Annotated in this window: 62 protein-coding genes and 2 tRNA genes (1 of these 64 only partly in view); 9 read left to right on the top strand and 55 right to left on the bottom strand. The window is 49.6% G+C overall.

Translation table 11 applies throughout. From position 1 onward, the window contains the following. From WC592_00320 to WC592_00155, 34 genes are all read right to left on the bottom strand, one after another. Positions 1 to 547, bottom strand: partial view of a phospholipase D-like domain-containing protein gene (locus WC592_00320; GenBank protein ID MFA4980903.1) — the beginning only. The gene continues 593 nt to the left of window position 1, outside the view; only the first 547 of its 1,140 coding nucleotides appear in the window; it begins with the start codon at positions 545 to 547; the stop codon falls past the left edge of the window. Positions 548 to 565: 18 nt separating this feature from the next. Further along, a complete protein-coding gene (locus WC592_00315) occupies positions 566 to 829 on the bottom strand; it encodes a hypothetical protein (GenBank protein ID MFA4980902.1) in 264 nt (87 codons plus the stop codon). Between the two features lie 111 nt (positions 830 to 940). Continuing rightward, entirely contained in the window at positions 941 to 1,204 is a 264-nt protein-coding gene (locus WC592_00310; GenBank protein ID MFA4980901.1) for a hydrolase, read from the bottom strand. A gap of 200 nt (positions 1,205 to 1,404) precedes the next feature. Next, positions 1,405 to 2,157, bottom strand: coding sequence for a hypothetical protein (locus tag WC592_00305; protein ID MFA4980900.1), 753 nt, complete (start codon positions 2,155 to 2,157; stop codon positions 1,405 to 1,407). A gap of 108 nt (positions 2,158 to 2,265) precedes the next feature. Next, a complete protein-coding gene (locus tag WC592_00300; GenBank protein MFA4980899.1) occupies positions 2,266 to 2,484 on the bottom strand; it encodes a hypothetical protein in 219 nt (72 codons plus the stop codon). Between the two features lie 114 nt (positions 2,485 to 2,598). Then, complete coding sequence (locus tag WC592_00295; GenBank protein ID MFA4980898.1) at positions 2,599 to 3,846, bottom strand: hypothetical protein; 1,248 nt, start codon at positions 3,844 to 3,846, stop codon at positions 2,599 to 2,601. A gap of 478 nt (positions 3,847 to 4,324) precedes the next feature. Then, complete coding sequence (locus WC592_00290) at positions 4,325 to 5,716, bottom strand: Fic family protein (GenBank protein MFA4980897.1); 1,392 nt, start codon at positions 5,714 to 5,716, stop codon at positions 4,325 to 4,327. Positions 5,717 to 6,186: 470 nt separating this feature from the next. Further along, the gene (locus WC592_00285) at positions 6,187 to 6,648 is read right to left on the bottom strand and encodes a hypothetical protein (protein ID MFA4980896.1); all 462 of its coding nucleotides are present in this window, start codon (positions 6,646 to 6,648) and stop codon (positions 6,187 to 6,189) included. Between the two features lie 269 nt (positions 6,649 to 6,917). Beyond that, positions 6,918 to 6,994: transfer RNA gene (locus WC592_00280), tRNA-Asp, on the bottom strand. Positions 6,995 to 7,013: 19 nt separating this feature from the next. Then, positions 7,014 to 7,259, bottom strand: coding sequence for a GIY-YIG nuclease family protein (locus tag WC592_00275; protein MFA4980895.1), 246 nt, complete (start codon positions 7,257 to 7,259; stop codon positions 7,014 to 7,016). 163 nt (positions 7,260 to 7,422) lie between these two features. Next, a tRNA-Val gene (locus tag WC592_00270) sits at positions 7,423 to 7,499 on the bottom strand. Between the two features lie 718 nt (positions 7,500 to 8,217). After that, positions 8,218 to 8,829: an orotate phosphoribosyltransferase gene (gene pyrE, locus WC592_00265; protein MFA4980894.1), complete on the bottom strand. Its 612-nt coding sequence runs from the start codon at positions 8,827 to 8,829 to the stop codon at positions 8,218 to 8,220. A gap of 37 nt (positions 8,830 to 8,866) precedes the next feature. After that, positions 8,867 to 9,604: an orotidine-5'-phosphate decarboxylase gene (gene pyrF / locus WC592_00260; protein MFA4980893.1), complete on the bottom strand. Its 738-nt coding sequence runs from the start codon at positions 9,602 to 9,604 to the stop codon at positions 8,867 to 8,869. Between the two features lie 11 nt (positions 9,605 to 9,615). After that, positions 9,616 to 10,539, bottom strand: coding sequence for a dihydroorotate dehydrogenase (locus tag WC592_00255; protein ID MFA4980892.1), 924 nt, complete (start codon positions 10,537 to 10,539; stop codon positions 9,616 to 9,618). 12 nt (positions 10,540 to 10,551) lie between these two features. Next, positions 10,552 to 11,328, bottom strand: a complete 777-nt coding sequence (locus tag WC592_00250) for a dihydroorotate dehydrogenase electron transfer subunit (GenBank protein ID MFA4980891.1) — start codon at positions 11,326 to 11,328, stop codon at positions 10,552 to 10,554. Next, positions 11,325 to 12,554 carry an endonuclease Q family protein gene (locus WC592_00245; GenBank protein MFA4980890.1) on the bottom strand — a complete coding sequence of 410 codons (1,230 nt, stop codon included), beginning with the start codon at positions 12,552 to 12,554 and terminating at the stop codon, positions 11,325 to 11,327. Before WC592_00245 ends, WC592_00250 begins: the two co-directional genes overlap by 4 nt. An 11-nt stretch (positions 12,555 to 12,565) precedes the next feature. Next, complete coding sequence (locus tag WC592_00240; protein ID MFA4980889.1) at positions 12,566 to 13,849, bottom strand: dihydroorotase; 1,284 nt, start codon at positions 13,847 to 13,849, stop codon at positions 12,566 to 12,568. After that, on the bottom strand, positions 13,846 to 14,790 hold the full coding sequence (locus WC592_00235) for an aspartate carbamoyltransferase catalytic subunit (protein ID MFA4980888.1): 945 nt from the start codon (positions 14,788 to 14,790) through the stop codon (positions 13,846 to 13,848). The genes WC592_00240 and WC592_00235 overlap by 4 nt, the downstream gene beginning before the upstream one ends. After that, entirely contained in the window at positions 14,790 to 15,350 is a 561-nt protein-coding gene (pyrR, locus tag WC592_00230) for a bifunctional pyr operon transcriptional regulator/uracil phosphoribosyltransferase PyrR (protein MFA4980887.1), read from the bottom strand. Before pyrR ends, WC592_00235 begins: the two co-directional genes overlap by 1 nt. 297 nt (positions 15,351 to 15,647) lie before the next feature. Then, positions 15,648 to 15,923 carry a hypothetical protein gene (locus tag WC592_00225; GenBank protein MFA4980886.1) on the bottom strand — a complete coding sequence of 92 codons (276 nt, stop codon included), beginning with the start codon at positions 15,921 to 15,923 and terminating at the stop codon, positions 15,648 to 15,650. Between the two features lie 78 nt (positions 15,924 to 16,001). Next, entirely contained in the window at positions 16,002 to 16,199 is a 198-nt protein-coding gene (locus tag WC592_00220; GenBank protein MFA4980885.1) for a hypothetical protein, read from the bottom strand. A 48-nt stretch (positions 16,200 to 16,247) separates the two neighbouring features. Beyond that, entirely contained in the window at positions 16,248 to 16,634 is a 387-nt protein-coding gene (locus tag WC592_00215) for a hypothetical protein (GenBank protein ID MFA4980884.1), read from the bottom strand. A 66-nt stretch (positions 16,635 to 16,700) separates the two neighbouring features. Continuing rightward, on the bottom strand, positions 16,701 to 16,907 hold the full coding sequence (locus tag WC592_00210; protein ID MFA4980883.1) for a hypothetical protein: 207 nt from the start codon (positions 16,905 to 16,907) through the stop codon (positions 16,701 to 16,703). Positions 16,908 to 16,956: 49 nt separating this feature from the next. Next, the gene (locus WC592_00205) at positions 16,957 to 17,724 is read right to left on the bottom strand and encodes a class I SAM-dependent methyltransferase (protein ID MFA4980882.1); all 768 of its coding nucleotides are present in this window, start codon (positions 17,722 to 17,724) and stop codon (positions 16,957 to 16,959) included. A 76-nt stretch (positions 17,725 to 17,800) separates the two neighbouring features. Then, entirely contained in the window at positions 17,801 to 18,019 is a 219-nt protein-coding gene (locus WC592_00200; GenBank protein ID MFA4980881.1) for an NUMOD3 domain-containing DNA-binding protein, read from the bottom strand. Positions 18,020 to 18,118: 99 nt separating this feature from the next. Further along, positions 18,119 to 18,460: a hypothetical protein gene (locus WC592_00195; GenBank protein ID MFA4980880.1), complete on the bottom strand. Its 342-nt coding sequence runs from the start codon at positions 18,458 to 18,460 to the stop codon at positions 18,119 to 18,121. After that, positions 18,457 to 18,825 (bottom strand): hypothetical protein, encoded by a 369-nt coding sequence (locus WC592_00190; GenBank protein ID MFA4980879.1) that lies wholly within the window; start codon positions 18,823 to 18,825, stop codon positions 18,457 to 18,459. Before WC592_00190 ends, WC592_00195 begins: the two co-directional genes overlap by 4 nt. Positions 18,826 to 18,844: 19 nt before the next feature. After that, positions 18,845 to 19,216 carry a hypothetical protein gene (locus WC592_00185; GenBank protein ID MFA4980878.1) on the bottom strand — a complete coding sequence of 124 codons (372 nt, stop codon included), beginning with the start codon at positions 19,214 to 19,216 and terminating at the stop codon, positions 18,845 to 18,847. 17 nt (positions 19,217 to 19,233) lie between these two features. Next, positions 19,234 to 20,031 carry a response regulator gene (locus WC592_00180; protein MFA4980877.1) on the bottom strand — a complete coding sequence of 266 codons (798 nt, stop codon included), beginning with the start codon at positions 20,029 to 20,031 and terminating at the stop codon, positions 19,234 to 19,236. Positions 20,032 to 20,044: 13 nt separating this feature from the next. After that, positions 20,045 to 20,527, bottom strand: a complete 483-nt coding sequence (locus tag WC592_00175) for a CBS domain-containing protein (GenBank protein MFA4980876.1) — start codon at positions 20,525 to 20,527, stop codon at positions 20,045 to 20,047. A 13-nt stretch (positions 20,528 to 20,540) separates the two neighbouring features. Continuing rightward, entirely contained in the window at positions 20,541 to 20,918 is a 378-nt protein-coding gene (locus tag WC592_00170) for a response regulator (GenBank protein ID MFA4980875.1), read from the bottom strand. Further along, positions 20,911 to 22,884: a PAS domain S-box protein gene (locus WC592_00165; protein ID MFA4980874.1), complete on the bottom strand. Its 1,974-nt coding sequence runs from the start codon at positions 22,882 to 22,884 to the stop codon at positions 20,911 to 20,913. The genes WC592_00170 and WC592_00165 overlap by 8 nt, the downstream gene beginning before the upstream one ends. An 18-nt stretch (positions 22,885 to 22,902) precedes the next feature. Beyond that, the gene (locus tag WC592_00160) at positions 22,903 to 23,658 is read right to left on the bottom strand and encodes a response regulator (protein MFA4980873.1); all 756 of its coding nucleotides are present in this window, start codon (positions 23,656 to 23,658) and stop codon (positions 22,903 to 22,905) included. A gap of 82 nt (positions 23,659 to 23,740) precedes the next feature. Next, a complete protein-coding gene (locus tag WC592_00155; GenBank protein MFA4980872.1) occupies positions 23,741 to 24,685 on the bottom strand; it encodes a PDZ domain-containing protein in 945 nt (314 codons plus the stop codon). A 39-nt stretch (positions 24,686 to 24,724) separates the two neighbouring features. Between WC592_00155 and WC592_00150 the strand changes: the two genes are divergently transcribed. Next, positions 24,725 to 25,243, top strand: a complete 519-nt coding sequence (locus tag WC592_00150) for a hypothetical protein (GenBank protein ID MFA4980871.1) — start codon at positions 24,725 to 24,727, stop codon at positions 25,241 to 25,243. Here the strand turns inward: WC592_00150 and WC592_00145 are convergent. Continuing rightward, positions 25,240 to 25,500, bottom strand: coding sequence for a hypothetical protein (locus WC592_00145; protein ID MFA4980870.1), 261 nt, complete (start codon positions 25,498 to 25,500; stop codon positions 25,240 to 25,242). The two genes, WC592_00150 and WC592_00145, sit on opposite strands and share 4 nt — an antisense overlap. A 69-nt stretch (positions 25,501 to 25,569) precedes the next feature. On the opposite strand from WC592_00145, the gene WC592_00140 reads away from it, so the two are divergent. From WC592_00140 to WC592_00130, 3 genes are read left to right on the top strand one after another with little or no spacing between them, the layout of a single operon-like run. Continuing rightward, positions 25,570 to 27,672, top strand: coding sequence for a hypothetical protein (locus tag WC592_00140; GenBank protein ID MFA4980869.1), 2,103 nt, complete (start codon positions 25,570 to 25,572; stop codon positions 27,670 to 27,672). 14 nt (positions 27,673 to 27,686) lie between these two features. Beyond that, entirely contained in the window at positions 27,687 to 28,553 is an 867-nt protein-coding gene (locus WC592_00135; GenBank protein MFA4980868.1) for a glycosyltransferase family 2 protein, read from the top strand. Between the two features lie 5 nt (positions 28,554 to 28,558). Next, positions 28,559 to 29,350, top strand: coding sequence for a class I SAM-dependent methyltransferase (locus tag WC592_00130; protein MFA4980867.1), 792 nt, complete (start codon positions 28,559 to 28,561; stop codon positions 29,348 to 29,350). A 112-nt stretch (positions 29,351 to 29,462) separates the two neighbouring features. On the opposite strand, the gene WC592_00125 is transcribed toward WC592_00130, so the two are convergent. Continuing rightward, the gene (locus WC592_00125) at positions 29,463 to 30,188 is read right to left on the bottom strand and encodes a class I SAM-dependent methyltransferase (protein MFA4980866.1); all 726 of its coding nucleotides are present in this window, start codon (positions 30,186 to 30,188) and stop codon (positions 29,463 to 29,465) included. Positions 30,189 to 30,414: 226 nt separating this feature from the next. On the opposite strand from WC592_00125, the gene WC592_00120 reads away from it, so the two are divergent. Beyond that, a complete protein-coding gene (locus tag WC592_00120; GenBank protein ID MFA4980865.1) occupies positions 30,415 to 31,521 on the top strand; it encodes a UDP-N-acetylglucosamine 2-epimerase in 1,107 nt (368 codons plus the stop codon). Then, on the top strand, positions 31,518 to 32,459 hold the full coding sequence (locus tag WC592_00115; GenBank protein ID MFA4980864.1) for a lysylphosphatidylglycerol synthase transmembrane domain-containing protein: 942 nt from the start codon (positions 31,518 to 31,520) through the stop codon (positions 32,457 to 32,459). The genes WC592_00120 and WC592_00115 overlap by 4 nt, the downstream gene beginning before the upstream one ends. 6 nt (positions 32,460 to 32,465) lie before the next feature. On the opposite strand, the gene WC592_00110 is transcribed toward WC592_00115, so the two are convergent. Continuing rightward, on the bottom strand, positions 32,466 to 33,443 hold the full coding sequence (locus WC592_00110) for a glycosyltransferase family 2 protein (GenBank protein MFA4980863.1): 978 nt from the start codon (positions 33,441 to 33,443) through the stop codon (positions 32,466 to 32,468). Between the two features lie 30 nt (positions 33,444 to 33,473). Next, positions 33,474 to 34,652 carry a tetratricopeptide repeat protein gene (locus WC592_00105; GenBank protein MFA4980862.1) on the bottom strand — a complete coding sequence of 393 codons (1,179 nt, stop codon included), beginning with the start codon at positions 34,650 to 34,652 and terminating at the stop codon, positions 33,474 to 33,476. A 61-nt stretch (positions 34,653 to 34,713) separates the two neighbouring features. Here WC592_00105 and WC592_00100 point away from each other — a divergent pair, with 61 nt between their 5' ends. The 3 genes from WC592_00100 to WC592_00090 are packed head-to-tail and all read left to right on the top strand — an operon-like array spanning position 34,714 to position 39,512. Next, entirely contained in the window at positions 34,714 to 35,751 is a 1,038-nt protein-coding gene (locus WC592_00100; GenBank protein ID MFA4980861.1) for a radical SAM/SPASM domain-containing protein, read from the top strand. Beyond that, positions 35,752 to 37,038 carry a S41 family peptidase gene (locus tag WC592_00095; GenBank protein MFA4980860.1) on the top strand — a complete coding sequence of 429 codons (1,287 nt, stop codon included), beginning with the start codon at positions 35,752 to 35,754 and terminating at the stop codon, positions 37,036 to 37,038. After that, entirely contained in the window at positions 37,035 to 39,512 is a 2,478-nt protein-coding gene (locus tag WC592_00090; GenBank protein MFA4980859.1) for an STT3 domain-containing protein, read from the top strand. The genes WC592_00095 and WC592_00090 overlap by 4 nt, the downstream gene beginning before the upstream one ends. Positions 39,513 to 39,518: 6 nt before the next feature. Here the strand turns inward: WC592_00090 and WC592_00085 are convergent, their stop codons facing one another. The 17 genes from WC592_00085 to WC592_00005 form a co-directional block, all read right to left on the bottom strand. Next, positions 39,519 to 40,472, bottom strand: coding sequence for a hypothetical protein (locus WC592_00085; GenBank protein MFA4980858.1), 954 nt, complete (start codon positions 40,470 to 40,472; stop codon positions 39,519 to 39,521). A 40-nt stretch (positions 40,473 to 40,512) separates the two neighbouring features. Continuing rightward, on the bottom strand, positions 40,513 to 41,151 hold the full coding sequence (gene pilO, locus WC592_00080) for a type 4a pilus biogenesis protein PilO (GenBank protein MFA4980857.1): 639 nt from the start codon (positions 41,149 to 41,151) through the stop codon (positions 40,513 to 40,515). Position 41,152: 1 nt separating this feature from the next. After that, positions 41,153 to 42,592, bottom strand: coding sequence for a pilus assembly protein PilM (gene pilM / locus WC592_00075; GenBank protein ID MFA4980856.1), 1,440 nt, complete (start codon positions 42,590 to 42,592; stop codon positions 41,153 to 41,155). A 37-nt stretch (positions 42,593 to 42,629) separates the two neighbouring features. After that, complete coding sequence (locus WC592_00070; GenBank protein MFA4980855.1) at positions 42,630 to 43,679, bottom strand: hypothetical protein; 1,050 nt, start codon at positions 43,677 to 43,679, stop codon at positions 42,630 to 42,632. Further along, the gene (locus WC592_00065; protein ID MFA4980854.1) at positions 43,672 to 44,301 is read right to left on the bottom strand and encodes a hypothetical protein; all 630 of its coding nucleotides are present in this window, start codon (positions 44,299 to 44,301) and stop codon (positions 43,672 to 43,674) included. The genes WC592_00070 and WC592_00065 overlap by 8 nt, the downstream gene beginning before the upstream one ends. After that, positions 44,298 to 44,669 carry a prepilin-type N-terminal cleavage/methylation domain-containing protein gene (locus tag WC592_00060; protein MFA4980853.1) on the bottom strand — a complete coding sequence of 124 codons (372 nt, stop codon included), beginning with the start codon at positions 44,667 to 44,669 and terminating at the stop codon, positions 44,298 to 44,300. The genes WC592_00065 and WC592_00060 overlap by 4 nt, the downstream gene beginning before the upstream one ends. A 4-nt stretch (positions 44,670 to 44,673) precedes the next feature. Beyond that, complete coding sequence (gspG, locus tag WC592_00055; protein ID MFA4980852.1) at positions 44,674 to 45,099, bottom strand: type II secretion system major pseudopilin GspG; 426 nt, start codon at positions 45,097 to 45,099, stop codon at positions 44,674 to 44,676. A gap of 89 nt (positions 45,100 to 45,188) precedes the next feature. After that, entirely contained in the window at positions 45,189 to 46,394 is a 1,206-nt protein-coding gene (locus tag WC592_00050; GenBank protein ID MFA4980851.1) for a type II secretion system F family protein, read from the bottom strand. Between the two features lie 18 nt (positions 46,395 to 46,412). Beyond that, positions 46,413 to 48,686, bottom strand: a complete 2,274-nt coding sequence (locus WC592_00045; GenBank protein MFA4980850.1) for an ATPase, T2SS/T4P/T4SS family — start codon at positions 48,684 to 48,686, stop codon at positions 46,413 to 46,415. A 6-nt stretch (positions 48,687 to 48,692) separates the two neighbouring features. After that, positions 48,693 to 50,156, bottom strand: coding sequence for a F0F1 ATP synthase subunit beta (gene atpD / locus WC592_00040; protein MFA4980849.1), 1,464 nt, complete (start codon positions 50,154 to 50,156; stop codon positions 48,693 to 48,695). Further along, complete coding sequence (locus tag WC592_00035) at positions 50,153 to 51,010, bottom strand: F0F1 ATP synthase subunit gamma (GenBank protein ID MFA4980848.1); 858 nt, start codon at positions 51,008 to 51,010, stop codon at positions 50,153 to 50,155. Before WC592_00035 ends, atpD begins: the two co-directional genes overlap by 4 nt. Before the next feature lie 5 nt (positions 51,011 to 51,015). Then, positions 51,016 to 51,753, bottom strand: coding sequence for a F0F1 ATP synthase subunit delta (locus tag WC592_00030; protein MFA4980847.1), 738 nt, complete (start codon positions 51,751 to 51,753; stop codon positions 51,016 to 51,018). Positions 51,754 to 51,773: 20 nt separating this feature from the next. Beyond that, entirely contained in the window at positions 51,774 to 51,986 is a 213-nt protein-coding gene (locus WC592_00025) for a hypothetical protein (GenBank protein ID MFA4980846.1), read from the bottom strand. A gap of 3 nt (positions 51,987 to 51,989) precedes the next feature. Further along, entirely contained in the window at positions 51,990 to 52,241 is a 252-nt protein-coding gene (locus WC592_00020) for a hypothetical protein (protein ID MFA4980845.1), read from the bottom strand. Between the two features lie 16 nt (positions 52,242 to 52,257). Continuing rightward, positions 52,258 to 53,808, bottom strand: a complete 1,551-nt coding sequence (gene atpA, locus WC592_00015; GenBank protein ID MFA4980844.1) for a F0F1 ATP synthase subunit alpha — start codon at positions 53,806 to 53,808, stop codon at positions 52,258 to 52,260. Positions 53,809 to 53,873: 65 nt separating this feature from the next. Then, positions 53,874 to 55,199: a hypothetical protein gene (locus tag WC592_00010; protein ID MFA4980843.1), complete on the bottom strand. Its 1,326-nt coding sequence runs from the start codon at positions 55,197 to 55,199 to the stop codon at positions 53,874 to 53,876. Between the two features lie 23 nt (positions 55,200 to 55,222). Beyond that, positions 55,223 to 57,006: hypothetical protein (locus WC592_00005; protein MFA4980842.1), on the bottom strand; the 1,784-nt coding region annotated here is incomplete at its 5' end.

Below are 57,006 nucleotides of genomic sequence, written 5' to 3'. Positions count from 1 at the left end.
CTCCGGCGAGCGCCATCGCCTGAAGCCGCATGAGTTTTACGCGCGCGAGTCCCGGCGAATCTATCAATGTAGCTGACTCGTAATTATCCAATAGCGCCGAGAGAGACCAGTTGGTCGAGCCTTCTACCACGTACCGGCCGTCAACTATGATAAGCTTATCGTGGAGCCGTTTGTTCGGCGCCATGAAGTGTATCACGCATCCGGCGTCCTGCAGTTTCTTGAGTGCGGGATTTCGTTCCAGGTTACCGCGGATATCCTTATCGCCTTTGAACCGCGTATTGAGATAGAGGGTTACCGCTACGCCGCGCGACCGCGCCTCCAACAGGTCATTCAGAAGCATCGATATCGGATTGCGCTTCTCGCTTGCCAGCGTGATGGTGTACATCGATATGGTTATCGACTGCTTCGCGCTGTCGAGCAGCTTTATAATCGCCCCTTCATACGCTCGGTCGGATATATCGGTAACTTGGGCAGGAGATGATTCGTAAGCAGCACTGGTAAGGGCTAAGGTGAAAAGAAAAACTATTGCTAGGATAGTTCGTTTCATTTCTCTTATTTACCCTGCTTATGGATTGACGGTTTTGTAAGTTAAAATAATCGTTAAAATAACAAGTGTGATAGTTAATATAACAAGCCATTTAGTAAGCCGAATTAATTTTGTATTTAGCTCATCCTGCTTCTGAGCAATTTTGAAATCAGCAACAATTTTAAGAACATCTGCGGAGCTTATCATAGAGACAGATTTATCGGTATCTTGAGGCACCATTCCTTTCGTGGCTTTATTTACAATTTCTTCGAGTGTAAAATCTCTTATATCTTTTATAGCCATTCTCACACCCCCGCTATTGACTTAAGCATATCAATTCTTTTTAACAGATAATTAGGATCAGCGACTATTTATTTTGCGAAAAATGGGCGCTGTTCTATTTCTCTACTCTTCTTATTGATCCCACACGCCATCGTTGTCTAAGTCTCGATCAACTCCGCCCTTGTCAGCATCCCAAACGCCATCATTGTCAATATCTCTGTCCACGCCACCTTGATTGGAATCCCAAACTCCGTCATTATCTAAGTCTCTATCAACTCCGCCCTTGTCAGCATCCCAAACGCCATCATTGTCAATATCCCTATCTATTTGGGAAAAACAGACATTTGGTAATAAAACTAAAAACAATGCCAGAATAAATAATAACGTTTTGTTCATATCTCCTCCTAATTCTTTTCTCTTTAATGCTTTAATGTTTAAATGTTTAAGGGGGTCAGCGACTATTTATTTTGCGAAAAATGGGCACTGCGCCTATTTTTTCCTTATAGGTATTCTCATACCTTCATGAGGTGGCAATGTAGAATAATTAGGGTCAGCGACTATTTATTTTGCGAAAAATTTTCGGTATTCTTAATTTTCTAAAAACATCTGTTAATCTCATACAGCATACTCAGCGCTCTATTGGTAAGATTTTTTTGCGAAATATCCTCTGAGATTGCTTTTATCCTATTTATCGTTTCATAAATATAGCAAAGGTAATACCATGGTAAATAATGTTTTATTTTAATTGCCGCATCAGCGCTATTTCTACCTGTCTCTCCAATACTATTAAGAACAAACTTACCAAATCCAAGCAAAAATGATGACAGGTCACAATTATTTTCTTCTGAAATTTTTGCATCGAATAATTTACCTAAGTTTTTCTTTTTAAAATAAAAATGTGTTATTTCATGCGCTAAAATTCCAGATATGATTAAAGGGTTATTTCTAAATGCAGATGAAATTTGTATTTCGAGAGAAATATTTTTATTGGACCATGATAGGCTTTTATCATTTATATTAAAAGACGGGATTGGCTTTTCAATAAAAAGTCCCGCTCCTTTAATTTTACTAAAACATACTAGGCAATCAATTTGAGAAAATCCAATTCTGTTCAGCATAACATTTGCCTGGGCATTTAATGTCATTTTATAAAACTCTTTATTTGGCTCTAAATAAAAATTCTCTGGGTCAAGGTCTGATCTCATATAATAATCGATCGTTTTGATATTATGATTTAGCCCTTCTATATCAAGCCGTAATTTTTCTATATCATACAGTTTTAAAAAAGGTTTATTAACATCTACTCCATACCTTATAAAATTTCTTATAGAATTAAAATTAATAGCCATAATTATTAGATGGAATTGAGTAAAATCCTAAATCGGGTCGGCGACTATTTATTCTGCAAAAGATAGACACCGTTCCTCATTTCTAACCATTCGCCTTTTTTGCATAGATCATCTTAATATCTTCGCTTGGACTAGTGCGGCAAAAGCAATAGTCCCCGAAAGAATAAGGCTGCCTAAAAAATATATTATTGAAGCCCAAAACATTTTATCGGTTGTATTATTTGCTTTATCGATAATTGTACAAAGAGCTTCTTTAAAAGTTGCTATTTCCCCTGAAATAAAGTCCATTTTTTTAGTTATTTCTTTAGCAGATTCTTTTATTTCCATTTTTTATCTCCTAATATTATTTTCTGCCAATTTGAGTTAGTGACTATTTATTTTGCAAAAAATAGGTGCTGTCTCTATTTTTTATTATTAGACACACTCACTTGCTTGGTCATTTTAGCTTTTAAATTCTGTTGGTACATCAAACACCATTACTGTTAAAAGTAATTCCCTATTCAAATCGCTAGGTTGCTGAAAGACATACTTAAAAGACGTTTCATTTTTGTTACCAAGTTCGCGCTTGAAGCATTTATGAGATTTTACAATCTCTGGTATTTTTGATAAAACAGATGAGAGCTCTTTGTTCCTATTAAAAAGAATGATTGCCGTTTTGGTATCGCGCCAAGTTACATATTTTAAAAGTTGGTCTATTGTTTCCGTAAATCCTTTGTCTCCAGTCCAGAATTTACATTCTGCAATAAATATATTTCCTCCGTCATCTCGAATTAAAATGTCTGTTTTTCCGTTGAAATTAAATGTTTCTCCTGTTGCTTTTCCTTCATACTGACCATTAAGCTGAACTAAGAAATGTGTTCGCAAGTTTTCTTCTTTAATATCGATAAATACGCGTGGACTTCTTTCGAGCACCAATGCCATATCGTGTATTATTTTTAAGATATGTTCATATTCGGTTTCGGCTAATGTGGGTTCTGGTTTAAAAACACCACCCCCAACCTTAGGTAATTCTATTTTGGGTTTTCTTCGAACGGTAGGAATAGTATAAGTGGCTGGTGAATCTTCCCGCCTTTTTATCGGTATTCCGAGAGCGGCTACTAAATTATGCTCTTTTAATATTTTGTCTTTTCGATTTGCAACAAGCCGTTTTGTTTCTGATTCTATAAATCCATTGTGTTGCTTTACCATGTTAGAGATGGATCTCAAATGTTCCTTTATTATTTTCACGTCATTTTCGTATTCACTTTTGACTTTTGCAGGTTCCATGTTTACACCGTTATATGTGAGAAGAATTTCATTGTCTGTTATGACCCCTCGAGGAAAATACGATGTATAGACTGACGGGCTGAACTCGAAAAATTGTCCATCGCCTTCAAATGGAATGGCTATTGTTATAGAAGTACCTTTAACATAATAAGGACTCTCGCGCCTAGATATTGCATAATCACACCTACCGCTTACATCTATATTTGCGTCTCTTGCGGGTAGGGCATATAATTTGTCATCATGTAAAGCAGGCGTTTCTAGGGTATGTTTATCTATCAGGCTTTTGCATAAATCTTGTTCGCTGACTTTTAAAATGTAATCTCTATTTAAACATTCGATCTCAGCTCTGTATCCAAGCTTTTGCTTTTCCAAAAAATCATGCATATCACCCAGTCTACAAAACAATGCTTCATCCCTTGCCATGCGCTTACTCCATATTCATCTTATTTAGGATCAGCGACTATTTATTTTGCGAAAAATGAGCGCTGTCCCTATTTTTTCTCAGTTGGGGATTTGGAATATAAACGCAAATATATACCTTCCATATAATCCAAATAACAATAGAACGCCGAATATGGCAAGATAAATAAGCATTATCTCTAATTTCTTATTTTTCATCTCTTTCGTAATGTCTTTACCGCCCAAATGATGAAGCGGATAATGAGATACGATAACAAAAATATCCAAACTATTATTAACAGTAAAATAATGGCTGAGCTTATTTTGGACGGGTTAGGAAAGGGGCTAATAAATCCAAAAGTAATTATCGACATAACTATAACTACGATAGGAATTGCGGCAAACATTAGCACTACATCTCTATCAGCAATTTTTATCATAAAACCCTTCTCTTCCTCTCATCTAACTCCTCCGCTCATTTCTTTTGTCGCCACCCTAGTTGTCATGGGTGGGCACTTTCTGGGCTATTCCCATTATGGGAATTTCTACTTGTTAGTAAGTTTTTAATTTTTGAGTGAAGTTCTTTCGCTGGGACAAAAACAAACTCCTTGCCTTTTGCTTTTATCTTTGATAAAAACCCTTTTTTCTCAAGTTCTAAAAGATCGGTCCTGGCGGTCTGGTATGCTACATTATGAACGTTCTGTTGAAACTTGACAGTGTACAGGGCTCGCGGATGAGAAGCTGCATGATATAAAAGATCGCATTGCCGATGATTTAAGCCGGGATATTTTCGTATTAGTCCGACTGTTTCCTGAAATTCTTGTTGTTGCTTGGCTAAATATAAATGCAGGCTTTTTATAGATAGATCGATTGCACGCACATTAAACATCAAAAAGTATGTCATATCTTGTTCGTCAATTTCTGAATAGACGAATGCTCTTTTGTATTGTTCCGGGGTTCGGTACAATATTCGCGAAATAGACAGATACTCGAATAGCCAATAATTGTTTTTTAACATGTGCCAATAAAATAGAGCTCTTGCCGTTCTTCCATTGCCGTCGACAAACGGATGTATATACGCAAGCCAAAAATGCAATATGGTTGCTTTGACTACGGGATGGATAAAGGTATCGTTTTTTGTTTCGTTCGCATAATCACATAAAGCCTGTATTCGCTCGTCGATCTCATCCACCGGCGGCGGATCAAACAAAACTACTCCATCGCCCTGGTCAACAACCTGATATTCTTCACCTTTTTTCTTAAATCGTCCCACAGCATCAGCGTTCTCAAGCGTATCCTTGGTTATTGAGGCCTGTATTTTAATAATTAGATCTCGGGATAATGGCTTGTCTATAATTTTTTTTATACCCCTTATTGTAATATAATTATTTAATATCATCTGTTCGGCAATGTCGACCGGCTTTTTTCCTAATCGCAGCATCTCTTTTGCTTTTTCTCTTGTAATAGCTGCCCCCTCAAGTTGGCTGGATGCGATAGCTTCTTCCATTATAGAATTAATTAAATATCGCTCTTTCTCGCCTGCATGAGTCATTGGATCGTCAACGAGAATCTGGCCGCTTGCTTTTTGATCAATTTCATGCAAATATTTTAACACCTCATCCGGAAGCCAGCATCCGAAATATCGGCCATTAGTATCGCGAAGCGGTATTTTCTTAATTTGAGAATTTCGCGTCAATTTAAGAGATATCCAGGCAAGATCTGGAGGGACGGTTTCGGGAAAATTAAGATATTTGAATTTATCCCAATAAAGATATTCCTTATTTGCCAATGTAGCAATATAAGACATTTCTTTTGAGCTTTGAACATCAAACAATTTTTCAAAATATCCCGGCTTTAGTGATTCCAATTTTGGCGCATTTTCAGGTATTTTCATTTTTTCATCCTATTTAGTTACAAAAGATATACCGTTACTAATTTAGCTTTCATTAGTAATTGGTTAGTATTTAGTGCCTAATTGCAATTATAAGTGTACATAATATATAAAAAAATGTCAAGTAAATTACTAATTTAGTAGATATTAGTAATTTATTAGTAATTTATGAGTATCGTAGATTATAAAGTGCTTATTTACGATTTACACCATCTATCATAGATAAGGGATAAACTAGCTTTAGATTCTTAACGCTATGCTACGCAAATTTTTTGGCCCAGTGATAATCTGATATTTTAATCTTAATAGATCTGCCTCCTGTCCGTTTAAGCCGCGCAATCCAGGCCTTAGGTATCCATGCTTTTCGGCCGTCGAATATGATTAACACAGCCTTGGTGGTTTCCGCGGCATAAATTACATCCACCCGTATATAGGTTTTGGGATATATTAGACACCTTATGAGGCTCCACGGGCTAATCATAGAGCCCCTTGTTCCTTAAAAAGGCCCTGTCTTCTTCGGTTATACCCTTAAATATTTCATTCCCTACTATATTCTTTAATCTTTCTTTACTCGTATTATTGGTGTCGTCATTTTGACGATACCTTATGGGCTTGGCGTAACGATACCCTGTCGTCTTTTTGATGATAGGTAAAAGGACGGTGCCGAGCATGGTATATTCGGTATGCCGACTGCCTTTGCCGCTCACATATTTAATCATTCCCCGCGTCTGGAGGTACTCCCTGGCTCTAAGGAGGGTGCTTTGAGATATGCCGAGGTGTTTTATTGTTTGTTTGTCCTGCCAGGTAAAGATCGGCTTTTGGAAACGGCAGAATAGGCCTCTGAGGTAGATATAGAGAAGCATAGGCGTATGGCCTATCTCCCGGGTCTGGCAAAGTTCAAAGAAGTCATTTTCAAGGAATTGGTAGCCTTTCATGGGGCTACCTCTATAAAAATAGGGGCAATCCCCGGGGAATTAGATTGCTTCGGGCCTTCCTCCTTCGCTCTTCGAGCTTCGGAGGACAGGTCGGCCCTCGCAATGACGGTGGGGTAGCAGCGTGACAGCGCGTGACAAAATGTGTCTAAATTACCAAGATTTCCAAGAATGCCATGAAAACAAAAAATCCTATCTCTCGACGATTTCTCGACGACAAATAGGATCTCCGACGTAAAAAAGATAGCCGAGGTGTTACCCTCGGCTATATATGGCGGGGACGACGGGGGTCGAACCCGCGACCTTCAGATCGACAATCTGACGTTCTAACCAACTGAACTACGTCCCCAGTCTTGTGTCTTAAACTGCTATTTTGCTGTTAATTCTAATTTCTCGGCGCGGGAAAGGCTTTTGACCTCGGCCTCCCTCTTCCTTGCCGAAGATTCGTTGTTAAAGACCTCTGTACGCGCCAGCCTGACCGGCCTGCGGGATCGCGTATATTTCGATGCCTTACCCTCGTTGTGAAGCCGAAGCCGCTTATTTAGATCGGTCGTAATACCTGTATATAATGAACCGTCGCGGCATTTAATTATATATAAAACCCATTCTTTCATCAAGGACTATTTTCTGCGCCTCTTTGCATCCATTTTGGAAAGGAACATTAAGGAAAACCTTTCAGACAACTGCAGTCTTTTTAAAGGTAGCCCCTCGTCAGCATACAGTCTAACTTCAGCTTCCTCAGGACAAATTTTACTTGAGTTAAACTCTGGTAAAATTTGGTGGGCAGCACAGGGCTCGAACCTGTGAACCTTCCGGATGTAAGCCGGATGCTCTACCGACTGAGCTAGCTGCCCCCTTGGCTATTCCTTTTATCCACCCTTTAACTTTTGAAAGCAAATAAACATCACAAATCCCTATATTAAAAGTACCCATAGGTAAGGTGTCTTTTTTATGCTTGCTTGCTCTACTTACGGCCAGGAGCGGTTTGTTTAGGTTACATCTATGCATACCAGTAACATTTAACCAAAATTTTTCCGCTTTCTTAATATCCAGATGAGGGTGGATATTAACTCTCCCCTTAATTTTATTAAGCGGCACATTGCAACATTCTTTTAAAAAATGCATCATAACTTTTATCATATCCGGATTAGAGTTAGTAAACAAAAAATAATTTCGAGAAGCATTGTATCCCTCAGCCCAATATAGGGCGGCTCCTATAATTTTAAGCTCTGTTTTTGAAAAGGTCGTTGGCATCTCTGTCGATGACTGTTCGATAATCTCATTTCTTATTCTTTCCCATTTCTTTTTTGGGCTGTTGGGATGTTGAGCAGCCCTTGCTCGTCCCCTATCTTGATTATCCTTTAATTTTTCTATCTGTTTTTCTGTTAATTGTATGTCCGATATCCACTTGCTTACTACGCTTTTAGAGCACTTTATTTCAAACGCTATGGCACGTAAAGACCATCCCTTCGAGCGTAATTGTCGCGCCCTATTTCTTTCCTCAACTTTCATTACAGAACCCTCGTATTAGTGTTATGTTACTATATCACGAGGGTTCTGGTATTACAAGCTTTACTTCCTCGAGCCCGGCTTGTATACCGGCACACCTTTTTTACAGAGAGGGCACGCTTCCTCTTTATAGGTCTCGACCTTCACCCTGGCGAGCGCCGCGAACGGCACTCCGAAGTCGACGGGAGCGCTCGACCTATCGATAACGCTTCCGACCCCCGCGACTACGCCCCCGCATGCCTTCACTACGTCGATGACCTCTTTCGTCGAGCCGCCGGTAGTCACGACATCCTCCACGACCAGGGCCTTCTCACCCGCTTTAATAGCAAACCCTCTGCGAAGGACCATCTTTCCTGCCCGACTGCTCGGAATTTCTATCGCGGCAGGCGGGCCCTCTTGCCTCTCCGTAAATAGCCCTCTTACGTCGAGCGCCCTCGCGACCTCATACGCCAGCGTCACTCCGCCCAGCGCCGGCCCTACCACAAGATCGATCTTCCCGAGATTAGAAAACTTCTTCGCCAGCTCCTCAGACAGCTTCTGGGCGATCTCCGGGAATTGCAGGACGAGCGCGCACTGCAAATATTTCTCGCTATGAAGGCCGCTTGAAAGCTTAAAGTGGCCTGTCAAAAGCGCGTTGTTGTCCTCGAATATCTTCAATACGTCTTTTTCCGTCATTATAATTACCTCAACCTTTTCAATTCACAACTTATTTCTATAAATTTCTATCTATTTCGATCATTTCATCCAATATTTCCCGCACAGCTTTACCTGGATCTCTTGCTTCCGTTATCGGCCGCCCAACCACTATGAAATCGGCCCCCGCGCCGATAGCGTCCTTAGGTGTGGCTATCCTCTTCTGGTCGTTCACAGCCGCCCAGGCAGGCCGCACACCCGGCGTCACTATTAAAAAGCCTTTGCCCAGTTTCTCTCTTATAAGAGCGGTCTCAGCGGGCGAGGCCACGACGCCGTCAAGACCGGCCGACTTTGCCGTCTCCGCCAGCCTTAATACGGCCTTTTCCACATTATCTTTTATACCTATACTTGCCAAAGCGTTTTCGTCCATGCTCGTCAATATTGTGACCGCGAGGACTTTCGGCCTTGAGCGCGCCGGAGACTTCTTAGCTTCTTCCGCGACCGCTTCGGCGGTCCGTTTCATCATATCGTACCCGCCGAGCGCATGAACATTGAACATGAACGGCGAGAGCCTTGCCGCGGACACGGCGGCCTTAGCTACAGTATTCGGTATATCGTGGAATTTAAGATCGAGGAAGACTTCGCATCCGGCCTCTTTAATGCGCCTTACTATGTCCGGCCCGCACGACGAGAATAGCTCCAGCCCCACCTTGAAGAACCGCACATCGTTTTTCAGCTTTTCGACAGCTTTTATTGCCTTATCTTCGCTATCCATGTCGAGGGCGACTATCAAGGCGTCTCTTGCGTTCATTGCCATGCCGTTTCTCCTCATCCCAACCTGAGAGTTCCTGCTAATCTTTTTATACCACCGATTTTGTTCTTCGATAAATAATTTTCAATGCCGCGAACTATCCCGCCCGCCGCGGCCGTATCGACAAAATTGGCCGTCCCCACCTGGACGGCAGAGGCGCCGCATATAATAAATTCAACCGCGTCGCGCCAGTCCATTATCCCGCCCATACCTATTACCGGGATATCGACCGCTTTGTACGCCTCCCAGACCATCCTGAGAGCTATCGGTTTTATCGCCGGACCGCTTAAGCCGCCCGTGATATTGCCGAGTTTAGGCTTTTTTGTATCAATATCTACGGCCATCCCCAGGAACGTATTTACCAGGGATATCGAATCCGCTCCGCCTGCTTCGGCCGAGCTCGCTACATTACCCATATCGGTGACATTAGGCGAAAGTTTTGCTATGACCGTAATGGGAGCGGCCCTTCTCACGGCTTTAACGATCTTATATACCGCTTTTTCGTCCTGCGCGATTATGCCTGTCCCTTTTTCCGCGCCCCTCATCAGATTCGGGCACGACAGGTTAAGCTCCAGCGCGTCTACGCGTCGGATAGAACCAAGCGCCGACGCCAGCTTCGCAAATTCACTCTCGTTGTCGCCCGATATACTTACTATTACGGCCCCTTTGAATCTATCGTAGAGCGGTAGTTTATTAATAATGAAGTCTTCCAATCCTTTATTCTCGAGGCCTATGGAATTGAGCATGCCTGATGCCGTCTCCGCCACCCTCGGGGGAGGGTTACCCGCGCGGCCCTTTAATGTTATCGTCTTCGTCACTACGGCGCCGAACGTATCGATGCCGGATAGTTCGGCGTATTCCATACCATATGTCCCTGACGCCGCCATCACGGGATTTTTCAGTTTAAGCTTTCCTATCTTTACCGACATATCGGATTTCATATATCTCTCTTCCTACCAGGCTATCTCTTTGGCATCGAATATCGGCCCGTCTTTGCAGACCATCTTATATACAAATTTCGAATTTTTTATTTTGACAGGGCAACCCAGGCAGACGCCGACGCCGCATGCCATCCGCTCTTCGAGCGAGACCTGGCACGGCACGCCGCGCTTCCCGGCGATGCGCGCAACCTCTTTCAACATCGCGTTGGGCCCGCAGGCGTATATAGTTGTAAGTGATAAGTTGTAAGTCGTAAGTAAAATGGACAGCAGATCCGTTACAAAGCCCTTGCGCCCCGCAGAGCCGTCATCGGTAGAAACGCTGACCTTGCATCCCAATTTTTTAAATTCTCTTTCGCAGAGGACGTGCGATTTTTTACTCGCGCCTATCAATACATTGACTTCGATATTTTGAGCCCTTAATTTTTCCGCCAACGCCAATAACGGCGCGGCCCCGACGCCTCCGGCGACAAGTATAGCCGGTTTCGTTCCGCATATATCGAACCCGTTCCCCAGAGGGCCTATCACATTCAGATACTCGCCGGCTTTTTTCCGGGAAAGGAGCCCTGTCCCTTCCCCGACCACCTCATACAGCAGATCGATGCCGCTCTTCAGTATCCTGTGGCACCCGAGGGGACGGCGCAGCAGCGGTTCTACACCGTCGGAACACCTGACCTCCACGAACTGGCCCGGCCTCGCGCGCGCGGCAAGATACGGCGACTCCACGCGCATCCTGTAGAAACCTTCAGCAATCTTTTCGTTCTGTATTATCTTTGCCTTTAGCTGTTTCATAGGAAACTCATCTGCTTCTCCGCCTCTTTATCGCCTTCTTTGAATATCTTCACCTTGCCGTATTCACCGTCATAACCGGGCTCTATCTCGAGGTTGCCGCGCCTTACGTTCAGGATCCCTTTTGCTATCCTGGGAGGTAAATTTTCCGCTATCTCACTCTCCGGCATATCCAGCAGTATATTGAATTCGTTCCCGAAATTCTTTATGAGCCGCAGGTACTCTCTTTCGACTGTTAGCGTCGCGGCTCCGACGCCCAGCGCGTCCCCTATGATCTCGACGAGCCCGACCGCCCTCTTGAACGACGGGCTCGAGGCGTCGACATACCCCTCTTTCCGGTCGGCAAGCCCTTCGACCCTATGCATAACGCCTATTGTGATCTTCTTTCCGCATACAGGGCAGAGGTTGTTCGAACGCAGCGCTTCCCGGGGAGGCATCCTCACCTTGCAATTCCTGTGCCCGTCCCAGTGGTATTTCCCTTCCTCGGGAAAAAATTCCACGGTATAGAGGAATCTCGTCTTATCTTTTGTCTTCAATATTTCGACAAGGTCTTTATAATTTATCTTATCCTTAAATACGTTCGCCTCGCGGCCGATCTTCGACGGCGAATGGGCATCCGAATGGGACGTGAGGCAGAACCTGTCGAGCTTTGACCATCGCCAGTTCATCGCCGGGTCGCTCGAGAGTCCGGTCTCGATCGAGAATATCTTCCCCAGTTCGCCTTCGAAGCATTCTTCCGGCGAATCGAACCCCGAGTTCGACCCGAATATGCCGAAATGCGGCGTCCATGCGTGGCCCGGTATGAATATTATGTCCGGGTCTATCCCGGAAAGAGCGCGCACCATCTTGTCGCATTCGAGGCTGAGTATCGGCCGCCCGTCGGAGGAGAGGCTGCCGTATTCAGACAGGGCCGAATTTATCTCATCCGCGGCCTTGAAGCTTGGAGCGATCAATATGTTGTGGACCTTGCGCGTCCTGCCGGCCTTAAAATATATATTGGAGACCTCCGTGGTCAGCAGGAAATATACGCCTTCGCGCTTATAAACGCCGTATTCGACCTCTTCCAGCTTGTTCTTCAATTCGGCAAGCCAGGCGGGATGGGTAAAATCCCCTGTGCCGAGCATCGATACGCCTTTTATCTTTGCCCATTTCGTCAGGCTCTCCAGGTCCATCTCTTTCGACGTGGCGCGTGAATATTTCGAATGGATATGAAGGTCCGCTATAAACATCTTAGGCACCCTTAAATAGAGCCGTCCTTCATTACAAGCTTACCGCCGACGAAGAGGTGCGTCGCTTTTGCCCTCATCGTCCAGCCTATGAACGGCGAGTTCCTCGACTTCGATTCTATCGACTCTTTCTTATATATCCATTCCTTTTCGGGATCTATTATCACTATGTCCGCAGCCTTCCCCTTCGCGAGGCTGCCTCTGTCTATTCCCAGTATCTTCGCCGGATTGACGGACATCTTTGTTATCAGGCCGCTCCACGAGATCGTTTTCGGCTCGACCAGCTCCATGAACGCGACGCCGAGCGCCGTCTCGAGCCCTATTATGCCGAATGGCGCGAAGTCGAACTCCACGTCCTTCTCCGAATCCGTATGCGGGGCGTGATCTGTGGCTATCGCGTCTATGGTGCCGTCGGATAAGGCCCTCTTTATCGCCTCCACATCCTCTTTGGCCCTGAGCGGCGGGTTCATCTTGGTGTTCGTGTCGTAAGTGACGCAGCATTCTTCCGTAAGGGAAAAATAATGCGGGGCCGTCTCGGCGCTCGCTCTTACGCCGTCCTTTTTCGCTTTACGTATAATATCGACCGATTCGGCGCAGCTAACGTGCGCGATATGGATCTGCGACTGAGCCTTCTTCGCCAGAGCTAAGTCGCGTTTCACGATCTCGTATTCGGATTCCCTGGATATGCCGCGCAGGCCCATCTTCGTAGCCGTGAAACTCTTATTTATCACGCCGTTCGCCGAGAGCCTGACGTCTTCGCAGTGCGCTATAAGTATTAACGAGTCTCTCTTCGCTTCTTTCAACGCCTCCAGCATGACCTTCTCGTCGGCAACCGGCGATCCGTCGTCGGAAATCCCCACGATGCCTTCCGCCTTCATTCCTTTGAAGTCGCTTAAGCTCCTCCCCAGCCTGTCCTCGGTGATCGCCCCGACGATGAAGACGTTGCACATCGCGTCCTTCTTAATTATAGCCTTCAACGCACGGACGGTATTGCCGTCGTCTATGGCCGGCTCCGTATTCGGCATGCAGGCAACGCTCGTGAACCCGCCCTTGACCGCGGCACGGGTCCCGGTGCGCACGGTCTCTTCGTCCTCCCTGCCCGGCTCCCTCAGGTGCGTATGCATATCGACAAATCCCGGCGCTACGATATGGCCGGAAGCGTCTATGGCCTCGTCCGCTTTCCCGTTCAGGTCCTTGCCTATCTTTTCCACCAGGCCGTCCGCAATAAGAATATCGCATACCTGGTCGATCGAATTAGCCGGATCTATCAGGCGTCCGTTCTTTATGAGATACTTCATTTGGAGACCTCTTTGGCGTGGCTTACAAGATACAGCGCCGCCATCCTGACCGCTATGCCGTTCGTCACCTGTTCCAGTATGACCGAGTTCTTTCCGTCGGCGACCTCGCTCGACATCTCTATGCCGCGGTTTATCGGGCCCGGGTGCATCACTACTATATCAGGCTTGCACTTCTTGAGCCTTTCGGCCGTAATGCCGAACTGTTTGAAATATTCCAGCTTTGAAGGGAAGGCGAGCGCCTGGTCCCTCTCGAATTGCATCCTCAGGACGTTTATCGCGTCCGCCCCTTTGAGGGCTTCGTCGATATCGCTGGTGATGTTGACGCCCATCCTCTCTATTCCTTCGGGTATCAATAGCTTCGGGGCGCAGACGGTTACCTTCGCGCCCAGTTTTGTCAGGCCCCAGATATTGGAACGGGCTACGCGTGAATGGGCGATGTCGCCGATTATGCTAACCTTCAGGTCCTTGATCGAGCCTAGCTTCGATTGGAGCGTGAACATGTCGAGAAGCGCCTGGGTGGGATGTTCGTGCCAGCCGTCGCCGGCATTGACGACGCTCGACTTCACCGAACGCGCCAGTATATTGGGAGCGCCGCTCGCGCTATGGCGGACGACGATTATGTCTATCTTAAGGGCCTCTATGTTCCGGCCCGTGTCTATTAAGGTTTCGCCCTTCTTTACGCTGGAGGCCTCTATCTCGACGTTTACGACGTCGGCCGAAAGCCTCTTCGCGGCGAGTTCAAAGGAAGTCCTGGTCCTCGTCGAGGGTTCGTAGAAGAGATTGACCACCGTCTTGCCGCGAAGCGCGGGGACTTTTTTGATCTGGCGGGTCGTGACCTCTTTAAAGCCCTGGGCGGTATATAAAATAAATTCGATCTCTTCTTTTGAAAGGTACTCGAGACCGAGAAGGTCCTTCTTCGTCCAGACCAGCTTGTTATCCATTACCTGCCTTTACCGCTTCGCTTTTCGCACAACACGACTTCATCCTTGCCATCCACTTCGCTCAACTTTACCTCGACAACCTCGTCGATCGACGTCGGCACGTTCTTCCCGACGTAATCCGCCCGTATCGGCAGTTCCCTGTGGCCCCTGTCGACCAGGACCGCTAGCTGTATCTGGGCGGGACGGCCGAAATCCACAAGCGCGTCGAGCGCGCACCTTACCGTCCTGCCTGTGTAGAGGACGTCGTCCACCAGGATTATCTTCTTGCCGTCTATCTCAAAATCTATCTCGGTGGCGTGAACTACGGGCTGTTCTGAGGCCTGCGTAAGGTCGTCTCTGTATAACGTAATATCAAGCGCGCCTACCGGGATTTTCTTGCCGCCTATTTCCTCTATCTTTCCGGCAAGCCTCTGGCCTATATAAGCGCCCCGGCATTTTATCCCGATGACGGCGATCTTGTCCATGGGTTTTACTTTCTCAATGATCTCATGGGCGAGGCGTTCTATAGTCCGCTCCATCGAATCTTTATCCAGGACCTTCGCCTTCTCTTTCAACGTCATTTTAACACCTCATTAAAAAAAATACCTGTTCATCTCACAAATAAGATAAACAGGTCATGTCCTTGCATTTCGGTTCTCCTTTTTCGGCCTCTCGGGACCGATCTTTAAAAGGCTATATCTGCGTAAATAGTAGCACTGACCTTAAATTATGTCAACTGATTTTTTCGGGTACGTCGGGTACGTTCGGACGTCCAAGCAGAGATGCCTTCTTTAATCACGGCCCGGAACATCCTTCCGTCGATCCGCGCGTCAAAAAAAGCCTTGGCCCCTGTCAGGGTCATGGTGACCAGGATCTTTTTAACCATTGCCGGTCCTTGCCGGACCTGTTTCTTCCGGTTTTTTTACACCTTCGGCGGGAGGATGATCATCATCGCCTGAGACGATACAATGCAATATGATCGCCGCATAAAGCAATACCATCCCCGTCAACCCGAAAAACAATATTATCGGAACGGTATTAACCCCGGCCACGCCACATATAATTCCCGCTATCAGCGCTATGATTCCCATAACGCCCGCGATCACAAAAAGCATCCTTGAGATTATTTTGGGGTCGTTTTTTCCCTTTTCCATAGCCATTTCACCCAACCAGATTATATCTTAAGGCGGCATTCATGTAAAGCATGCGGCAGCGGTCCCCCTCTTTCATCCTTACGGATCCTTTTTCCTGGGCGGACTGAATAATAATATGACCAGGCGGATCATCAGATACGTCGGGGCAGGGAGGAACACTATAACGGCCCACGCATTATCGCCGGCAAACGCAAGCCCAAAGAGTATCCAGAATATAAAACTGAATATAAAGATCAGCGCATCCCGCGCTACAATTCTCAGTATGATCTTCTCCATAACGTTCTCGCTCCGGTGTCGGGCATGCCGGGGTTATACCACACTACACTAATTGATCACCCTTGCCTCTATGATCGCGACATCCAGCTCACGGACCAGGACGGACTTGACCTTTTCGGTCACCGTCTCCGCGGAACTGCCCCGCGCATCGATCGAGAGGGTTATCGCGCCTTCCTTGTCGTCGTAGACCGCGCTCTTAACGCGGTCTACGGACTTGCAGATAGCCGCTATCCTGTCTTTGCCCGCAGTGTCTACGGTTGCCGCACTGACGGTAATAATGGCTTCTTTGGGCCGAGCCGCTTCAGGCACGTAGCTTGCATCCCTTCCTACGATGGTCTCATGGTAGGACCGGACGACCTTTTCATCCCCGCCCGAACCCTGTCCAACAACGGTGACCAGCGAAAAAACTACGGCCAATAATATCTTTTTATTCATATTATTCTTTTCGCCCTTTGATCCGCGACTATTGCCTCCGACTCCGCCGGCTTTACTCTGACGTCATTAGCCCCTTGCCCTATGAGCACCGGTATCCGAATCTCCGACCATTTCGTAAAAGGAGCGGCGTTCCGTAGTCCATTGCGGCGGAAGGGACTTGAGCAGTGTCACGAGGTTGCTCGGGCCGCACATATCGACCGCGCACTTGAAAACATCCGGCGGGAACGCCTTGCGTCCGATCGGACGGACAGAAACGGCATTTTTTGCCGGCACCCGGCCGGAACGCGCTGTTTTGCGCGGCGTAAGGAGGTCTACGCCGGACCTAATCCGTTTTTTTGCATACGAGCTCCCACAAGAAGTACCCCGGGACGGGTACGCTAAGCCACCGTAAATACGCCGCCCATTCCTTTGCCGCAATATGCCGGGGAGCGTTAATACATCTCAGAAAACGATGCATAAGCGGAAATCGTATCGGCGACTTGCGCGATTCAAGTACTTCCAAACCGTATCTTCGCATTATTTCCAGCAGTTCCGCGTCGTTTCTGTACTCCCTGACATGGGTCGGATCAAGTGTCCACCGTCCCATGTTCCGGTAGAAATACCACCCGTACCATTTTTTAAAAACCGTGGAAAGATATAAGATCCCGCCTTTCCGCAAAATAGCCTTCAGTTCGCGGATCATCCTATCGTCGCTGTCCACATGCTCTATGACCTGTCCGGTAATTATGAAATCGACGCTATCCGGCGCGATGTTCTTAATGGCGCATGCGTCATCGGTAAAACAGCGTATCCTGCCGTCTATTTTCGATGCTATCGCGACCCGGTCGGACGAGCTGTCAAAGGCAAAGACCTCCCGCCCTTTCAGGTAACCTTTATCGCGCAAAGCGTACAAAACAGCGCCGTCTCCGCACCCCGCGTCAACAAGCCTTTGCCACGGGAAAAGATCCAGATGCTTTTTTAAAAGCGGCGGGATTTCGCCTGTATAAAGGTTGATGTGTTTTTTGGCGTAGGTTGCGTTATCCATATCTGAAGTGGCCATCAAAATGAAATCAATGTCATGGAAATTCCATGAGGCGGCAATTTTCTTCATGGCCGCCGCGCTCAATTTTCACTTATGATCTCTTTTAATTAAAGGCAGCTTACCTTAACCGTTTCTTCTTTTTAACTTATCTCTTGGCCCTCGCCCGGCGCATCGCGATGCTGATCTTCTTCCGGGTCGCGGCGGAGTGGCGTTTGCCGTACATCGGATTGTTTTGACCTTTCGCGGCGAGTGACAACTTGCGCAAAACGGCTTTCGTATGCCGCTTTCCGTACATAGAGTTCTTTTTACCTTTCTGCGCTAAACCGATCTTCCTCCTCGTCGCCTGCGAATGCTTTCTCATCATATGCTCCTCCTGTTAATGGACTGTCCGGTACGGATCGCGCACTGCGCGACCAACCACAAAAAAAGATGTGCGTTCATGACCATCGCGGCAAGCGCGCCTTTACGCCTTGATCAGTATCGTCAACGCCTCCGGCCACTCAAAATCGATTAAGCGGTACGTCACCGTTACATTATCCCCGACGTTGAGGTCATCGAATGTCACAGGTTTGGCGCCTTTTGATACCTTCGTCTTTCCGGAAATCGATATATTTTTTTCATCCGTTCTCAGGGCCCTGTAATCACCAAACCATCTTACGACGATCGCCATGTCCATTTTATCTATGGATACGATCTTGCCGGTTATACTCCCCGTTTGATCTCCATGCGCTCTGCCATGGCAACCGATAGTCATGGCGAGCATCACAACTATGGCGAATGTTATTGCTATGCGTCTATCTTTCATTGACCCGCGCCTTTCCTGAAACGCATGATAGTCTGCACGCACTCGTTCTTGTACGCGGCGCAATTATCCACGAACGACTGCGGGACATATTGCGGTCCCAATGCCTTGAAAATATTTTCGGATTTTTCGAACAACTGGCCCGCCTGAACGTAAAGCCCGATGGCCGCCTCCACCGTCTCCTTCGACATTTTGCCGCTCAGCATCTCTTGCGCCTGCTTCACCAGCCTTATCGCCAGGTTCAGGTCGGTTATCGCCTCATCGCGCGCACTCTCGGGAGTTTTCCCGATAGCTGCCTCGACACTGAAGAAACAACAGGATCCCAATACCAGAACGGTTGCCGCTATCGCGATGCTTCGCATCTTCATAGAGTTTCCTCCTTAAAATCTAACGGGCCGCAGATATCTCCGCCCCCGGTTCGTCTGTAGGTAATTTTGGTATGTTCTTCGCGGCGAGATACAATCCGTAGAGAAATAACGCGACAACTATCACGCAGATCGCCGATCCGATGACGACTAAGAAGATATCCGCCTTATCGGGCCGTCTCGTGTCCGCCTTGAGTTCCGCCTGCCGCTTCTGTTCCATGGCATCATGCTCTGCGCGCAATTGTTGTGCTCGATAAATGACATATAGGCTCTTCGTTTTTTCCGCATTGCCGCGCGCTTCGATAAACGCTTTATTCCATGCAGATTTTACGGCATTATCTTCCGCGATTTCCCGGGTAGCTATTTCGGAAAACTGTTCATCCAAGTTATCCACGCCGTGCCTCCATGTTTTTAGCGCTGCCCGCCGGGATCACAGCGCGCTCTATCCTGCGCCAGCGCAGTCCGCAGCGGATCCGAAAACGCCTTATCCTCTATCCTCTTATCATAGAAGAGCTTTGTAATATCCACCCTGTTCCAGCGTTGTTTTATTTCCTGAAGAGCCGGCAAGTTGTCCGATTCCATTCCTTTGGTTTTCCAGTCTGAATATATAATGAGCGCGGAATCGGCATTCTTGGTCTTCTTGATAATCCTTAAAAATTGTTCCGGTTCGCTTTTGATGAAAGCCAGATGAACGACAATGGCCTTGTATTTGGCTCCCGCGGCCTTTACCATCAGATCATCTTCGTCTTTTGCCGTGTATGCGGTATAGTCGCACAATGCGAGCGTCTCTTTCGTCTTTTCGATAAATTGCCGGTCATCGCTCACGATGAGCGCCCTTTTCTGCAGGAGGAGCTGTACCTTCGAGACAAGCTCATTTCCGTCATAAGGCTTGGTAATGAAGCCGTCAACGCCCATGGCTTCAAAAGTGTCCCTCATCCCCGTCCTGCCGGTGAGAATGAGTATCGGAATATCGGCACGCGCGGGCATCGATTTCATAAGCTTGAAGAACTCAAAACCGTCAATCCGCGGAAGCATCACATCGAGTAGCACAAGGTCCGGTTTTATTTTTAAAAAGACGTCCCACCCTTTCTCTCCGTCCGAGGCCGAAATAGTTTCAAACCCCGCCGCTTGTAATCTGAACGACACGACGGCAATATGATCAGGCTCGTCGTCAATAACCAAAATCTTTTTGCCCTTTAGGTCTGCCATGCAAATGACTCCGTTATCTATTTTCAACAACGCTCTTTGCGAGCGCGTAGAAGTGTTTGAAGACATCGCGACGGCCGATCACCCCGGCCAGTTTTTCGTTCTCACATACGGGAAGCGTATGGATATTTCTCTTCTTCATCAGATAGATGATCTCGTCAAGGGTCGCGTCTTTACTTATTGAGATCGTTTCCGTCGTCATCGCGAAATTTATCTTTGGATTTATCGCATCGGATTCCTTCTCCATCTTGATGCGCCCCATCCTTATGATATCCATGAGGGTAAAAAGATCCGTTGAGGTGATTATCCCGAGCAGCTTTCCGTCCGGTCCGGCTACGGGAAATCCGCTCACCCTCTTCTTTATCATTAGATCCGCGAGCGCGGCCAGATCCATATCCTTATCTACCGTTATCACGTCCCGCGTCATGATGTCTTCCGCCTTCAATGCCTCCAGCTTCTCATGAAGCTTATTTACCAACGGCTGCGCCATCTCTGCCATAACCCCTCCAATGTTATTTATATCGTAACGCTTTTTCTATCTTGGCGATCAGCGCGTCTTTTTCTATCGGCTTCACCAGATAGTCTACCACCCCTACCTTATACGCATTTAACTTATCGTCATCCCTGCCCAATGCAGAGAGTACGATAATAGGTATGCTTTTTGCTTTAGGGTCGGCATTAAGCGCCTTGCACGCATCGATGCCGCCGACGTTCGGCATCAGGATATCGAGCAGTATCACATCCGGTTCGAACGAATTCACCTGGGCCACAATGCCATTCGCATCCGACAGGGTCATCACCTCGTATTTGCCGGAATCTTCCAGGTTTAGTTTCGTAATCATGAGAAAATCTTCCTCATCATCCACTATCAGCACCTTCCTCTTATCCATTGAGGCCTCCTTTCGAGATTTTCATGGCGATAATGACCTTCGTGCCTTTTCCCTCGACGCTCGTGATTTTAATACAGGCATTTTGCATATCCAGCAGGCTCCTGGTGACCGAAAGCCCCAGGCCGCTTCCCCGGGCCCCTTTAGTCGTAAAGAAAGGATCGAATATCTTTCCCATTATCTTCCCGGGTATGCCGGTGCCGGTATCTTCTATCTCTACCGCGACGGCCTCTTCGCCGCTCATGAAATACTTGCTCTCTTGCGAGCAGCGCTCCCACTCCGTTGTCACCATCCGGATAACGCTGGAGCGCAGAAAAAGCTTCCCGCCTCCAGGCATCGCCTGGAAGGCGTTGATCAATATGTTGATAAATACCTGCTCCATCTTGCCTTTATCCACCAATGCGAGCGGCAGTCCGCCGTCAAATTCCTTCACGATCTTCACGCCTTCCTGCTTCACGTGATACCTCATTAGGGAGACGGACTTATTCAGGATGGCGTTTATATCCGCGGGCGATATGTCGAGGGCCTCCGCCTTGGAGAACTCCAGGAGCGAGCGCACAATGTCATCCGCCCTTTTTATGTTATCCTTGGTCACCCGCAGAACTTGCGCGATATCCTTACGGCCTTTGGGGAACTTATCTTCGAGGTAATTCACGCTCTGCAGGATGATGCCGAGCGGATTCTTGACTTCGTGAGCGACGCCGCTTGCCAATGTGCCGACCGCTTCCATCTTTTCCGCCTGGATGAGCTGGTCCTGCGCGCGTTTAAGTTTCGCGTATGCGTCACGAAGCGCCATTTCCGTCTTCTTGCGCAATGTTATATTATGAAAGATGGTGGCAAACCCCGTTATTTTACCATCGCCGTCTTTGACCGGCGAAACGGTCAAGGATACGTCAATCAGAGTTCCGTCTTTTTTCAGCCGTTTTGTCTCGAAGCGCGCAACAGCTTCTCCGCGCATTAATTTTTTGTTTACGCCGGCCATCTCAAAAACCCTGTCCGGAGGAACTATAATAGATATATTGGAGCCGGTCGCCTCATCCCTGGAATAACCATACATCTTCGTGGCGGCATTATTCCAGCTTGTAATAGTGCCGCCCAGGTCCCTGCCTATAATAGCGTCGTCCGAATGCTCCACGATCGCCGCAAGACGCTCCATGGCCGTTTCCATCTTCTTGCGCTCCGTGATATCGCGGCCTTCCGGAATAAGAAATATGACCTTGCCGGATTCGTCCGTGACCGGCCTCAGAGAAAAATCCACGTAATGCAGCGCCCCGTGCTTATCGATATGGGTCGCCTCGAAGCGTACGCACTCTCCCCTGGCGGCGCTATGCACCGCCTGCTTCAGCTTATCCTGGAGTGCCGGCGAATGTATCCACCACGGAGTATCCCAGAACGGCTTCCCGAGGACATCATGAGCTTCATAACCGCTGAACTCAAGGGCCGTCCTGTTAGCATCCACCAGGACCCCTTCAACAGTCATAAGGCCGACGAACTGAAAGGCCTGGTCAAAAATGGCGCGCAGTTTCCGCTCGCTTTGCCGGAGCGCTCTCTCGAACTGCTTGCGCTCCGAAATATCGAGATAGATACTTAAGAAATATTTTTGGCCCTCACGGACGATCAATGCCGAAGAGATGATAACGTCTTTTGCGGCCCCTGTTTTGGCGGTTATCCTTGCTTCCGTCTTATGGAACCGCCCGTTCTTGATAAGTTCCGCCAGGCCTTCCCGGGCTTTCTGCCGGTGTTCCGGATCGCGGTAGATAAGATCCATGAAATCTCTGGATGCGTTCGCCTCCTCCATGGAATAGCCGGTAAGCTGTTCCATGGCGGCATTATAGATATAAAAACGCCCTGCCTCGTCGCTAAAAGCGACCCCTTCCCGGATCGTGACGAGCACGTCCCTGAGATACTGCTCCCATATGTATTCCGGCCAACCCCCGCCCTTATCGCTCATCATCACCTCAGTAACCATGCCTGATTTACGGCAGCTTCAGCGCCGGACGCCCAGGAGTTTTTTAATCTCGTCCCTTAAAAACGCGCCGTTGATCCTCGAATCATAAAAAAGAGCGGCCCCCGCGGACGTCCACTTAATCCTGAGCTCGTCTATAAGGGCCGTGCTGTTGTCCTCCGTGCCCTTCACATGCGCATCCGAATAAATAACGACCTTCGCGCCGCTGTTTCTGGACGCATTCATTTTCGCCATAAAATCTTTCGGAGATGACGAAATGAGGGCAAGGTGGGCCACAAATATCTTGCGCCGCATGTCCGCGCTCTTCATTATAACGGTGCCCTCATCCGCAACCTCATCTACCTCATAGCCGCAGTCTTTTAACGCGGCCTTTATCTTCGTGACAACGAAAGGGACCTGCGCCAAAATTACGGCCCTGCTCTCCAGGTGGAACGAGACTTTCGACAAGAGCATATCCAGATCGAACGGCTTTTCTATAAAATCAGCGGCCCCTATCGCCTCGAAGGTGGCTTTCATCCCGGCCCTGGCGGAAACTACCACGATCGGTATTTCCAATCCGGCGGAACCATTTCTGACCGTCTTAAAGAACTCGAAACCGTCCATGACCGGCATCATTATATCCAGCAGTATCAGATCGGGCCGCTGCCGCTGCATGCTTTCCAGGCCTTCAACGCCGTGCGATGCTACCGATATCTCATAGCCCTTACTGGCGAACCGCATTTCCATGACTTCCGCCATGTCAGGCTCGTCGTCGATTATCAGTATTCTCTTACCCATTACTGTTCCTCCCGTTTTTATTGACGCGTTTTGAAAATAAAACCGGCTCCGGTATTTTCCGCCGGCAGATGCGGCGCGAGTATTACAAAAACACTTTTCTGCGCACCGTTATTTCGATAGAGCGTGGGCCCGGTACATCCAACTGCTTCAGGACGTCATCATAGCTCTTTGTCCCGACCGGCACGTTATTCAGCGATATCACCTCGTCGCCGGCCTTCAGGCCGGCCCGGTCGGCAAGCGAGTACTCCTTCACATACGAAACAACGATCCCCTCCGCTCCGGCCTTCATGGAAAATCCGGCTAATTCTGGAGCCCGGGCCGCATCAAGCCCTGCTTCCCCGCCGAGCCAAAGCGAGCGTTCCTTTTCAAAGGTCACGCGGACCGGACCACCCGATCTTTCGAGTAGCAGGTCGACGGCCGTGAACAATCCGACATAACCGGTGTCGGTTCCTTCCACGCTCACCAGATAATCGTCGATCTCGGCGCCCGCCCTGGCCGCCCGCGAGGACTGTATCACATCCAGCACCTTTATCTTCCTGAAGTAGCTCTTACTGTCCGAAGCGCCGAGCAGGAGACCGAAGAGGCGCGCCACTTCCTCGGTCTTGCGGGCGTTTTCCGACAACGTCTCTTTGTCATCCATCAGGCCGGTCGTGCCGGGGCCGTAACGCTCATGATAGGTGACCACCTGATCGGTTGCGGAGTTCTTCTCAAGAGCATTCTGTAATTCGGTCATCCCCTCAATAGCCCTCCTGGAATCGGTATTCAGCCTGAAAACTCTTTCGTACAGATAATAAGCCCTTACGTTATCGTTCTTCGCTTTCGCCGCATCGGCCATCATGAGAAGGTTGTCCTCATCCGTGTCACGGGTTATTTTCTTTATGTCGCCCTTCTTCAGGATAAGCTCGCCCGCCGCCCTCCAGAATACCGTCCGTTCGGGTCCGTCCTCCATGACGACTCCCCTCTCCTCCCTGCCATCCGCCGTATAGAGCGTATCGGCGCCGCAGTTGGAAGATAGTATAGTTATCATCACGATGAAGACATGATTTCTAAAAACAGCCCCAACACCTTGACAACCGCTATAATATCCCATATACTTTATATAATGACTGCCATATCCATACCGTCTTTTTACCTGATCCCTTTCTTTTTTATAATCGGCGTCGCCGCCGGCGTCTTCCTGGCGTTTGTTCTCTTCGATAAGGCCGCTCGGACAGCGCTGCGCAAAAGGATAGAGTCGGGAAAGCCGGCTTCCAGGCTCGAAAATTGGGTGTCCTCGACGCGCGATAGCGAGAGAAGGATCATCTCCGGCGTACTTGTCTCGATAAAAGCGCCCGTTTTTGACGCTGCCGGAATAGCGGCTATAGGCGAGGAGGTCATGTTTTCCGCGGACCTGGCTGATATATCGGCAAGCGGCGCTTCCGCCTTCTCGCAATACTTCGTTCCGGTAGATACGGACATCGAGATATCGTGTTCTGAAAAAAAATACGCCTTTCCCTACAGGCCGGCAAAAGTCCGCAACATCGTCCTTACCCAAAAAGGTCTCAAGATCGGCCTGCAGTTCTTCGAAAAGCTCAACATCGTCTAACTCCGCCCGTCGCCGGCGTCCCTGTCGAGAGGATACCGGTTGCATTTACCGAACCACCAGACGCTTACCCTGAACATCGAATAAAAAATATAGCTGAATAGGCCTATGAATACGCCCAGCTTCTTCGTAGTGGGATTCTTTATTACGTCTCCTACGCCGAAAATAATAGCGGCTATTCCCAGCGATGCCGAAAAGAACATCACTTCGCGGGCTACCCGTAATTTACGCTTGGTATCCATTTTATTGAAGTATACCATAAAATCGCAAAAATATAAATAGTTGACCGGCGGAAGGGGCTTATACTATAATCGGCACATGGGGAAAACATGATGATCAAAGCGATATTTGTTTTTGTTTTTATTGCTCTCGGATTCGGCTCGATCACGTATATAGCCGGTTGGTCGAAAGAAGAGGACGCCTTAGAGCGGATCGTGTTATCGCTGGGCGCGGGTCTTTTATTTATCCCGCTAATGGGCGCGGCGTGTAATGTCCTGTCCATCCCGCTCGACTACAGGGTATTCCTGGCCGCCGCCGCCGCCATGTTCACAGCCTCCGCCATCCACTGCCGTAAGCATCGAAAAGCCGGAGGTTTTGCCGTAGGCCTGAAGGACGTTGTAACGCCGGTAAATATCGCAGTGATCGTCCTTTTTGCGGCGTCGCTCTACATGTATCTTAGAGGAAGCTTTGCCTATCCGTGGTTCGAGAGCGAGGATCCGTGGTTGTTCGCGTCCGCCTCAAAATATATTGCCGTACAAAAGACCTACACCGCTCCATTCAAGTTCTGTGACGTAGCCCAGCCGTACCCTCAGGGCTACCAGATCATTATGGGTCTTCTGAGTCAGACCGGCTCCGGTATCAACTGGACGATGAAGTTCTTTAACGGCCTTTTCGTATCTCTTAGCGTACCATTCTTCTTCTACCTCGCCAAACGCTTTATCGCCAACCGGTGGGCGGCCCTTCTCGCGGCCATACTCTTATTTTCTATGCCGGCATGGCTCACACACTTCATCTTCTCTCTGAACCTGAGTATGGTATTCCTGCCGTTATTCTTCTATATGCTGCTGAAGTCCGAAGCGGACGCGCGATGGCGGCCTGTCGCCGCGCTCGCCTTCGCGTCGATATGGATGGTCCATTTTTATTCGAGCGTCATCATAACGATATTTTTCCTGATCTACTACGGCGTCACCGTCTTCTGCGAAGGTAAGGCGCATGGCAATATCCTGAAAACGGCGGCGGCGGGGTTCGCCGCGGCTATCGCGTTATTCTGGCTGCCGTCATTGCTGAGATTCAGGGAAGCCGTCTTTACCGAGAATAAAGGATCCGGAGGGCTCGACATAGTTATACCAATGCTCCGGTCGGCGATAGGGAACCGGCATGCTTTATTGCTGGCCGGCCTCTGTCTTTTTTCATGCTTTCTATTGCGGATCTTATGGAAACACAACGGATGGAAATTTCTCCAGGGCCCGGCGCGGCAGCGTTACGCGGAATACGTCAAACCCGCCGTATTTATTTCGGGGCTGGCCGTCATCACCGCTTTTTTAATCCTCCCGGACAGGAAAATCGTTCCGCTCATCGGCTCCGCTTCCATGCCGTATACATTCGACCACTTTTCACTTCTTAACCCGGAGGGCAACTTTATACAGAACCCGTTCGGTATCGGAATACCGGCTATAATATTTGCCGTCATGACCGTCTTCTACGCCGCCTCCCATCTTCGGACGCTCTTCACCAAGGAAAAGACGCGCCTGGCCATAGCCCTTACCTGGTCGATATTCGCTTTCCTGGGTGTCATGGGCGCGCGTTTCTCGATAAATATAGTGCCCTTCAGGATGTGGTCGTTCCTCGCCTTTTCGATAGCGCTCTCCGGCGCTTTGGTCTATAATGAACTATCGCGGGACATGAGATACCGTTACGTGCCCATAGCGGGCGGAATACTCTTGACTGCCCTGTCGCTGACATTCTGGCACGCCAATAAATTCGCTTTAAATACCCGCCCCTGGAAAGACGGTTACATCGGGATTGCCGAGGGCCGGCAATTATATGCGTGGATAAAAGATGCTCTGCCGAAAGATTCGGCGGTATACGTCTTTGCGAGCGACCAATGCGTTCCGATAGTATTCGACATGCTTTCATTCGCCTGGGATAAAGAGGTCTTCGACTATGCGGCGGTCGACATCGAAAGATCGATCGAAGAGAACCACGCGTTTTTGAAGAAAAAGGGATACGAATATATCGCGCTGGACGGTTCGAGCGTCCTGTTCGCTTTTAACCGCCTGCGGGAGGATTTGCCGGAAAAGATGAAGCGGGCTTTTCTCGTCATACATATGAAACGACTGGAAGACAAGATAAAGGCGGTCAAGGCGGCACCGTCTCTTTTTGAGCCGGTCAGGGAAATTACCGGATACGGAGCCGTCTTTAAAATTAACTGAAAGGTGCGTTTTGAATGAGAAAGATAAATATCATACTGCCGGCATATAACGAAGAGCTTTCAATCGCGCAGGTCATCCGTGATATTCACGCGGCTCTCAAGACCGAGGACCATGAGATCATAGTCGTTGACGACGGATCTACCGATGATACCTGCCGAGTCGCGCAGGAGAACGGCGCCCGGGTTATCCGGCATCCTTACAATATCGGCAATGGCGCGGCCGTAAAAACCGGTATACGGGGTTCGGATGCGGAGACGCTCGTCTTTATGGATGCGGACGGCCAGCATGCTCCGACAGACATCCCGTCGTTACTGAAACTCATACCATCTTACGACATGGTGGTCGGCGCGCGTATCGGATGGCGCAACGCGCCGGCTCACCGGCGATGCGCAAATCTGTTTTACAACGCATTTGCTTCCTATCTTGTAGGCCGGAATATACCGGATCTTACATCGGGTTTCAGGGCCATCAAGTCCGATATCGCGAAAAAGTTCGTCTGTCTGCTGCCGAACACATTCTCATACCCCTCCACGATAACGATGGCTTTGTTTAAGGCGGGATACAGCATAGCGTATGTGCCCATTGAGGCGAGGAAACGGTTGGGGACGAGCAAGATAAACCTGCTATCCGACGGTTCGCGATTCATACTTATCATAATGAAGATAGCCACGCTCTTCAGCCCGTTGCGCATATTCCTCCCCGCCAGCCTCCTCTTCTTTGCCCTCGGCGCGGGCCATGCGATATTTAAGATAATAATACTTCACCAGCGCTATACGGGTTTTTCCATTCTGCTCATCATTACAAGCGTCCTTATATTCCTGATGGGCCTCGTATCGGAGCAGGTAGCGCAATTACGCTTCGAAAGAAGCGAGGATCGATAACTGGCATGGGCGGCGACAGAATAATCCCATCGAGGATGTCCCCGGAAGAGCGTCTTCTTTTTCTCAAAGAACTTTTCACCTATCGGTGGGCTGCGGAAAAAACGAGCGGGCCTCTCTGTCTTGACCTGGGTTGCGGAGCAGGATACGGTACCCGTATTCTTTCGGAAAAATTCGGCTCTGCGGTCGGGGTCGATATATCCGAAGACGCCGTAAAAAAAGCCCGAAGTGAATACGAAAGGAATAATTGTGATTTTTTACATTACGATGGCAGGGCTCTGCCGTTTCCCGAAAACATGTTCGATACCGTAGTGTCTTTTCACGTCGTAGAGCACGTAAAGGACGCGAAACAATTTCTGTCCGAGGCCTGCCGGGTACTCAAAAAAGGCGGCACATTCATCATATCGACCCCGAACGCGGCATTGAGGATATCTGAAGGTGAAACGCCCTGGAATGTATTCCATGTCAGAGAATACACGTTCGGGGAATTTCGCGGGATCCTTGCCCGGACATTCAGCGAGGTCACGGTCTACGGCGTAACGGCCGTCGATAAGGTTATGGAGATCGAAAAGAAACGGATAGTGCATAACCGCAAACTCGCCTCGTACGATTTTCTCGGATTACGAAGGATTATACCGGCATGGCTCATGGCCTTCCCGGTCGCGCTTGCCCACCGTATCGGTCCGCGCGGCGCGGCTGAAACGCCCGTCGATATAAATATGGATCCTGCGTTGGTCTATTCTGTAGGGGAGGCTTCGGTAAAGACCTCACTGGATATTATGGCCGTATGCAGAAAATAGGATCACTCTATATTTTAATCGTCCATTTGAACTAAATCCGGCAGCGGTTTGCAACCGGACCGGGTAATATACAAAGCAGAGTTACTGAGATTTGACCATACCTTTAGCCGGCTCAGCTCCTCTTAACAAATACCTTAATATGATGCGACCCTGCCCATCCTGCGTTAAACTGGTCAAGAAGATGCAATATAAAAGCGTCTAAATTATAAAAAAACGAAGGAAAATGCTTTGTTATTTTATACGTGATTGCCCTCATTGCCCAGAAATGCGTGGGGCTGCTCATGCACTCCGCAAAACCGTTCTTCCTTAGCTCGGATAAAGTATGAGAATAAGGACGCTGTCTGATATGCGGCGAGCTTATAAGAGGCCTTCTTCGCAGGAACCTTTCATGCAATATTATATATCTTCCGGACAAAGCGCATAATCGCGCGATGCTTGCTTTCCACTCATCGTCATCCAGTATGTGATACAAAACATCGAAGCAGTGCACTATGTCATATAAACGGCCCGGCATGGGGATCGTCTCAAGAGAGGATCTCGACTTATCCGTTATTTTGATATCCAGGCGATCGATGGCCTCCTGCGATATATCGACTGCCGTCACCTTAAACCCAAACCCGGAAAGGAACTTTGTATAAACACCATTGCCACAACCGGCGTCCAGTACCGAGATCGCGCCGTCCAGCGGCAATCGTCCCAACAACTCCGCGTATCGTTCCAGAACAATCCTATAAACGTAATAATTGGCCTTTTCCGAATATGATATCTGCCCTACGGCTCTGGCCATGCCTGCGTATCGCCTGTGCCTTTCCGTCCAGTATTTTTGATCGTCTATCATGAGCCTATACCCCGTGGAAAACGGCCCTGTTCCGTTATCATACCGATATTATAAAACAAAAAAGAGTGTATGGCAACTGTCCCGGGAGCCAATTACGATAGGGTCCGGGGTCCGGGGTCCGTTTCATTTGGGATTCCAAAACTCTCTTTGCTGTGATATAATTGAACCCGAAGCTTTGCATCACGCGGGACATCCCGCTAATAGCGCAAAGCGCGCCGGAGAACGGATGATACATATATTTATCGGCACAAAAGCTCAATTCATTAAAGTGGCTCCGGTACTAAGAAATCTTGATGACTGCCAGGTCCCATACCGCCTCATAGACAGCTGCCAGCATAAGGATATCACCTCCGATTTAAGGGCCTTTTTCGGTATACGACAACCCGACATCTCTCTTGAAACCGGATTCTCAAACATCAATTCCGTCTTCAGGGCCATTCTCTGGGTATCCACGATAATGACACAGCTTGTCTTCTCGCGGCGTTCTTTCAGAGAACGTATCTTCGGCGGTGATAAGAACGGGATTTGCCTTATACACGGTGATACACTCTCCACCCTGCTTGGGCTGATCACCGCCAGATCATGCGGCCTGAAAGTCGCCCACCTCGAGGCGGGACTGCGCAGTTTCGACCTGTTTGACCCTTTTCCGGAGGAACTGATAAGAATAATTTGTATGCGCTTTTCCGATTATCTGTTCGCGCCTTCCTCATGGGCTGAAAATAACCTGCGCGCCATGAAAGTAAAAGGCAGAATATTCAAGATCGAGGGCAACACGGTCATCGATTCTCTGCGTTATATAATGAAGCGGCATGATGATACTGCCGATACCGGCGGCGCTCCTTACACGGTGGTAAGTATCCACCGTTTCGAGAATTTATACAGCAGGCGCAGGATGGCCGCCGTCATCGACCTGGTGAAGCGGATATCCTCGTCCTTTGACGTATTTTTCATAATGCATCGGCCGACATCAAATAGGCTGGCGCGCATGGGGCTCCTGCGGGAATTAAAGAATGACAGGATCCATATGGACCCTATCGCCGGATACGGCAGGTTTATCGCTCTGCTTAAAAAAGCTGAATTTATCGTGACAGACGGCGGCAGTATACAGGAAGAGAGCTGCGCCCTGAACGTGCCGTGCCTGCTGATGAGGATGAAGACGGAGCGTCAGGACGGATTGGGAGGGAATGTGCGGCTGGGGCAATTCGATGAAAAAACGATCGGTGATTTTTTGGTATCCTATAAATCGTTCCGCTCCCGCGCAACACCAACGGCCCTGAACCCTTCGAAAGAAATAGTAAGGATCCTGCGCGCGGAAGAACTGGAAAATAAATGATAAAGAAATTGTTAAGATGGGCCCTATTTGCCGTAATACTCACACTGGGTGTCTTGTATATTAACCGGCACCCCGAGGGATTCTTACCGCTGCATAGTATCCCGGCAGCCGGATTAATCATCCTGTCGGCGCTTAATCTCGCGCAATTTTTTTTACGGGCGTTGCTCATGAAAGTCTATCTGCGCCCATTCTCGGTCAGCATGGGATTCCGGGAATATTTCGGCATGGACATGCTTGCGGCGCTGCTTAACTACCTGCCGGTGCCGGGCGGGACTTTTTCGAGGGCGATATACCTCAAGAACAGACACCGCTTCTCCTATACGGACTTCACGGTGTTGCTGGGCGCGATGAACGTGATCAGCGTATTCTCGATCGGCCTGACAGGGTCGGTAAGTATGTCCATCCTGTACTCGACACGCTCTATATCCAATATCGCGATCAATGTCCTATTCCTGACCCTCGTCTCCATAAGCGTTATCGTGTTTGTCATGCCGATGGACATGCTCATGAGGCTGCGGCTGCACGGCAGGATAATGTCACTATTGCGCAATGGCATAGAGCACTGGAACCGGTTGAAGATATCGGCGGGGGCAATAGGAAAACTCACCGCGATAAATATAATGATCGTCGCGATGGCTGCTTTACGATTGTTCTTTCTTTTTAAATACACAGGTGCGGAGGTGCCGCTCTTCTCGTGCCTCGCGATGGCATCCCTCTCTTCGCTTGCCGTCATCGTGCCTGTCACCCCCTCCGGCCTGGGGATAAGAGAAGCGGCTGTAGCGGTAATGTCGCAAATGCTGGGCGCATCTTTCGCTCACGGGCTGGCTATCTCGGTAGCAGACAGGCTCATCGGCGTTGCCTGGACATTCATCTGCGGCGCCGTATTCATCCCGGCTTTCCTGCATCGTCATAATAGCGACGGCGCGGATCCGCGCTGACCTTCTTCATCTAAAGCGCGTGATGATAGCCCTCCTGACCATACCGCCATAGAAGAGCAGAATATAAGCCCATAGCCGGGGAAATACGACGGCCGTATCCCGAACCCTCTCCGCCAGGAATACCACCGCAATTGCATACACCGGCAGGACAAAAAACGCCGTATATAGAAATAGTCTCGGATGGACGATGCAGTACAAAAAAACCAGGAAGAGGATTGCCGACCCTGCCGCAAAAATGGCCCGTAACACCATGCTGCGTCTCAGATAAAAATCGTAGAAGGACGACCCGCGGTACATCAGCCACTCAATAAAACGGGCGGGATCGGTCCTGTGTGAATGCCGTAACGTAACGCCGAAATGTCTCATAATGGGAGTATTCATCCCGAAGACGATATGCCGGAAGATGGCCGTATCGTCGTTGGTGTATTTATCGAACGCCTCCGGCACCGAGGCCAGAAAAACATCCTTTCGCACAAAGAAACAGCCCGCACCCTTGGGCGAGCGGCTGAAATTGTCCTTATCAATGTATGCGAAACCGGCGCCGGCGCCGTATAGCATGCGGGGAATATAATACCGGCGCCTGATAAGATAGAATATCCTCTCGGCCGGATTGATCTCGTCGCCATCAGCAGACGGCCGCACCACACCTATGAGCGGCGAATATCCCGCCCTCCAAAACACATCCAGAAGATCCGGGCTGACGACTACTCTCGCGTCGACAAATACGAGCGTGTCGTGCGCGGCGCTCAGCGCGCCGGCCTTCCGCGCGGCTACCCTTCCACGATTGTCCGGCGAACGCACGACCTTTACCGGGAACGCGGCCGCCTTTGAAACGGTATCATCCGTTGAAGCGTCGTCTACAACTATGATCTCATAATCCTGCCCGTAGACGGCTCCATCCTGCCGCAAGAGTGCCGTAAGGCACGGCCCTATGGCGGCTGATTCGTTATAGGCTGGGATAATCACGGATACTTTTGTCTTCATAACGATGCGTACGGCGGCGATAACTGCGCTTCAGCTGTACACGATGCCGGTTATGCCGTACCTTTCCTTTATATAGCCTTCCAAATCCCTCTCGAACTGCTCGATATCCCTATCGAACAACGCCTCAATCGCGTGTTCCGCGCTCTGTCCGTCCCGCAAACGGGCCAGCATAGACCGCAGACCGCTCGGACCTACCCTGTTTACGATGAAGTCTATCAGGAGATAGGACTGGGCGTAGAGCGACGTTGCGAGCCGCACGTCCTTAATGCGGGCGAAATCGCGCGGCATCTCCCGGATATGATAGACTGCCGCAGCGTTGATATTATCCCTGACAATACCGGCATTACGCATACCGGCGAGGTCTTCCGCCTTACCGGCTATACCCTCACTCACCCATAAGGGGCATTTGTTCCCGGCAATACCGAACGTAACGGCATGGGCATACTCATGATATAATATCCTGATTACATCCTCGTTGGTATACTTAAATTTGTTGACCGGTATCCTCACCTTTCCGTCAAATACCGCCAGCGTCCAATGCGGCCTGCCGCGCAGCATCGCGTCATAGTTGGCTTCCGAATATAGTATAACGATTATCTTGTTCTTCGGGTAATGATCAAGGAAAGCCCCAACGCGCCCGTAGGCCTCCTCAAGCCATGTCCGTATATACGACAACTTCTCGACCGGTATATCATCTGATGACGCTATAATAAAATGCTGCGTATCGGTCTTTTCGAAATCTTTCTCTATGGCCGTCTCCCTGCCGGCCTTTTCAAGAAGCTCCGCCACCCCTTGCATTTCCGGCTTAAGCGCATGCGCTCTCTCCAGGAACCGTTTGGCGCGCGCCATGTTCTGGATCTTGTAATAACCAACACCAAGGTTATAGAGCGTAATGGGGTCGTCCCGGTCATAGGAAAGCGCGCTTTCGAATTTCTCGATCGCCTGAGAAATATCGCCCTTCTTCATCAATTCCATGCCATAATTGTTATAGATTATCGCGAGATTCTTTGTTATGATGCGGTTGGAAGGGTCATAGAGGCGGGCCGCTTTGAGATCGTCTATCGCCTCTTTAAAATTACCGATACGCGCCTTCTCGACCGCCGATCTGGCATATTTATAGGCAGCCTCTTCAGAAGAAAACACCGTTGCGGCGGCGCATGGTATTAGCAATAAGGCCGCCAAAAGTATCGTTACTCGCCTTCCTATCATGGATATATTATATAACCTTTTTTGTCTTTTACTTAGCATAATTTTATGTTATATATAGTATATGCTCAGATCGATAAACCTTTCTCTCTCCTGCGCCTGCAAGGCTGACTGCATCTTCTGCCCTTCCAATCGGGGCCAGAGCATCAAGAAGAAATTGATGCCTTATGCTCTTGCAAAAAAGATCATCGATGAGGTCTCTTCCGGTGACTTCAAAGCACGTCATCGCATCAATAAGATCATTATCGGCGAAAATGGCGATGCGCTCCTTAACAAAGACACTATTCCGATAATGCGGTATATACGCTCAACCCTGCCCGACATAAAGATCATGCTGTATACCAATTTCCAGCACATGACAAAGGATAAGTCGGAGGCCATCCTGAAAGAACGGCTTGCCGATCTCATACGGACAAATATAGACGGTTCCGACGCCGAGAATTATTTTGCCGTAAAGTGCATAGATTACGGCGCCGTGAGCGATAATATCCGCTCGCTCCTGGCATTGAGGAAAGAAGCCGGCGCCGGGATCCCGTTGCACATATCCGTGCTTACCCTTAATAATTACGCCCACACCGTACATAAGAATCTGGGGTTCTTGCCGGCGAAGCTCAATAACCCGGCTCTGATGAACATTGAAGATGATTTCGGGAAAGTAAAAGAGCGGTGGGAGACCATGCTCGATAGCCGGATCGATAGGATTTACCGGTGTTACTCGGTCATCGCATGGGCGGAGCGGGATAAGATCGATACCGGAAAGATCGATTACAGGAAATATTCCTGCACCAATCTTATCCGGATCAAACATGAGGCGTTCATCGCCCCCGACGGAACATGGTATGCATGCTGTCTCGATTCGGACAATGAGCTTATTCTTGGCAACCTGAATAAAAATACCCTGCATGATATATACTGCGGAGAAAAAAGAAGGGATATCATCAGGTTGCTGGAAGGGCGGGCCTTCGCCAAGATAGGCGGTCCGTGTAAAACGGTCAATTGCTGCCAATGGCTCCATAAAAATCGCATGGTAACGAGCGCTTATCGTGTCGTGTTCGGTAACGGCCCTCTCGTTAAACTATCTTACAACCGTTTCTATTTCTAGATGAAATTCATCCGCACGATCATCGCCCTCCCCGTTCTCGCAACGTTAATACTGTGTAACGCGGCTGTGCTGCCCGCGGAGGCCGCAGGTAAAAACGCGCCTGCTGTGCCGGATCATTACAAACCATACCTGGATCTCCTTGCGTCGGTATATGAAAAGATGGAGACATTTTATTATAAACCCGTCTCGAAAGCGGCTTATGAGGAATACGTGCAAAAATATAAGGCCTCTATTCTCGCCAAACTTACGGAGACGGATCATAAGATCGATATAATAGCGCATAGAGGGGCGGGGCTCCTGGTAAACAGGCTTAAAGACCCTAAAGACAAGTTTACCAATTTTATTCCACCTAAAGAAGCGCGCGAATATTCAAAGAAGATCTACGGATACGAATATGGCATAGGCGTCGAAGGGCGCCTTACAAAAGACGGATACTTCATAGAGCATGTCCAGATCCGCTCCGATGCGTATGCAAAGGGGATCAGGGATAATGGCATTATCCTGAAGATAGACGGTGTGGATATAGGTAAGCTGGATGAGACGCGCATAAAAGAGCTTATCTACCCTCCGCTGAATACCGTCGTGACGCTGGATATCGCCCCTGCCGGGACAAAAAAGATTTCGACATATGAAATATTATGCGAAGAGTACTTCAACGAGACGATAACGGCTATACCTACGGGCACATCGGGGATATATTGCCTCAAGATCTCCGCTTTTAACAGGATGACCGGCGAAGACCTTAAGGGGTATATCAAGGATATCGCAGGTAAAAAGACGAAGCTTCTGATACTGGATCTGACGGATAATCCCGGCGGTCCGCCTCTTGCCGTATATGAGCTATCCGGGATATTCCTTCCGCCAAAACAAAAACTGTTCTACTACAGAAAGAAGAACGTGCAGGATTTCGGGCTGGTATCGCCGTCATCCGATATACATTATGACGGGCCCGTCGTGATCCTCATTAATAAAGGGAGCGGCAGCGCCGCGGAGATCATGGCGGCCGTATTCAAGGAATATGGCCGCGGCCTTGTCATGGGCAAAGAGCCGAGCGCCGGCATGGCGTTCCTTAAAAGCTCGTTTATATTCGATGACGGCTCGATGCTTGCCATGATCACCGGCAATACGTATCTGTTCAACGGCGCGGAGCTCGATACCACCGGCGTCCAGCCTGATGAGATGATCCCTCCCGACGTGAATGACATAATCGGCTATGTAGCCGATAAATTTGTCCGGAAGGGTATTTTTAACAATAACCGGCCGAAAGGGCGCGGGCTGCCCAAATGACGCGAAACGCAAAAAATATCATAGTATACGCCGTTATCGTATCCTGTCTGATCATCCTCGGAATATACTTCCGGCTCTACCCCGTCATCAAAAACCCTGAGAACCAGGATCATGCGGTAGCGCGCCTTGCCGTATACTTAAACATAAAAAAAGACGTGGCAAAACAGATCGCCGTTTCATATCCCGCCATGCCGCCCGCTGAAAAGAACGCGCTTCTCGACAGGCAATTCAAGGATATCATAAAGAACGAATCCGGCCGCATAGAAAAGATCGTTTCCGCGATCACGCGCGGATCCCTGACTCAAAGGCCCGATCTTTATCTGCTCGAAGCCGACCCGTACCACTATTACCACCTTACTAAGAGACTGCTAAAAAATGGGCGCCTTTCTGATACCCAAACGGGCGGATGGTACTACGATACGTTTATCATGGCACCGACAGGGCATTGGAGAAATATCGAGATCCTGCCGTATATAGGAGTTTTCGCCTACAGGGCGGCAAAATTATTCTACTCTGGCGTCCCCCTGGTCCTCGTCATATCTGCCGTACCGCTGGTCATCTACGCGCTATGCCTGATTATGTTTATATCGTTTCGCAAAACGCTCGGGCTGTCGAGAACGGCGATCCTTGCGGGAGGATTACTCTTTTCGCTCTCCCCCGTATTTATTCAAAGAAGCGCTTTCGGCTGGTATGACACCGATGCGTACAACACCCTGTTCTTTCTTGCCACGATATTTCTCCTCCTTAAAACCGTGGAGAACGACGACAGGCCCGCTTACCGCTGGAGCGTCCTCCTCGCGTGTGTATCGGCCGTATTTTCAATATTCTGGCAGGGGTGGATACTACTGCCGGTATATATCGCCCTCTCTTTTGCCGCTATCGCCATCTATAGGGCCGGAAAGGAAAAAGGCGCCGGCCTTACCTTCAGGAGGTTCTCCGTATATTGCATCGTCTTCTGCGCCGTTCTCATCATGATCATAAAACCTTCCGGATTGGCGCGCACCTTTGCCGGGACCTCGAAGGTTTTATCTGAATTTATGCTATTAAAAAATGGTTTTTGGCCCGATATCTTTATAACAATTGGTGAGCTTAAAGCCTCCTCCCCGCAGAAATTGACACATCTCTTAGGCGGTTATGCATTTATCCTTTCCGCGCTTTTCGGCCTCTGCGCCGTTTTTTTTGACAAAAAAACAGGGCTACGGAACGAAAAAAAGATCATACTATTGATCTTTTTTAGCGCGGCGTTATGCATGACGCTTAGCGCGGAACGTTTTCTGATATTCCTGCTGGTGCCGGCGGCAATCTGTTCCGCGATAGGCATAGACATCGGTTTGCGGGCCGTAAAGGACATCGCGGGCAAAGTCTTTAAATATCACGCTTCCGCATATGCTGCGATCGTCACATATGTCCTGATAGGAACGCTATCAATCGTATCTCTTGTATATGCCCACGTCACCGCTTTGAACCAGAAACCGATATTCAATGCGGTCTGGCAGGATGTCCTTAAAAAGATCCGTCTCAATACACCCGAAAACAGCATAATAAGCTCATGGTGGTGTCCGGGCCACTTCATCAAGGCCGTTGCGGAAAGGCCCGTCACCCTTGAAGGCGCGCACCCGAATATCCCTCAGGCTTATTGGATGGCCAGTTTCTTCCTTGCCACCGAAGAAGACGAAGCCATCGGGATCTTACGAATGCTCGATTCGAGCGGCAACGAAGCCGCGGAATTTCTTGTCGGAAAAGGCATGCCTTTGGATAAGGCAATCGCCCTTCTTAAAAGAATGGTGGTGGCCGATAAACAGGGGGCGGGCCTGGAAGCCCGGTCCCTTCTATCGCAGGCCGATGCCGATCATCTTGTATCGCTGACACACGGAAAGCCGGCCCCTGCATACTGTCTTATATATAAAGATCTCGCGGACAGCGTGATAGGCCTCTACTATGTCAAGAACTGGGATTTCGCAAAAGCCGCCGATCTTAACGGCTATATGCGTAAGCAATTTAAAAAGGGTAGTGTATTCTGGCGGGGTTCGAGCGACAATGTGTCGCTCCTCTGGAGCATCGCGGGAGGCATGACCTATATCGGCGAGGAATCATACGAGACCGCCAGGGTCAAGGATATCGTCTACTTTGCGGACGGCGTGATGCTTGACAGCCGGACGATGGATGTCCGGATAAACGGGATCAATAAAAATCTTGCGGGCGCTCCTGAAAGCGTTCTTTATGAGAAAGACGGTATTCTTGTCGAAAAACGCCTCGATAACCCCGCGATACGGTTATCCGTATTGCTGATACGGCATCCGGATGGCAAATACAGCTCCATCATAGCGCCCCGGGCGGTACTGACATCGGTGTTATTCAGGCTCTATTATCTGAACGGCGTGGGATTGAAATGCTTTGAGCTGTTCGCAAAGGAAGAAAATCCCGTCCTCGATACAAAAATAGTAGTATATAAGGTAGCGTGGAATAAAGAGTAGTGCCGGTTATTTGGACGATACCGGTTCCTGAACAGGAGACAAACCTACCGCCTCTCCGGACGGCTTTTCTGTTTCAACGTTCGGACTCACCGTTGTTTTGAGATAGACCGTCCCGGATCCGCTCATCTTCGTGCTCGGTTTTCCGACAGACACATTCGCTTTACTTTGCGCTGCGGGAGCCTTTGGCGCGCCATCGGGTATGGCGGCCTCGTTTTTCACTTTCCCCGCGGCAGGTTTCGCCTTCTCCCCGCCTGCGGCGGCGTTTGGCGGTACCGCATAACTCTTCACCGCCGATGTCATATCGACGCTCTGCCCCTTACTGTTCTGCCGCATAAAACTCTCGAGATACGAGGCCAGATATTCGTTCTTCTGCCGCCGCAGTTTTGTGACCGCGTCGAGCGCCATCGCGTTGTTGCCTGTTATGAAATTCGAAAGGCCTATAAGATATATTAATTTGTCATATCCCGGCTTTTTCTTATCCGCCCTTGACAGAAATTCCAGCGCCTTATGCGCATCGCGCTTTCCCACGAGATAGGTAACACCCGCGTTGAAATTGAGCTCAAAATTATCGGGGTCATGTTCCGTCCCCCGTAAAAAACAGGAGATCGCGTCATCCGGCCTGTTTAATTTATTGAAGAGAGCCGCGATACCGTTATATATCTCCGTCTGGGAAGGTTTTATCGCAAGCGATTTTTCGAAATACAGTATAGCCTTCTCCTCGCTGCCATCCTGCCCGGCATACACCTTGCCGAGGATGTTATACGCCGGGTAGAATTCCGGTTCCAGATCGAGCATCTTCTGGCAGCACACTACGCTCTCCGCGTATATCGCCTCGTCGTATGCCCGCTGGGCTTTTTCGAGAAGTTCGCGGATCCTCGGATCGAAGCCATAGAGCGGCTGGACGCAGGAGATAAAGAGAGCGGCGGAAAACAGTAGCAGGTATGGCAGGGTTCGTTTCATTTCACTCTGTACGCGCTCACAGCGCTCCTCGTTCCGGCTGTTATGAAGGCGCTGCGGCGGTGTCTTTTGCGGTCTTCTTGGCAGCGTCTTCCGGAACATCTTTTGCCGCAGGTGCGGAAACCTGCCGGCTTATGATAGCCCGCGTTATCGTCATCGAACACTTCACGTCGTATACATTTCTGTCTTTCGGCTGGATGTTATACGACACTACTCGCAACGGTTTCTTTGCGTTATCGATGGCATATATGAAATCGACGATATTTTTCATATTACCGGCGCACTCTATAACAATGCTGTACTGCACATAACCCGCCTTCTCTTCCGTAACTACGGGGTTTATGTTCGTCAGAGCTATTGTTGAGGCTTTTGCGAACTCTTCGATCTCGCTTAAGAAAGAAGCTGTCAGTTGTTCCTGCGACAAACCGTCTGCCGTGTAAAATATCCCATAATCATCGTTATCCCTGATTATCTTATCCTTATACCGCAGGATGAGGGTGCTCTTTTTGATCTCTCCGATGTTCGCGTTTATGGCTTCTTCAACCGAGCGGGATTCCCTGACGATGGGAGCGATGAGAAGCCGGTCAAAAAGGGCCAGAGAAACCACTCCGAGCGTTACGTACAGGATCTTTCGCTCCTTGGGTGATAATCCGGCAATGAATGTTTCTATGAAATTACCCATCTTATTGTATGCCCTCTACGGAAAACGTGAATCCGAAGTCCGCTACCTCCTGGTCGTTTATCCGCCGCGATTTTGTAAAATCGACCTTGACGCTTTTGAATGACTCGCTGTTCTCGAGGTCCGTCACCATCGAAAATACGCGCGACATGCTGTCTGCCGTGCCCGTTACCGTTATGCTCTTATCGGGCTTCAGTTCTATGCTGTTCAGGTACGCCTCTTTCGGCATCAACCTGAACAGTTCCGTAAGCACTCCCAGCGATTGCCCCTTCTGGCTTAAAAATCTTTTTACAACGGCCGTCTTCTCCGAAATGTCGCGCAGGTCCCTGCTCTCTTTGGTCTCCTTCGAGTAGCTTAAGAGCAGTTTTTGGAGATACGCCTTCTTGAAAAAGAGTCCCGTAAGGAGGATGGCAAAAAATATCACGAGCGCCACCATGAAGAAGGCCGCCGCCTGCGTCATTTTCTTTGCCCTGGCTTTCAGTTCCTGGCTGATCTTGACATCTTCGGGTATCAGATTGAAGTCTATATGCTCCGCTATGGCCGCGGACGCCAGCACCGGCAAAAGGGAAGCAACATCGTTTTTCCCTAAGATACCGTTTTGGTCTTCCGGTATTTTAAATATATTCCTGTACGGCATCAGATCCGTATCTATACGTGTCGCCTGCCTAATCTGTTCTACCGCCCTCTCGGCCAGGTGACTTACAGCTCCCGCCAGATATATTTTGACGGGCACAGCTTCTATATTCTCGGACAGATAAGAATCTAACGATTTTTTTATTTCGTCGATGAATGCCTTCTGCGTTTCTTCCGACCTTGCTGCGATATGAAGGGTGCCGATAGGTATCGACCGCAGATAGATCATCTTGCCGGCATGAATAACGCTGAAGTCCGTAGCAGCGCTGTCGACATGCACCAGGACCACGGGTTTCTGCGGCTTGCCCGGCAAAGAGTTGAAACAGGTCCTTGATATCGATTCGGCCGCCAGCACGGTCTTCCCTGCCTTAAAACCGCCTTTCTTTATGATATCGTAACGGCTGGTCACAATCTCTTTTTTTACGATGACCAGAAGTATTTTGGTATAGCGATTGTGGAAGACTCCGATGTCGGCATAATCCAGGACGATTTCGTCCCGCGCGTATGGCGTATGCCTTCCGGCCTGGAGCTCTATTATGTCGTGTATCTCCTTCTTATCTATGGATGGTATCTCTATGTTCTTCGATATAACGAAGTTCGACGGTATGACGTTTATGATCTCGGGGCTCCTTGCGCGCGCGTTCTTTACGAAATCGCTGATCTGCCGCGCGATATCGTCCTGCGAAGCGCCCGATATATCGCCGGAAAACGCCCCCGCCAGCTTCTGTCCGTCCTTCTGAACTATGATGTGAGCGATGTTGAGGTATTTTTCGCCGATCTCTATGGGCACAAAACTTTTCGATTTACGCATAACATTACTTAGTGGCAGCGCCATTGCTCTTTAAACCCTATTTTTGCGTGAGAGTACTTACATAATAACCATGATACTTGATCCGGCCGCTCCTGTCGAATATGCATACAAGTGTACCACACAAATCCCTGTTCTTCAATGCGCCGGCTGAAACCGCCATGAACGTCTCCGAGGTTACCTCAAAGGCGCCGCCGGAAATTGCCGCTGCCAGAGCGCTTTTTTCCTGCCTGGTCAGGCTGCACTGCGCCGAAAGGTCCTTATCGATAGTGCCTGATGAAAAAAACGTATTATCGTCGGGCGTGCCTTCCCTGGAATCCAGACCGGCTCTGAAGTATATAATCTTATCTGCCAGCTCTTCCGGCAGGCCCAGGGCCACGAGCACATTTTTCGGGGCCGTATTTACATTTACCCTGCCTTTTCCAAATACGGTAATATAATCCCGTATTGCGGCAAATATCTCGGCGGACATGCCCTTGACGAGCAGGAGTTCTTCCGGGAGCCGGAACGGGGTATTAGACGGCACATAACCGTGCCCGGTGGCACTATAGTGGGCCGTTTCGGTTATCGCCTGCTCACCGTCACCCATGATATTATCCGCGTCCCGCCAATCAATGATCGCGCCCGCTGTTTCTTCCGCGCCGGCAGCGCTTAGCCCGGCGGTACGGAAAAGGAGTCTAACAAGCACCTCCTTTGAGGCGTAATTGACATTGATCTTGCGCTCTTCGTCGATAACTCCGTATTTTGTTTCGGCGGCACCCGTAATATCGTCCGTACGGTCATAGCTCACCGTATACGAACCGGCACTGCCGATCAGCACATTTTTGAATAATGCGGCGTCGTCTGCCCATAGATCATTGAGGGTATCAACAGCTGGAGCCATATCCTGTACTGTTGATGAGCTGACGGCATCGACAGCGGCCAGCGCGCCGGAAGCGGCCAGCTCATAAATTCGCTCTCGCGTCTCAATCTTTTCGACGGCGCGCACCTGCTGCATCGTGCCGAGCGAAGACGCAACGGCAAGTGTGCTTACAAAGAGCAGGACCCACAGAAGAAGAATAAGAACGCTGCCTCTGGCAGGGCTATCCAAGGAATGGCACCTCGATGGTCCGTACTAAGACTTTTTCCGCCGGGTCGCTGCCGGAAAGCCTGATGGTGATTTTTACACCGTTCGGCACCTGACTTGCGGTAAAACCGTACATCGACAATTTTGCCGTCTCAGGATCCCGGAAATAATAATCGAACCGGCAGTCATTAACTCCGGACAGGACGACGTTGTCCGTTTCCGAATCCCGGGATCCGAAGCGATAGACCCGCCGCCGGATCTGCCTCTTCTGCGGCATAAAAACATACTCGATGCGGCGCACGGCAGGAAAAGCTTCTTTTCCAAAAGACACGACATCTTCCTTGTGAAACGCAAGATAACGCGTATCATGCCAGAAGAAAGTCATATTATCGCTATCACCGTTAAAAGCGCTGCTGCCGATATCGCAGACGCTGCTGAGATCATAGGCCATCCTGTTTAAGAATATCATGGCATCGACGCGCGGACGATGCTCGTCGTGCCACCTCCAGAGCGTAATACCGCCGGAGAGTATTTTATAGACGGCCATTCCCACCATCGCCGCCAGCGCTGCGGCAATGATCAGCTCGATCAGTGTAACAGCCGCTCTGGCCCTGACCCCTCTTCCTCTATGGCAATAGTTCATCATACCTTGGCGATATAGAGATGGCGGTTAAGCGTTATTGCCCTCCGTCCTTCAGTCCAGGATATGCGCAATGTCAGTGTGTACAGATCGGTAAAGAGCGCCGTCTTCACAAGCTGCGCCGCGCAATCGAACTTCGTATCCGTTCCTTCCGACGAACGTAGCGAATACCCGCCCTTTATAGCGCCGGTATTCAGCATATCTTTGATTTCCCATATCTTTTGCGCCATGACAAGGTCGGCGTATATCCTGTTATCGATATGCCGGAGGGCGCTTGCGGACATAAAGAACCCTTGAAATACAGTTGTCGCCCCTACGCTCAAAATGCAAACCGCCAGGAGAACCTCGAATAGGGTGAAACCGCTTTTTTTCATACTGCTATTTCCAATTGCCTATAACGTTGTCATCGTCTTTACCGGCCCTTCCTAAAGAATAGAGATCGTAATCTAAGCCGTGGGCGCTGGGATACCGGTAGACATACTCCCTGGCCCAGGGATCCAGGGTCGACCTTTTTTCAATATACGGCCCGCTCCAATTATGCGCCGCAGGCTCACCCGACGGTTGCGCGATGAGTGCCTTAAGCCCTTGCGCGGTGGACGGATAGACGCCGTTATCAAGCTCATACAGCTTCAATGCCGTTGGAATACTGGCTGTCACATCCGCCCTTGCTATGCTCTCCTTGGCCTTTTCCGATCGGCCCGACAGGCGCGGAACGATCATTGCGGCCAATGCGCTTATGATAACCACCACCAGCAGGATCTCTATCAGGGTAAATCCGGATCTCCGCAACGGTACATACTGCATAATGGCCTCCGATTTGTTATTGCGTTCTTTTCGGCAAATCGTCCCGAGCCGCAGGCTACACCGCGCAGCGGCGGGGGACCGATATGCCGCTAAAGGCTTATGATATTCAGCTGAAAGATCGGCAGGAGCGTGGCGCTCACTATAAAAGCTACTATCAATCCTATGATAAGGACCATGACCGGCTCTATAAGCGTCGTCAGGGCCTTTATGTTCTCCTCGCAGTCATCCTCAAACGACCTCGCTATATTACCCAACTCTTCTTCAAGCCTTCCCGATTCCTCTCCGACCTTTACCAGGTTATACACGAAAGGCGTAACGATACGCGATTCGCGGAGGATGTCCCCCAAAAACCTGCCCGCCTCCAGTTCCTTTTTGCTTTCAACAAGGCCCTGTCTCAACGCCTCTTCCCGAATAATGGGCAGCGAGATCTCCATGGCGGAGATGATAGGAACGCCGCTGTGCAGCGCCATCTCCATTGCCCGGGCAAATCCTGAAAATTCCGATTTAAATACAAAATCCCCAAAGATCGGCGCCTTAAGTTTTAATCTTGATACCTGCATCCTGAAGGGCTTGTTCTTCAGGCCGTTCGCGACGAAGACCCCGATAAGCAGTATTCCCAGGAGCGCGTAGAACCAGTAGGCTTTCGTAAAAGCGCTTATCGCCAATAGGATCCGCGTAGGCAGCGGCAGCTGGACATTGAGATCGGCGAAGAGCGGCATGAGACGCGGTATGACATTGGTGAAGACAAAGAGGATGGTAAAAAAGCCGACCACAACGATCAGTATGGGATACGTGAGGGCAGACCGTACCTTAGCGATGAACTCGGCGCGTTTTGTGTAATACTGCGCGATCCGGCCAAGCGCTTCCTCCGTGGTACCGCTATCTTCGCCGGCACGCACCATTGCGATATAAAATGGGGTAAACGCATCGGGGTACTTGCCGAGGGCCTCCGCCAGGGTCCGTCCTTTCCTAATGGAGTCTTCTATCTCACCGATCACACCCTTAAGATAGCGGTTGCCCGTCTGTTCGGAGAGGATCTGCAAGGCCCTCAGTATCGGCACTCCGGCCTTCAGAAAACTGGCCAGCTGCCTGGCGAATACTGCGTGTTCTTTAAAGCGTATCCTTGCGGGGCGTGCCGCACTCGAGCGTTCTTTCGCGTCGTGTTCTTTAACGGATGTGGCGACATAACCGTCACGACTCAGCTTCTCCACAACTTCTTCGACGCTGTCGGCGATCAGGATGCCGCCCCTGATTTCGCCTTCGGTATTCTTCGCTCTGTACGTGAATGTTTTCATAACCCCTGCCGTCTGCCGCTAGATTATCTTATGCTTGAAAAGTTCGGTCTTCACAAATCTGCTTATGATGCTCCGGTCCGCGCCCGACATATCCAGATAACATACCGCGATATAAAAACACCGCGGTAAGTCCTTTTCCACCCGCGTGACCCTCGCAAGACAGGCGATCGTTTCGGCCTTACCCGGAAGCGCGAATTTCGCTTCTACTATGGATCCGATCGGTACGGAGTAAGTGGATTCGAGCAGTATGCCGCCGGCGCTCATATTTACGGAGGAGCCGCCGAACTCCAGACGCTCGAAGTCCATGACCTTCTCCGCCGGGGATTCGTCTATCATGCTCTTGGACAAAAGATCGTTTTTTATGCCGCCTTTGGCAGTGTTCAGTTTTATTACATCGCCGCTGCCCTTCTCGATAAGTATGAGCCTGGCGGCCATTCTAACAGCGGCTCTCGGGTATATCCGCATGTTGTTTTCGTGCTCTATGGCGACTTCGTTTTCAAAATCGATAACGGCTTGACCGGCTGCCCCGGCATCGGTGACGAAGGGCTCCGGAGGCCCTTTAGGCTCATCGTGATCGGACCGCGAATCATGACATACGTTAAAGATCTCCTCCGGGGTGGTGAGGCCTTCGATCACCTTGAGCCACCCATTCTGCATCAGCGTCCGCATCCCGTTCTTTATCGCCTGGCGCTTTATATCGGCGGCAGGACGTTTCTCTACGATAAGATTTTTTATCTCCCGATCTACCAGCAGGATCTCATATATAGCCATTCTGCCGAAAAATCCGGTAAAGTTGCAGCTGCTGCACCCCGCGCCTTTATAGACCTTTACGGTGCTTCCGGGAGATAAGCTGAGGTTCTCGACTATATCTTTCTGCAGACCGGGACTTAAGTCCTTGTTCTCGGCTTTGCAATGCGGGCATATCATCCTGACGAGCCTTTGCGCGATAAGCGCCTCAACGCTGGAGGCTACAAGGTACGGCTCGATACCGATGTCGACGAGGCGCGTGACTCCTGTGGCGGCATCGTTGGTGTGGATCGTCGACATCACGAGATGGCCGGTAAGCGCGACGCGTATTGCGATGTCCGCGGTCTCTCTGTCCCTGACTTCGCCTACCATTATTATATCCGGATCGTGCCGTAGCATGCTTCTAAGGCCCGAAGCGAACGTGAGCCCGACATCGGGGTTTATCTGTATCTGCGTCACATCGTCGATCTCGTATTCTATCGGATCCTCTATCGTGACGACCTTCTGCTCTACCCTGTTTATCTTCTTAAGGCACGCGTACAGGGTGGTCGTCTTGCCGGAACCTGTCGGGCCGGTAACGAACAGGATGCCGCTCGGTTTCTTGATAAGCGCCTCGAGCATATTGAGGTCGTCTTTGGAAAGACCGAGGCTCTCGAGGCTGTAGAACATTTTCCGCGGCAGTATCCTGATGACCACGCTCTCGCCGTGCGGGGTCGGTATGAATGATAGCCTGAGGTCGAGGACCTGATCCTGCGTCCTGACGGATGTTTTCCCGTCCTGCGGGATCCTGCGTTCGGAGATATCGAGATTCGCCATTATCTTAAGCCTCGACAGAATCGGAAGTACAAAATGGCGGAAGTTCTCCGGGACGTTCTGATCGCGCAGTACGCCGTCCACCCGGTATCTGAGCCTGAGTTTATCACGAAAAGGTTCGATATGTATATCGGTCGCGCGCCTCCTGTAGGCGTCGAGGACTATCTGATTTACAAGCTTTATGACCGAGGCGTCCTCGGCCATCTTTCCCGCTTCGTCTATCGCGTAGGTGTGGGCCGCACCGGAGACCTTCGACACCTGCTCCCCGTGCGCCACCATACGCTCGACAGTATCCGAGCCAAGCCCATAGTATTCTTTTAATCTTTCAATTATATATTCTTTCTTGCTTAATACGACAGCGAGATCGTGCCGCAGGCTGAACCGTATCTCATCCTGGATCCGGAGACTCAAGGGACTCGCAACCGCTATCGTAAGCTTATTGCCTTCCAATTTGACCGGCATAAATTCATAATACCACGCGAACTTTGACGGCACCGCTTTCACGGCTGCGTCATCGATCACCGCGCTCTTAAGATCCAGGTAAGAAAGGCCGGTGATCGAGGCAATCACCGTAAGGAGAACGTCTTCCGGCAGCTGCCCTTTGCTCAGGAGGCACGACAAAAGCGAGCAGTTAAGGCTCTCGCATTCGGCGACCGCCTGTTGTACGGCCTCGCCGGAAATGAGTTTGTCCGCCACCAGCTTCCTGGAAAGTTCCTGTTCGAAGGAGTCCATTTTCCGTTACTTTGCCTTCCCTATCATATAAAAACTCTTGGCGTCGCGCTTGTCGAATTCGCCGTTCAGAATCTTTTCGATGCTTTCTATCGTTTCTTCCGTAGTAACAAATTCCCCTTTCTTGCCCGTAAATACCTCCGATACAAAAAAAGGCTGCGTCATGAAAAACAATATCTTTTCGGCGCGTTCATAATCTATCCTGTCGTTCTTCGCGAGTTCTTCCACGCCTATGACCTGCACGATCTTATGGAGCTGGTTATACTTGTTTATCATGGAAATGACTTTCTGGGCGGCATCATAATGGCGGCGGCCTATGATCGCTATATCGAGGTTGGTGCTGCTGCTGGAGAGAGGATCGATGGCCGGATAAAACCCTTTCTGAACGAGATCCCTGGATAGTTTAAGGACCGAGTCCAGATAGCTGAATATCGCGACGACCGCCGGGTCGGTCATATCATCCGCCGGGACGTAGACCGCCTGAAATGCGGTTATCGACCCGCCTCCTCTTACCGAACGTATCCTCTCCTGTACCGCGCCGACCTCGGAAGCCAGTGTCGGCTGGTACCCCGTTTCGGACGGCACTCTTCCCAGGAGAGTCGACACCTCCTGCCCTCCCTGCACGAAACGAAATATGTTGTCCATAAAGAGGAGGACGTCTTTGTTCTTCCCCTGAATATATTCGGCAAGCGTCACACCGGTGTTCACGATCTCGAACCGCGCGCCGGGCGGCTGGTCCATCTGCCCGAAGACCATCATGACCTTCTCCAGCAGGTTATGCTCTGCCAGCTCGTAATACAGCTCATTACCTTCCCTGATACGCTCTCCTATGCCGGTAAAGACGCACGCGCCGCTGTATTTCTTGACGATATTGTTGATGAGCTCCAGGATGATGACCGTTTTGCCGCAACCGGCTCCGCCCAGGACCCCGTTCTTGCTACCCTTGACGAGCGGATAAAGGAGGTCAATCATCTTTATCCCTGTCTCAAGGATCTGCGGTTTTTCCGCCGCCTTGTTCCGTAGATCGAAACCCGGCTTTGATACAGGCCTGCGGATCGGCCGCGACTCCTTGGCTGTGACGGGCGGCCGGTTGTCGAGCGGCATACCGGAGACATCCAGTATCCTTCCGAATAACTCATCGCCGACGGGAATAACAACGGGCGCATGGGTCGGATATGCGAATGAATTTTTTTGCAGGTTCAGCGTTGAAGACAGCGAAATACACCGGACCGCGCCTCCCGGAAGATGTTCCGCAACTTCCAGCATGACTCCCCTGCCGTCAAATGTTTTTGTATTTAAGATCTCGTACAACCCCGGCATGTCGTCTTTTGCCTCAAATTTTACGTCGACTACCGGTCCCTGGACGGATATGATCCGTCCGGGTTTTGTCGCGGGGATAGCCGCGGGCCCTTCGCTTACCGGCCGGTCTGCGACGGGAGCGTCTTCCGGCACTTTTATATCTTCGGGCGTCATCGTCTTCCTGTAAGCATGGTTGCGGTAAATACTTCGCGCAGGCTCTTGTCTATATCCGATTTCTTCGCCTTCACGAAGGTAAGCGCCAGGCCCTTCTTATCCTTTTTAAGCCTCTCGAGGCTGGCCTCCAGCTGCTGCGACTGCGCGGCAAATCCGGCTACAACGCAGTCCTCCAGCATTTCATAGATCCTGCAGGTGAGCCAGATATCCGCGAGATAATGGATCACGGCATCAAGACTAGACTCCACTATCACCTTTTCTATCGTATCCTTCATATCGAGCTGTTTTGTTATCAATTCCTCGGACGGAAGAAGCTTGACGGTAAACGGCTTTATCAGGTTTATAGTCTTCGACCTCGGATATACGGCAAAGACCTTGTCTATGCGCCCGGCCTCGACTTCCTTGATGATATGTTCCTTCACTTCCATTGTGGTCCTGAAGAGCCCTTTTTCTTCGATATCGGAAAATAACGTAAATTCATCTTTTGTGAGCTGACGCATCTTATCCGCGCCCTTGGAGCCGATCATGATGAACTTATGCGCTTTAAACTTTTCCGCCTCCATCACGGCGGTCCTTACGACCTTCGCGTTCATCTCCGCCATGAAGCCGCCTTCCGACGTCACGGCGAGCAACGCGACCTGGTCGCCGGCCGGATGGACGAGCGGGCTCTTCGCCTCGGCAAGGCTCACCATCCTGAAGAATTCCGAAAAAGACTCCGCGAACTCAAGGAACTTCTCTTTTCGTTTCGCCGTATTATAAAAATGGTTCGACGCGACATCCTTCAGAATCTGGATTATCTCCACCAGCGAGGACACATCGTCGAGATCCGATTTTATCTTTGCGGTCTTTCCCATAGGTCCTACATCTTTTCGTCTATCTTTTGCTTCCTGGCCGCAGTGACATCTTTCAATTTGCCGGCAAGGCTTCCGTCCAATACCAGGCTTCCGAACTTTATGATAACACCGCCTATTATAGTGCCGTCGGCTGTCTCTTTGACCGTCACGCTCTTTTTGGTATTCCTTTTTACCGCTTCGATTATAGTGGACCTCAACGCGTCGCTCAGATTGCTCCGTGTAACAACCTCAATCTCGTTGATACCCGGAGGAACATGGTTCATGTCCATACCCTTCAACCCTTCCAGGAAATCCTTCACCAGGGCCTGATCGACTTCATCCCTGACTGAGTCTTTAAGCGTATCGCAAAGAATAGCGCTGCAGTAATCCAGCATCTTAAGGTCCTCTTCCTTCTTTATATCCTCCCGGATTTTATCTTTCATCATGATCGTATCGCTTATTATGCGCTCGGCCTCTTCCCTGGCTTTCTTCGTTATCGCATCCCCTTTTTCTTTCGATTCTTTTTCGGCGTCGTCCCTGATCTGGATGGCTATTTTTTCCGCCTCATCTTTCTTCTTTAGCAATTCCTCTTCCATCTGTTTAACTTTCGCGGCAAGTTCTTCTTTTTTCTTCGTCATATCCTGGTACGATTCGTTAAGCCGTTTAACGGCGCTCTGTGTATCCCCGTACATTGTCTTCTTCAGAAAATAGATCACCGCGCCGAACATTACCGCTTGCAGGATAGCAAGTTGAAGCAGGAACATAATACCACCCCTCTTCTCTTTTATGCGCCGAACAATTGAAATATGACCAGGAGCGCTATTATTGAGATCGCCTCTACAAAAACCAGGAGCAATATAGTGCCCATGAATATCTTCGAGGCGGCGGAAGGGTTCCTCCCGAGCGCCTTTATCGTCGCAAACCCCAAAAGCGCTATGGTCGCCGACGGTCCCGCCACAACGACGAACATGATAAGAAGGATTATAAGCGTATTCATATGTCAATCGTCAAGGTCTATCAGGATGACACAATCGTTCTTGAAGAACTTGACCACTCCTTTTCGTATCGGTATATAATTGCTCCAGTTGATGATGATCTTGCCCTGCCGCAACAAACTTAACACGGGATAATGGTATGGCAATAGTTCAAACTCCCCTGTATCCCCCTGCAGGAATATACTGTCGACAGCGCCGGCGAATACAACCATATCGGCATTCATCACTTTCAGGCTGATCTTTCCCTCGCTCCCCATTCCTTACGTCCGCACATTATGCTTTTTGTCCGGCCTCGGCCGGCTCGGCATCCCTAAGGAGCGCCTCGCACCTTTCGGCCTCCTCCGCCTTTATCTCATCCATCTTCGCGTCGACTTCCAGTATTTTGACGTATTCGGCGTAGAGTTCCCCTATCTTCTCCTCTATTTCCGTCGTGAGCTTCTTCGTGGTGGAGAGCTCTTTTATTATGTCCGGATATTTCTCGTTCGCGAACGCCAGTATCTCTTTCTCCAGTCTCTTTACCTGTTTTATGCTCAGCTGGTGAAAATACTTCTTCCCCAGCCCGTAGAACAGGAGTATCTCTTTTACCATAGGCACCGGGTCGTCCTTATCCTGCTTCAGGAATTCCGATATCAGCTCTCCACCCTTCATCTGGTCCATCCCTTCTTCCGATTTCTGCCCGCCCGCCTTAAGGCGCGAGACCCTCAGGAGCTCTCTGTATTGCAGGTATTCCAACCGCAGGGACTTGCTCACCGCCTTCATGGCAGGCCACTGGACTTTATTGCCTATACGTGAAACGGACAATCCGGCGTCGATCGCGGGCCTGAAACCTTCGCCAAAGAGCGGAGCGCTCAGGTATATCTGTCCGTCGGTCATGGAGACAAGATTCGTCGAAACATACCCCGTAAGGTCACCCTCGAGAAGCTCGACGATCGGGAAGAACGTCATCGAGCCGCCCCCCAGCTCTTTGGAGAGTTTCGCGGCCCTTTCTATCATGCGTGAGTGCAGGTAAAATATATCCCCGGGGTACGACTCTCTCCCGGGGGGACGGCCGAGGAGAAGTGAAATCTCACGGTATGCCCACGCGTGTTTGGTAAAATCGTCGAAGATGACGATAACATGCCCGCCCTTATGCATGAAGTACTCACCCAGAGAGCACGCAACATACGGCGCCAGATACTGTTGCCCCGGCGATATGCCGGCGAGCGCAGCGACGATCATCGTATATTCGAAGGCATCCCTGGCCTTAAAAAGATTGACCACCCTGTCAAGCGCCGCCTTACCCTTGCCGATACTGCAATAGATACAGATAACGCCTTTGCCTTTCTGGTTCAGGATGATGTCCGTGCCAACGGTGGTCTTTCCGGTCATCTTGTCGCCCAGGATCAATTGCCGCTGGCCGCGGCCTATCGGGATCATCGAATCTATCGCTTTTATCCCGGTTTCTATAGTCTCTTTCATTACCTCCCTCTGCAAGACCGAGGGAGAGTTCGCGAATATCGGATAATAATTGTCGACTTCAAGCGGACCAAGATTATCAAGAGGCTCACCAAGCACATTCACTATACGCCCGACAAACTTTTTCCCGACCGCGGTATTGAACGGTTCCAGCGTCATTATAGCGGCATCTCCGGTCTTGATCGGCTCTTTCTCCTTCACCAGCAGGACACTCGTCTCCACCTCATCGAAGCCTATGATCGTGCCCTCGGTACCGAACCCGAATCTGACCAATTGGCCGTTGATGCAATTCTCGAGACCAACGACGGTTACTATGCAGCCCCGTATCTTATTTACCGTTCCGTATTCCTTGTATTGCAGATCCGCCATCTTTTGTTATTCTCCGCTTTTTGTATTATATCACTTTTTTCTGGTAGAGCGTAATCTTTTATGCCTTATTTCTTGTTTTCGGCGGATTTTCCGGTGTCCACTTTTTTCAGTTCGATTTTATCTTCCTTCTGAAGTCTCATGAACCATATCACATAGAATGAAGAAGTAATGATTATAACGAAAAGCACTATGATAAGGACGATCTTCCAGACACCCACCTGCTGCAGCTTACCTTTGATGAGGACATCCGACATCTTCTTTACCTGCTGCAGGATATTGATCTCCCTGAGTACGTTCTTTATGCGGTTTTTCTGGATCGCCTCATCCTTTTTGCGCTCCTCGAACAACCTGTGCATCCTCGATAGGCTCTCCTTTATATCGTCGAGAGCTTTCTGGTTGGTCCGGTAATTCGCGATATGCTCTATAACCGTCTCAGCCTTATTCTGGGATTCTATAATGCCGTCCGCTTTCTTTTTTATGTCATTGTACATCGAAGCGCCCAGGCTCGCCAATTCGGTGGATTTCAGCTTTTCGTTCATCTTTGACGCCTCATCAATAAAGCCTTTTAACACCTCTTCGGATATGCGCCAAACATTCTTGACTTTGACCGCAAATCGCTTCTTCTCTTTCGGTTCAAACGCCGCCTCTTTCTCAAGGAACGAAAGGTCCTTCTCCGCGTCATAGCGTATGGCAAAACCGGCCGGGTCGGTCACGTAATCAGGGATCACTTCCTTCGGCAGGTAATACTTCACCGGCGTCGTTAGCTTTTTGTCTGTCGGGTTCTCGGCTTCTATAATCAGTGTGATCGCCCCGGCGTCCTCTTCCTTCCACCCCCCTGCATATACCAGAGTATCCAGCGAAAAGATATCGTTCTTTATCGCCGAGATCTTTTCGTTGACTGCGGAAAACAGCTGCATCCTCTTTTCTATGTCGTCGGCATAGTCGGCCTGATCTTTCAGGATCGCCTCGATCTTTGAGCTTATGCTCTTTTCGACCAGATTAAGCTTTTCCTTTACCTTTTCGTCTTTTATCGAATTCATCTTGTCCTTCAGTATGGTCGATAGCTCCTCGACATCCTGCGGCGATACTTTCCATACATCTTTAATGACAACTTTGATCGTCGAGGACTCCATCGGTTTCAGCTTCACGCTTCCTTTGACAAAATAGAGCCCCTTCTGCGCATCGTAATCGACGTTTAAACCGTCCGCGCTGACGACATCATCCTTTTTAACTCCGGCAGGCAGATTATAATAAACAGGAACGTCCTTCTCTTCGGAGGCCGAGCCGTTAGCGATTACTATCTTTAATGCAACGTCGGCAAATACCGTTCCGGAGATTACGATAAGCGTCCATAACACAACAATCAAAGTAATTAGTCTAATATGTCTCATATTTCGGCAGGTTGTCCGTTCCGTTATTCAACTTCGAACCACGATTTCACAACAACACCCTCACCTTCTTTGGTTCGACGTATAAGGTCCAGGATCTCCTTTATCTCGTTTATCTTGTTCTTTACGGCTTGCATATCTTCCAATTGATCGCCGCTTAATGTCTTTACCTCATCTATCTTGAGGCCTATAGACTTGGCCGCTTCATTTGTAGCGTTGACCATGGAGTCGATAATATTTTTGGTCATGGCGCTCGCATCGTCTTTTGACATCAGCTGTTCATTCGTTATCTGCTTTAGTTCCGCGAGGTCCGCCCTCAGTTTATCCATATAATCCCAAAGGCCTGTCTTAAGATCAGTGTTCTTTTCGCCAATCTCGTTACGGAGCTCTTCTATCGCTTCAAAGGCATTGAGCGCATATCCCTTTGTTGACGATATCTTACCGAAAAGCGTATCCACCGTGCCTTCGTCTGCCGGGGCGCCAATAAGCTCGACATAGCTTTCTATCAAATTGAGCTTTCCGAAGACCGATTCCTCAGCGCCGGTATCGGTCGCGGCGCCAATCAATGCCTGCATGTCATCGACCGTCGACTGAAGCGCATCGACGTCGAGATCATCGAGCTTAGCGACCTTGGTTTCTATGGTATCGAGCTTTGTTATGATCTCGTCCACATTGAGGTCTTCGACCGTAGTCCGTATCGTCTGTATATCATCTATGATACCGTCGACATTGTCACTCAAAGTTGAAATCCCGCTCCAGTTAATATTCGAGGATGTCATCGATGCCATGTCGGTCCAGTTTATGCCGGAAATCGTCTGGCCGTGGACGTCCGTCCAGTTTATACCCACGCCGCTCATGTAAGCCAAGTCCTGCCAATTAATGCCTGCCTCGCTCATAAACTGAAGGTCGGACCAGTTGACGCCGGCTTTAGACATTGTATTAATGTCGCTCCAGTTGACGCCGATCGTCGACATAGTCATTATGTCAGTCCAGTTGACGCCGGCCTCGCTTAGTATTTTCAACTCGGTCCAGTTAATGCCGGCCTCTGTCATTGAGCCGATATCGAACCAGTTAATCCCGGTCGACGACAGCAAAGCAAGGTCATGCCAGTTAACACCCAAGGTCGTCATAACATTTAGATCCAGCCAATTTATCCCGGCGTCTGAAAGAACTGCCATATCAGTCCAGTTCATCCCCGCCTCTGTCATGGTGGTCAGGTCGGACCAGTTTATGCCGGCAAGAGTAAGGGTGTTCAGGTCGGACCAGTTTATGCCTGCCGTCGATAAGGCGCCTATATCCTGCCAGTTGACCCCGGCCTCCGTCATGGCGGTCAGGTCCGTCCAGTTTATGCCGGCAAGGGTCATGGTGTTCAGGTCCTGCCAGTTAATGCCCTGGGTGGTCAGGTACTGGAAGTCCGCCCAGTTGACGCCGGCAAGGGTCATGGTGTTTAAGTATGACCAGTTTATGCCGGCCTCCGACATGGTGGCCAGGTCGGACCAGTTTACCCCTGCCTCTGTAAGGGGCTTTAGGTCGGACCAGTTTATGCCGGCAAGAGTAAGGGTGTTTAAGTCGGACCAGTTTATGCCCGATGTAGTAAGGGTATTCAGGTCCGACCAGTTTACCCCGGCCGTCGATAAGGCGCCTATATCCTGCCAGTTGACGCCGGCCTCCGACATGGTGGTAAGGTCTGACCAGTTGACGCCGGCAAGGGTCATGGTGTTTAGATCCTGCCAGTTAATACCCTGGGTGGTCAGGTACTGGAAGTCCGCCCAGTTGACGCCGGCAAGAGTAAGGGTGTTTAAGTCGGACC

It is taken from the genome of Candidatus Omnitrophota bacterium (genome assembly GCA_041648975.1).
In the GTDB taxonomy this organism is placed as follows: domain Bacteria; phylum Omnitrophota; class Gorgyraeia; order 2-01-FULL-45-10; family 2-01-FULL-45-10; genus JAQUSE01.
This window is presented reverse-complemented; position numbering and strand designations above follow the sequence as displayed.

What these genes read in the sequence shown, in the direction of transcription:
- WC592_00315 (MFA4980902.1), bottom strand. Translation starts at nt 829, where the DNA reads ATGGCTATAAAAGATATAAGAGATTTTACACTCGAAGAAATTGTAAAT.
- WC592_00310 (MFA4980901.1), bottom strand. Translation starts at nt 1,204, where the DNA reads ATGAACAAAACGTTATTATTTATTCTGGCATTGTTTTTAGTTTTATTA.
- WC592_00305 (MFA4980900.1), bottom strand. Translation starts at nt 2,157, where the DNA reads ATGGCTATTAATTTTAATTCTATAAGAAATTTTATAAGGTATGGAGTA.
- WC592_00300 (MFA4980899.1), bottom strand. Translation starts at nt 2,484, where the DNA reads ATGGAAATAAAAGAATCTGCTAAAGAAATAACTAAAAAAATGGACTTT.
- WC592_00295 (MFA4980898.1), bottom strand. Translation starts at nt 3,846, where the DNA reads ATGGCAAGGGATGAAGCATTGTTTTGTAGACTGGGTGATATGCATGAT.
- WC592_00290 (MFA4980897.1), bottom strand. Translation starts at nt 5,716, where the DNA reads ATGAAAATACCTGAAAATGCGCCAAAATTGGAATCACTAAAGCCGGGA.
- WC592_00285 (MFA4980896.1), bottom strand. Translation starts at nt 6,648, where the DNA reads ATGAAAGGCTACCAATTCCTTGAAAATGACTTCTTTGAACTTTGCCAG.
- WC592_00275 (MFA4980895.1), bottom strand. Translation starts at nt 7,259, where the DNA reads ATGAAAGAATGGGTTTTATATATAATTAAATGCCGCGACGGTTCATTA.
- pyrE (MFA4980894.1), bottom strand. Translation starts at nt 8,829, where the DNA reads ATGACGGAAAAAGACGTATTGAAGATATTCGAGGACAACAACGCGCTT.
- pyrF (MFA4980893.1), bottom strand. Translation starts at nt 9,604, where the DNA reads ATGGCAATGAACGCAAGAGACGCCTTGATAGTCGCCCTCGACATGGAT.
- WC592_00255 (MFA4980892.1), bottom strand. Translation starts at nt 10,539, where the DNA reads ATGAAATCCGATATGTCGGTAAAGATAGGAAAGCTTAAACTGAAAAAT.
- WC592_00250 (MFA4980891.1), bottom strand. Translation starts at nt 11,328, where the DNA reads ATGAAACAGCTAAAGGCAAAGATAATACAGAACGAAAAGATTGCTGAA.
- WC592_00245 (MFA4980890.1), bottom strand. Translation starts at nt 12,554, where the DNA reads ATGTTTATAGCGGACCTTCATATCCATTCGAAATATTCACGCGCCACG.
- WC592_00240 (MFA4980889.1), bottom strand. Translation starts at nt 13,849, where the DNA reads ATGAAGTATCTCATAAAGAACGGACGCCTGATAGATCCGGCTAATTCG.
- WC592_00235 (MFA4980888.1), bottom strand. Translation starts at nt 14,790, where the DNA reads ATGGATAACAAGCTGGTCTGGACGAAGAAGGACCTTCTCGGTCTCGAG.
- pyrR (MFA4980887.1), bottom strand. Translation starts at nt 15,350, where the DNA reads ATGACGTTGAAAGAGAAGGCGAAGGTCCTGGATAAAGATTCGATGGAG.
- WC592_00225 (MFA4980886.1), bottom strand. Translation starts at nt 15,923, where the DNA reads ATGGAAAAGGGAAAAAACGACCCCAAAATAATCTCAAGGATGCTTTTT.
- WC592_00220 (MFA4980885.1), bottom strand. Translation starts at nt 16,199, where the DNA reads ATGGAGAAGATCATACTGAGAATTGTAGCGCGGGATGCGCTGATCTTT.
- WC592_00215 (MFA4980884.1), bottom strand. Translation starts at nt 16,634, where the DNA reads ATGAATAAAAAGATATTATTGGCCGTAGTTTTTTCGCTGGTCACCGTT.
- WC592_00205 (MFA4980882.1), bottom strand. Translation starts at nt 17,724, where the DNA reads ATGAAGAAAATTGCCGCCTCATGGAATTTCCATGACATTGATTTCATT.
- WC592_00200 (MFA4980881.1), bottom strand. Translation starts at nt 18,019, where the DNA reads ATGATGAGAAAGCATTCGCAGGCGACGAGGAGGAAGATCGGTTTAGCG.
- WC592_00195 (MFA4980880.1), bottom strand. Translation starts at nt 18,460, where the DNA reads ATGAAAGATAGACGCATAGCAATAACATTCGCCATAGTTGTGATGCTC.
- WC592_00190 (MFA4980879.1), bottom strand. Translation starts at nt 18,825, where the DNA reads ATGAAGATGCGAAGCATCGCGATAGCGGCAACCGTTCTGGTATTGGGA.
- WC592_00180 (MFA4980877.1), bottom strand. Translation starts at nt 20,031, where the DNA reads ATGGCAGACCTAAAGGGCAAAAAGATTTTGGTTATTGACGACGAGCCT.
- WC592_00175 (MFA4980876.1), bottom strand. Translation starts at nt 20,527, where the DNA reads ATGGCAGAGATGGCGCAGCCGTTGGTAAATAAGCTTCATGAGAAGCTG.
- WC592_00170 (MFA4980875.1), bottom strand. Translation starts at nt 20,918, where the DNA reads ATGGATAAGAGGAAGGTGCTGATAGTGGATGATGAGGAAGATTTTCTC.
- WC592_00165 (MFA4980874.1), bottom strand. Translation starts at nt 22,884, where the DNA reads ATGGTTACTGAGGTGATGATGAGCGATAAGGGCGGGGGTTGGCCGGAA.
- WC592_00160 (MFA4980873.1), bottom strand. Translation starts at nt 23,658, where the DNA reads ATGGGTAAGAGAATACTGATAATCGACGACGAGCCTGACATGGCGGAA.
- WC592_00155 (MFA4980872.1), bottom strand. Translation starts at nt 24,685, where the DNA reads ATGATAACTATACTATCTTCCAACTGCGGCGCCGATACGCTCTATACG.
- WC592_00145 (MFA4980870.1), bottom strand. Translation starts at nt 25,500, where the DNA reads ATGGTATACTTCAATAAAATGGATACCAAGCGTAAATTACGGGTAGCC.
- WC592_00140 (MFA4980869.1), top strand. Translation starts at nt 25,570, where the DNA reads ATGATGATCAAAGCGATATTTGTTTTTGTTTTTATTGCTCTCGGATTC.
- WC592_00135 (MFA4980868.1), top strand. Translation starts at nt 27,687, where the DNA reads ATGAGAAAGATAAATATCATACTGCCGGCATATAACGAAGAGCTTTCA.
- WC592_00130 (MFA4980867.1), top strand. Translation starts at nt 28,559, where the DNA reads ATGGGCGGCGACAGAATAATCCCATCGAGGATGTCCCCGGAAGAGCGT.
- WC592_00125 (MFA4980866.1), bottom strand. Translation starts at nt 30,188, where the DNA reads ATGATAGACGATCAAAAATACTGGACGGAAAGGCACAGGCGATACGCA.
- WC592_00120 (MFA4980865.1), top strand. Translation starts at nt 30,415, where the DNA reads ATGATACATATATTTATCGGCACAAAAGCTCAATTCATTAAAGTGGCT.
- WC592_00115 (MFA4980864.1), top strand. Translation starts at nt 31,518, where the DNA reads ATGATAAAGAAATTGTTAAGATGGGCCCTATTTGCCGTAATACTCACA.
- WC592_00110 (MFA4980863.1), bottom strand. Translation starts at nt 33,443, where the DNA reads ATGAAGACAAAAGTATCCGTGATTATCCCAGCCTATAACGAATCAGCC.
- WC592_00105 (MFA4980862.1), bottom strand. Translation starts at nt 34,652, where the DNA reads ATGATAGGAAGGCGAGTAACGATACTTTTGGCGGCCTTATTGCTAATA.
- WC592_00100 (MFA4980861.1), top strand. Translation starts at nt 34,714, where the DNA reads ATGCTCAGATCGATAAACCTTTCTCTCTCCTGCGCCTGCAAGGCTGAC.
- WC592_00095 (MFA4980860.1), top strand. Translation starts at nt 35,752, where the DNA reads ATGAAATTCATCCGCACGATCATCGCCCTCCCCGTTCTCGCAACGTTA.
- WC592_00090 (MFA4980859.1), top strand. Translation starts at nt 37,035, where the DNA reads ATGACGCGAAACGCAAAAAATATCATAGTATACGCCGTTATCGTATCC.
- WC592_00085 (MFA4980858.1), bottom strand. Translation starts at nt 40,472, where the DNA reads ATGAAACGAACCCTGCCATACCTGCTACTGTTTTCCGCCGCTCTCTTT.
- pilO (MFA4980857.1), bottom strand. Translation starts at nt 41,151, where the DNA reads ATGGGTAATTTCATAGAAACATTCATTGCCGGATTATCACCCAAGGAG.
- pilM (MFA4980856.1), bottom strand. Translation starts at nt 42,592, where the DNA reads ATGCGTAAATCGAAAAGTTTTGTGCCCATAGAGATCGGCGAAAAATAC.
- WC592_00065 (MFA4980854.1), bottom strand. Translation starts at nt 44,301, where the DNA reads ATGATGAACTATTGCCATAGAGGAAGAGGGGTCAGGGCCAGAGCGGCT.
- WC592_00060 (MFA4980853.1), bottom strand. Translation starts at nt 44,669, where the DNA reads ATGAAAAAAAGCGGTTTCACCCTATTCGAGGTTCTCCTGGCGGTTTGC.
- gspG (MFA4980852.1), bottom strand. Translation starts at nt 45,099, where the DNA reads ATGCAGTATGTACCGTTGCGGAGATCCGGATTTACCCTGATAGAGATC.
- WC592_00050 (MFA4980851.1), bottom strand. Translation starts at nt 46,394, where the DNA reads ATGAAAACATTCACGTACAGAGCGAAGAATACCGAAGGCGAAATCAGG.
- WC592_00045 (MFA4980850.1), bottom strand. Translation starts at nt 48,686, where the DNA reads ATGGACTCCTTCGAACAGGAACTTTCCAGGAAGCTGGTGGCGGACAAA.
- atpD (MFA4980849.1), bottom strand. Translation starts at nt 50,156, where the DNA reads ATGACGCCCGAAGATATAAAAGTGCCGGAAGACGCTCCCGTCGCAGAC.
- WC592_00035 (MFA4980848.1), bottom strand. Translation starts at nt 51,010, where the DNA reads ATGGGAAAGACCGCAAAGATAAAATCGGATCTCGACGATGTGTCCTCG.
- WC592_00030 (MFA4980847.1), bottom strand. Translation starts at nt 51,753, where the DNA reads ATGTTCCTGCTTCAACTTGCTATCCTGCAAGCGGTAATGTTCGGCGCG.
- WC592_00025 (MFA4980846.1), bottom strand. Translation starts at nt 51,986, where the DNA reads ATGAATACGCTTATAATCCTTCTTATCATGTTCGTCGTTGTGGCGGGA.
- WC592_00020 (MFA4980845.1), bottom strand. Translation starts at nt 52,241, where the DNA reads ATGGGGAGCGAGGGAAAGATCAGCCTGAAAGTGATGAATGCCGATATG.
- atpA (MFA4980844.1), bottom strand. Translation starts at nt 53,808, where the DNA reads ATGGCGGATCTGCAATACAAGGAATACGGAACGGTAAATAAGATACGG.
- WC592_00010 (MFA4980843.1), bottom strand. Translation starts at nt 55,199, where the DNA reads ATGAGACATATTAGACTAATTACTTTGATTGTTGTGTTATGGACGCTT.